This window comes from Lolliginicoccus lacisalsi (assembly GCF_014841105.1).
Lineage (GTDB): Bacteria > Actinomycetota > Actinomycetes > Mycobacteriales > Mycobacteriaceae > Lolliginicoccus > Lolliginicoccus lacisalsi.
Map to the genome: position 1 here is coordinate 1 of NZ_JACYWE010000007.1, position 56479 is coordinate 56479.

Consider the following 56479-nt stretch of genomic DNA (forward strand, 5'->3'; position numbering starts at 1 on the left):
TGTCGAGGTCGGTGAAGATGCCCACCACCTGCGGCATGAACTGGGCGCCCGGCAGCACCAGATCGACCGGCGAGGCTCCGCCTGACGTGGAGATCGCGATCTCGCTCTTCGTCACCACCACGCGCAGCGACTCGCACTCCGCCATCGCCTCGCGCGGCTGGGACCACACCACCGCATTGCGCGAGATCACCTGGGCGTCGGTGGCGGTGGCGCGGACCTGCATGCCGAAGCGGGTGGCGTCGGGCCCGCCGGGCGGGCTGGTGGCGGCGAGGATGAATCCGGCGAGGCCGGTGCTCACCGCTACCAGACGAGCCAGCCGTACCGTGCGCGCATCCCTTTTTGTAGCCACGGGAACTGATGGTATTCGGCCCCCGCGGACGACTACGCCCCGGCCAAGGCTGGCCGGGGCGTGTCGGGGATCGCCGGGGCGGTCCCGGGGCTAGCGAGGGCGACTACTCGCGCGGGTAGTCGTCATCGTCGGGGACCTCCTGGAGCTGCTCCGCGAGATCCGCCTCGTTCGCCTCCATCGTGCGGGATCCCGTGTCTGTGGTGTCCTCATCCTCGGGGCGCACCGGGGTGGCCTGCTCGATCCGGTCAGCCTCGGAGGCGTCAAAGCCATAGGACGAGGATGCGCGTGAGGTCATCAGGTCCCTCCTCGTATTGTTCGCGGAAGCCAGCCCGGCCGGGCCGTGCCATCCGTTCCAGTCTACGGAGCAGGCGTCCGCGGGGCACGACAATGCTGTTGCCCGATCTGGCAGCGCTCACACGGTGACGAGGATCGTTCCATCGCGGACCTCGGCATGATGCACGGCGGCCGGCGCGATATCGCCGGAGGTGCATTCACCGGTGGCGAGCGAGAAGCCGTACTGGTGGAGCGGGCACACCAGGACGGTGTTGTCGATCTGGCCGTCGGCGAGCGGGCCGCCCCTGTGCGGGCACACCGCGGCGGTGGCGCGGACAGTGCCATCGGGTAGCAGGAACACCGCTATCTGCTGGCCCTCGACGACGTAGGCGCGCCCCTCGCCGGGGGTGAGGTCGGTGACCGGGCCGACTGCAATGGCGTGCCGTGTGCTCATCGGACCGGCACCTGGGGCAGGGGCAGCAGCGGCAGGGCTGAGGCGAACTGCGCCGGCGAGCGGGGCTCGGTCCGCTCGAGCCACGGATCGCGGTACCCGTCCACGGACTGCTGCAATCGCTCATCGAGGGTGGCCGCGATGCCGTCGCTGTCGTCGATCAGCACGGCGCGCAGTGCATCGAGCCCGATGCGGGGCACGAAGTCATAGGTGCGCTCCAGCCATTTGCCGTTCTCCCGGTAGTACTGCACGAATCGCCCGGCGAGCCGCAGCACCGCATCGGCCGAGCCGACGGTGGCGAGCAGGTCGCCCTTGCGGATGTGGGCGCCCGCCGCGCCGCCGACGTAGATCTCCCAGCGGCCATCGCCGACCGCCACGACGCCGAGGTCCTTGCACAGCGCCTCGGAGCAGTTGCGGGGGCATCCCGCGACCGCCATCTTCAGCTTCGCGGGGCACTCGAGGCCCTGCAGGCGCTCCTCGATGCGGATGCCGAGCGCGGTGGAGTCGTCGAGGCCGTAGCGGCAGAAATCGCTGCCCACGCACGTCTTCACCGTTCGCATGGACTTTCCGTACGCAAAGCCGGACGGCATGCCCAGATCGCCCCACACCTTCGGCAGGTCCTCCTTCTTGATGCCGAGCAGGTCGATGCGCTGCCCGCCGGTGACCTTCACCATGGGCACGCTGTACTTCTCGGCGACATCGGCGATCTTGCGAAGCTGCTCGGGCGTGGTGACGCCGCCCTTCATCTGCGGCACCACCGAGAACGTGCCATCGCGCTGGATGTTGGCGTGCACGCGATCGTTGATGAACAGCGCGCCCCGCTCATCGACCCAGTCCGGGCCCCACACCGTGCGCAGCAGCGAGGCGAGCGGCATCTTCGCCGCAGCGTCCTCCCGGCCGCCCTCGGCGAGTTCGGCGAAGACCTGCGAGACGGCCCGCAGATCGCGCGCCCGGATCTCGGCGATCAGATCAGGCTTGGACAGCGGGATGCACGGCACGTACCAGTCCGCGGCGGGATCCTTCTCGAGAGCTCCCCCGGCCGCGCAGGCGACCACCTCGCCGACCAGGGCCTTGCAGGAGCCGCAGCCCTTGCCGGCCCGGGTCCGCGCCATGACATCGGTGAGCGACTTCGCGCCATGCTCGACGCAGGCGACGATTGCGCCCTTCGTCACGCCATTGCAGCTGCACACCTGGGCATCGTCGGCGAGATCGGCGGCGCCCTGCCCCGCTGGCGCGCCACCGAGGTCGAACAGCATGCTGATGCGTTCCTCCGGCAGCTCCGCCTTGTCGTCGAACACCTGGCTGAGGTACCCGATCTTGCTGATGTCCCCGAGCAGCATCGCCCCGATCAGCTTGCCCTCGCGCACCACCACGCTCTTGTAGACGCCTGTGCTGGGCTCGTAGAACTGGACGAACTCGTCATCCTCGCGCTCGGGGCCCTTCACGCCCATCGCGGCGACATCGATGCCCGCGACCTTCAGCTTCGTCGTGATCCGCGAGCCGTGGTAGGCCGCCCGGGGGTCAGCACCGGTGAGCACATCAGCGAGCACCACCGACTGCTCCCACACCGGAGCCACGAGGCCATATACCTCGCCGCGATGCTGCACGCACTCGCCGACCGCGAAGATCGCCGACTCGTCCTCGCAGCGCATCTGGTCATCCACGACGATGCCGCGCTCCGCCACCAGGCCCGCGGACTGCGCCAGCGCCGTGCTAGGCCGGATGCCCGCCGCGACCACCACCATGTCCGCATCGAGGCGCGACCCATCCGCGAACCCGACGCCCGTGATGCCACCGCCCGCGTCGCGCAGCACCGCGGTGGTGCGCGCCCCGGTGTGCACTCGGATGCCGAGCTTCTCGATCTCCTTGCGCAGCACCCGGCCCCCGCGCTCGTCGAGCTGCTGGTTCATCAGGTGCCCGGGCGAATGCACCACCTCCACCTCGAGGCCCTGGGTGCGCAAGCCGTATGCGGCCTCGAGCCCCAGCAAGCCGCCACCGATCACCACGGCATGGGTCTTGTCGCGCGAGTGCGCGAGCTGCAGCATTCCGTTGGTGTCCTCGATGTTGCGGAAGCCGAACACGCCCTTGAGCAGATGCCCGTCGGTGCCGCGGAGGCCATCGATGTTCGGGAAGAAGCTCGACGAACCGGTCGCGATCACCAGCACGTCATAGTCGACGATGCGGCCGCTCTCGCACGCCACCTGCTTGGCGAACCGATCCAGCCGCACCGCGCGATCCCCAGCGTGCAGGGTGACGCCGTTCTCCCGGTACCAGCTCATCGGGTTCAGCAGCAGATCATCGTCGTCGATGGTGGCCTCCCCGGCCAGCACATGCGACAACATGATGCGGTTGTAGTTGCCGTACGGCTCATCACCAATCATGGTGAGGTCGAACAGGTCCCCGCCACCGCGGGCGATGATCTCCTCGACCGCCCGCGCGCCCGCCATGCCGTTGCCGATGACGAGCAGCTTCCTGGCTGTCATGCGACCACCAGCCCGCGATCGATGACCACCTCGCCCGCGAACGGGAAGGCGCCCTGCAGGAACCGTGGAGTGAACGACATAGCGTCCAGGCTCGTCGCCGTCGGTGTCACGGCGACTACCCGAGCGTTACGCCACCGTCAGGAAGTGCTCACAGCGGCGCGAGGCGGCTGGTGCAGGGGGGTGCCCCGTCGGCAAAAGCACCGGAAGTTGCTAAACGCGATAGAAAATCCAAGGGTTTCCGAACCACTTCCAGTGCTTTTGCCCAGCGGACGGCCCCAGCGGACGGCCCCAGCGGACGGCGCGAGCCTAGATCGGCAGCTTGCGGAACAGCGGCCGGGGCACGTGGCGCAGCGCCGACATCACGTAGCGGTACGCCGCGGGTGCCCACACCAGTTCCTTGCCGCGGCGGGAGGCCTTGACGGCGATGCGGGCGACCTCATCGGCGGTGATGGTCATGGGTGCCTCGTCCATGCCGTCGGTCATCTTGGTGCGCACCATGCCGGGCCGCACGACGGTGATGACGACGCCGTGGGGCCGCAGTGCCTCGCCGAGGCCGAGGTAGAAGCCATCGAACCCGGCCTTGGAGGAGCCGTAGACGAAGTTGGAGCGGCGCACGCGCTCCCCGGCGACCGAGGAGAACGCGATGATGCGCCCATGCCCCTGGGCCTTCATCTTCTCCCCGAGGATCACTCCGGCGGAGACGGCGGCGGTGTAGTTGACGGTGGCGAGCTTGACCGCCTCGTCCTGGTTCTGCCACAGCTCCTCGGCATCGCCGAGCAGGCCGAACGCGACGACGGCGACGTCGACGTCATGGCCGGAGAAGGCCTCGTCGAGGGCCTTCTGGTGGCTGCTGGTATCGAGCGCGTCGAAGTCAACGAGGGTGACGGTGGCACCAGCCTGCCGCAGCCGGGTGGCCGCATCATCGCGACGGTCGGAGGGGCGGGCGGCAACGATCACGCGCAGCGGACCCGCCGTCAGGTACTCATCGGCCACCGCGAGCGCGATGTCGGACGTGCCGCCGAGCAGCAGGATCGTGTTGGGGTTGCCTACAGCATCAATCACAGGAGTTCCAGCCTTCTGGCGAGATCGGAGACAAAGACACCATTGGGGTCCACGGACCGGCGGACCTTGATCCACTCGTCGATCCGCGGATACATCGCGTGGAAGGTCTCGGCGCTGGTGCGGGAGTCCTTGGCGAGGTAGAGGCGGCCGCCCATCTCGAGGACGCGGCGGTCGAGGTCGCGGACGAGCTCGTGCAGGCCGGGCTTGATGGGGAAGTCCACGCAGATGTTCCAGCCAGGCATGGGGAACGACAAGGGAGCGTCGTTGCCGGGGCCGAAGCGCTTGAACACGTTGAGGAACGAGTAGTGGCCGCTGTGGGCGATGTCGTGGATGATGCGCCGGAACTCGTCGACGGCGCTGATCGGCACGATGAACTGGTACTGCAGGAAGCCCACATCGCCGTAGGCGCGGTTCCATTCCCCGAACAGGTCGAGCGGGTGATAGAACTGCGTCAGGTTCTGGATCTTGTTCCGGTAGGTGCCGGACTTCTGGTACCACAGCTCGCCGAGCATCCCGAAGGTGAGCTTGTTGCCCAAGCCGTTGGGGAAGATGTCGGGCAGGGTCATCAGCGTCGGCGCGTCGAACTTCAGCGGGTCCTTCTGCAGCTTCTTGGGCAACTGATCGAATGTCGCCAGCGAGCCGCGCGAGATCGCGGCGCGACCGAGCTTGGGCCCCTTGGAGATCGCGTCGAACCAGCCCGACGAGTAGTCGTAGTCCTCCTCGCTGCCATCGCTATGCAGGGCGATCGTCTCGTCGAGATCGCGGGTGCGATCGCCGTCCGCGATGAAGTACGCCGTCTCCGTGGGGGTCATCTTGATGACCGCGCGCAGGATGATGCCGGTGAGGCCCTGCCCGCCCACGGTTGCCCAGAACAGCTCGGAGTCCTTGCCGCGCGGCGTGATGGTGCGGATCTGCCCATCGGCGGTCAGCAGGTCCATCGACACGACGTGGTTGCCGAAGCTGCCCGCGCTGTGATGGTTCTTGCCGTGGATGTCGGAGCCGATGGCCCCGCCGACGGTGACCTGCCGGGTGCCGGGAAGCACGGGCACCCACAGGCCGAACGGCAGCGCGGCCTTCATCAACTGGTCGAGGTTCACCCCGGCGTCGACGTCAACGAGCTGCGTGTCCGCATCGATCGAATGGATCGTTCTCAGCGGGTTCATGTCGATGACGAGGCCGCCACCGTTCTGGGCCGGATCGCCATAGGACCGCCCGAGCCCGCGCGCGATGATGCCGCGCTTGAGGTAGGACGGGGCGTTCTCGGCCTTCTCGTTCGCCATGCGAACTGCCTTGGCGATCAGCTCGATATCGGGCGTCGAGAGGACCTCGGCGGTAGTGGGCGCGGTACGTGCCCAGCCTGTGAGGGTGCGCGTCTGCGTGGGCAGCTCCGGCGAGAAGCCCGGGGCCCCGGAATTCGTGGTCGTGGACATCACGGTAGAGATTACTCGCCCGGTGCCGCTTCGGGTGGGTGGACAGCCGGGTTTGGTGCGGTCGCGGCGGTGAACACGCGGGCGCCGGTGGCCCACAGCGCGTCGAGGTCCGACCCTGGCGGGTAGCGATTGTCCAGCTCAAGGATGGTGGTGCCGTGCGCGAACGACCACAATGCCTGCGCTGTCAAAGGATCGCCGGTGACGATCCAGAATGGCTGGCCCGCCCATTCCTCCAGCCCTTCGGGCAGTTGGTCGCGGGGAAGTTCCCCGCTCGTGGCGAGCCGGTAGAGGTGCGGGCGCTCCGTCGCCAGGGCCCGGTAGGCGGCCAGCAGCGCGCGCACCGAGTCGGTGGCGGCGTGCAGGGCGAGGCCGGATTGGTGCAGGGCATCAGTGATCAGCACGGCGCGGATGGCGTCGCGGCTCGCGAAGTGCTTGTACAGCGATGGTGCCTTGATGCCGAGCTCGCGGGCAAGGGCGCGCATGGTGACCTCCTCCCAGCCGTGGGCGTCGAGGATGTAGTGCGCGGCGTCGGCGATCTCGCGGGCCCGGGGGGCGAGGCTGGTCACGGCCGGGCAGCTTACCTCGCTGCTTGCTGCTCGGAGCGCTCCCTCAGCGCACGGTTCATGGCGTCGAAGCTATCGCGCACATCGAGCGAGTTGCCGGCGAGGGGCACGAGTGCGCCGCGAAACTGCTCGCCCTGCACGAGCCGCGTCTGTCCGCCGGGCAGTGCCTCGAGGAGGAAGTAGTGCTCGCCATCGACGATGCCGGGGGCGAGGAAGCGCCCGATCCAGCGGAGCTCGCGGGCTGGTTCAGCGACGGTGATGCGCGGCTCGAACGTCATCGCGGACCCGTTGTTGTCGATGGTATTGCGCAGCCGGGTACCGGTGGTGGCGGTGCCGGCCGAGGAGGTGATGAAGGGGTTCCACTGCTCGTAGGACTCGAAATCGGTGAGCGTGGCCCATACGGCCTCGGGCGGAGCGTCGATGGTGATGGCTGTCTCGATGCCTGGCTTGGCGATGACGGTGTAGAGGTAGCTGCCCGCGGCCGCGGCGACGATGGTCGCGAAGGCGATCGAGGTGGTGAGGATGATGCGCATGGTTGCTCCTTGGCTAACGATGTTAGCTTCAATGCTAGGCTAACGACGTTAGCCGCGCAATGGGTAGCAAGCCGCGCCCCGTGGCCATGCTGCGCGATACGCTCGACCCGTGACCCGACAGCCGCACCAGCCCCCCGAGCAGCACCACGAGGTGCCCCTGCCCGTCGAACTGCCCCTCGACGAATACACCAGCACCGCGGACGTCGACCTCAAGACACAAATCGTCCGGTTCGGCGTCACCGGCGGGCTCTCCGCCATCGTCGACTTCGGCAGCTTGCTGATCCTCCGCTACTTCGGCCTCCCCTTCGAAGTAGCCAAAGCCATCAGCTTCATCTTCGGCACCACCACCGCCTACATGATCAACCGGCGCTGGACCTTCAAGGCCCAGCACAGCAACAAGCGCTTCGCCGCCGTCGTCGGCCTCTACGGGCTCACCTTCGTCCTCCAGGTCGGCATCAGCGCCCTCATCTTCTACAGCCTCGAAGGCCGGTGGAACGAGCTCATCGTCACCACCATTGCCTTCGTCATCGCTCAAGGCATCGCGACGATCATCAACTTCATCGTCCAGCGCGTCGTGATCTTCCGCATCCACTAGCGGGGTGGGGCAGGCTGGGCCTGCGGCGCGTCCAGCCGGTAGAGCTGGCAGCTGCCACCCATCTGCCACTCCTGCCACTGAAATATCCGTGGCAGCCTCGCATAGGGGTGGCAGCTGGGCGGCAAGGGTGGCAGCTCCGCTGCCAAGCGGACCACGATCGGCGGGCAGGCGCGGGCGGGCTACCCCTCGAACTGCGGCAGGATCCCGGCGTCGAGTGCTTCCTGCAGCGACGGCGCGGCATTGTCCTTGTCGGAGAGGACCGGGGTGAGCGGGCGGCCAGTGTGGCCGAGCCGGGGCCAGCTGATGCCGAGGGCGGGGTCGAGGGGGTCGATACCGTGCTCGGCAGCCGGGTTGTAGCCACTGGTAACGAGGTACGCGACGGTGGCGGTCTCGCTGAGCGCGAAGAAGCCATGCCCGAGGCCGACGTCGAGGTAGATGGCGCGGTGAGAGAGATCGTCGAGCAGCACGCTGTCCGACTGGCCGAAGGTGGGGGATCCGACGCGGATGTCGACAACGACGTCGAGGATGGCCCCGCTGACGCACGTCACGTACTTGGCCTGGCCGGGCGGCACGTCCGCGAAGTGGATGCCGCGCAGCGCGCCCTCGGTGGAGGTGGACATGTTGGCCTGCTCAAGCTTGAACCGGTGCCCGGTGGCCTTCTCGAACGCTTCCTGCTTGAACCATTCATGGAACGAGCCACGGTGGTCGCCGAAGAGACGGGGCGTTATCTCCCACGCGCCCGCGATGCTGAGTTCACGAAATTCCATCTGCAAGCTCCCGGTGCATGAGGTCGATCAAGTACTGGCCGTATCCGGATTTCACGAGCGGCCCGGCGCGTTCAAGGAGCTCGTCCTCGGTGATGTAGCCGCAGCGCCAGGCGACTTCCTCGGGCGCGCCGATCTTGAGGCCCTGCCGGTGCTCGATGGTCCGCACGAAGTTCGACGCCTCGAGGAGGGAGTCGAACGTGCCGGTGTCGAGCCAGGCGGTGCCGCGCCCGAGCTTCTCCACCGTGAGACTGCCGGCGCGCAGGTATTCGAGGTTGACGTCGGTGATCTCGAGCTCGCCCCGCGGTGATGGCTTGAGCCCGCGAGCGATCTCCACGACGTCGTTGTCGTAGAAATACAGGCCGGGGATGGCGTAGTTCGATTTCGGGCGCGCGGGCTTCTCCGCGAGAGAAACAGCGCGGCCATTCTTATCGAACTCGATCACGCCGTAGGAGCGGGGATTGGACACCCAGTATCCGAAAACCGAGCCGCCGGTGATAGAGGAGAATCGGGCGAGGCTGGTCCCGGTCCCGGGGCCGTAGAAGATGTTGTCCCCGAGGATCAGGGCGACGGGGCCGTTGCCGATGTGGTCGGCGCCGAGGGTGAACGCCTGGGCCAGGCCTTTTGGCTCCTGCTGAACCTTGTAGGTGATGGAGATTCCGAACTGGCTGCCATCTCCGAGCAGGCGAATGAACTGCTCCCGATCGTGGGGGGTGGTAATTATCAGGATGTCGCGAATTCCGGCGAGCATGAGCGTGGAGAGCGGATAATAGATCATCGGCTTGTCATAAACCGGAAGCAATTGCTTGCTCGTGCCCAGGGTGATCGGATGCAATCGCGAACCGGTGCCGCCCGCCAGGATTATTCCGCGCATGCCGCAATACTGTCAGGTTCGAGGCCGGATGCAAGCCACTTCGCGAGCGCGCCGCCACCCCTTCCCGGCACAGGGCGGCGCAGTGCCCAGCGTTGCCGGGCCTATCGTCGCAGGGCCTCCCGCCACGGGATCCGCGCGCCCATGCGCAGCACCGAGTTGCTGTAGATGCGAGCAGCGAGCAGGGAGATCCCCGCGCATGCCAGCACCATGAGAATGAGCGACCCGGCGATCTCGATGGCCGATGCCTCGCCCGTAGCGACCCGGATCGGCATCGCGAACGCGGAGAACGGAGGTACCCACGCCGTCACCACGGCCAGCGTCCCTCCAGGATTGGACAGGTTCACGACGCTCGCGCCCAGGCACGCGAACATGACCATGATCACCGGGGCCTGCACCGACTGGACTTCCTCCTGGCGGGAGACCAGAGACCCGGCCGCGGCGTACAGCAGCGCGAAGAACAAGTAGCCCAGGATCGCCCACACCACCAGCGAGGCGAACGTGGCGGCCTCGCCACCGGAGACCGAGAGCAACCCCGTCAGGCTCGCGACCACCAGGCCCACGGCAGCATAGGTGAGCACCTGCAGCAGCCCCGCCGCGCCGATGCCCAGAACCTTTCCCCACAGCAACTGCAAAGGCTTGATCGTCGACAACAGGATCTCGACCACCCTGCTCGACTTCTCCTCCACGACGCCCATCGCCACGTACATGCCGAAGCCAAATACCAGCCCGGTCAGCAGGTACAGCACAACGGCCGCGATGATGATCTGCTGCGTCGCATCCGAATCCGGCGGATCAGCGACCTCCACCTCGACTCCCGCCGCAGCGTCCGCCGCGAACGCGCCGGGGTCCACGCCCTGTGCCTCCAGCGCGTCCTCGACGGCCAGCGCGCCCGCCGCGGACTCCAGCACCGCCACCATGGGAGGCTCCAGCGGCTCCACGCTGTAGGCGCCAAGGACAGTGCCATCGCGGCCCAGCAACGCCACCCCGGCATCCTCGTTGTCCACCCAGGCGCGCGCCTCCTCGACGCTCTCGGCCTCCCGCGCCTCCACGAGCACTCCGAGCGCCTCGCCCGATGCCTCGACGGCCTGCGCCTCCACCGACAAGCCCGGCGCCACCGCCACCACTGTGGGATCCGGTTCCCCATCGCCCCGGAAAATCGAGAACGCCACCAGGCCGCCCACGATGATCACCAGCGTGATGATGTTGCCCACTACGAACGACTTCGTGCGCACCTGAGCCCGGAACTCCCGCAGGGCCACCAGGAGAACTGCCGAACTGCGCTGGCTGCCGCTCATGCCGCCACAACCTCCCGGTACAGATCCGCCAACGACGGCACGTGCGACGCGAACCGCTCCACCCGGCCGGTACCCAGCGCCGCCCGAAGCACCGCCTGATCATCAACCCCAGGCTCCAGTTCCAGCACGACAACACCATCGGTTTCGCTCACCAGCTGAACGCCCTCCACGCGAGGCACCCACCCCGGCGGCGCATCCGGCACCCACAGCTCCAGCATCCGGCCACCCCGCGACCGCAGCTCCTCCACCGGGCCCACCGCGCGCATCCGGCCCTCCTTGATGATCCCCACCCGATCGCACAACTGCTGCACCAGCTCCAGCTGATGGCTCGAGAACACCACCGGCATCCCCTCCGTGGCCTTCTCCCGCAACACCTCAGTCATCACATCCACGGCCACCGGATCCAGCCCCGAGAACGGCTCATCCAGCACCAGCACCGACGGATCATGCACCAGCGCCGCCGCGAGCTGCACCCGCTGCTGATTGCCCAGGCTCAACGCCTGCAGCTCCATCGCGCGCTTGTCCTCCAGGCCCAGCCGCTCCGTCCACCGCTCCATCGCCGACCTCGCATCCTTCGGCGACAACCCGTGCAACCGCGCCAGGTACACCAACTGCTCGCCCACCCGCATCTTCGGATACAAGCCGCGCTCCTCCGGCATGTATCCGATCCGCTGCCGCACAGCCAGATCCACCGGCGAGCCATTAATCGTCACCGACCCCGAATCCGAGGCCAGTACCCCCAGGATGATGCGCATCGTCGTCGTCTTGCCCGCGCCATTCGACCCCACGAACCCGAACAACTGGCCCGCGTCCACCGAGAACGACACGCCGTCGAGCGCCAACACGTTCCCGAAACGCTTGCTGACCGAATCAACCTCCAGCACCCCGACCGCCCTCCAGCCATCTGCCCGCCAACGAGACACACTGTGACCAATACGCTAGCCGGGGGCGCGGCGGTGCGCAGGGCGAAGCGTGGGATGTCCGGTTTGGGGTGGTGGGGGCGTCGGGCGGGGTGGTTGCGGCCTCGGGCGGGGCGGTGGCGGCGTCGATCCGGGAGGTGCCCACGTCGAGCCAGGCGGCGCGCGCGATCGTGAAGATCTGGCCACGCTGGAGGTGGCTGGAATTACACGATCGGCCGAGGCGCTGCCTGGTCAGGCCACCGCACCCACCCGAGCCGCCCTAGGCTGTAGAAGCATCGTTCCGGTTTTTGGCGAAGGTGGGTTGAGCGTGCGGGTTCTGGTGACGGGCGGGGCGGGGTTCATTGGTGCGAACTTCGTGCATCTGACGGTGCGGGAGCGCCCGGATGCGCGGGTGACGGTGCTGGACAAGCTGACCTATGCCGGCCGTTGGGAGTCGCTGGCGCCGGTGGCGGACCAGGTTGAGCTCGTGCAGGGCGATGTCGCGGATGCAGCGCTGGTCGATGAGCTGGTCGCTCGCCACGATCTGGTGGTGCATTTCGCGGCCGAGTCGCACAACGATAATTCGCTGCGTTCGCCGGAGCCGTTCATCCACACGAACATCATGGGGACGTTCGTCCTGCTCGAGGCGGTGCGCAAGCACGGGGTGCGGCTGCATCACATCTCCACCGACGAGGTGTTCGGGGATCTCGAGCTCGATGATCCGGAGCGTTTCAGCGAGGAGACGCCGTATCGCCCGTCGAGCCCGTACTCGTCCTCCAAAGCATCCGCGGACCTGCTGGTGCGCGCCTGGGTGCGCTCGTTCGGGGTGGCGGCCACGATCTCCAACTGCTCCAACAACTACGGGCCCTACCAGCACGTGGAGAAGTTCATTCCGCGGCAGATCACCAACCTCCTCACCGGGCGTCCCATCAAGCTGTATGGCGCGGGCGAGAACGTGCGCGACTGGATCCACGTCGATGACCACAACCGTGCCGTGTGGATGATCATCGACCACGGCAAGCTAGGGGAGACCTACCTTATTGGCGCGGACGGCGAGAAGTCCAACAAGGACGTCATCGCCGACATCCTCGACCTCATGGGTCACACCTTCGACGAGGTGGAGCACGTCACCGACCGGCCCGGCCACGACATGCGCTACGCCATCGACGCCACCCGCCTGCGCACCGAGCTCGGCTGGCAACCACACTACCGCGACTTTCGCGACGGCCTCGCCGCCCCCATCGACTGGTACCGCGACAACGCCGACTGGTGGCAGCCCGTCAAAGACGCCACCGAGAAGCAGTACGAGGGATAGGGGAGCGGGGCGCAGCGGGAGGCTCGCGGCAAAGGCCTATGAGACTCAACAGAACGTGGCCCGAAACGGGGCAAATCGTTTCGTTTCATAGGCTTTTGTCAGCAGGACTAGCCCGCCCCAGCTAGCCGCCCTGCGCGACATATTGCTGGTGGAAGGCTGTCATGGTCTCGCGGAGCAGGTCGGGGAGGTTCTTGCGCGGGGTCCAGCCGAGCTGGATCTTGGCGTTCTCGATGTTGGGCATGCGCCGGTCGCAGTCCTCGTAGCCGGGGCCGTAGAAGTCGAGGGAGGAGACGGATTCGATGGGATGGTCGCGGTAGCCGTCGTCTCCGGTGATGGTGGCGTAGATGCCGCGCATGAGCTCGGCGAGCTCGCGCATGGTGACCTCGTTGCCGGGATTGCCGATGTTGAAGATCTGGTTCTGCGCGTTGGTGGGGTTGTCGAGCATCAGCATGAGCGCGTCGACGGCGTCCTCGATGGAGACGATGGTGCGGCGTGCCTTTCCGTCATCGACGAGCCGCATGGGGGTGCCATCGATGAGGGCGGACATGAAGGACGCGAGCACTCGCGGCGTGCCCTCGCCGTCGTGGCCGGGCAGGTAATCCATGCGTGGCCCGAAGAAGTTCAGCGGCCGCACGAGGGTGTAGGGCATGCCGGTCTCTTCGTGATAGGCGTGGATCAATCGTTCCATGACTTGCTTGGCTGATGCGTAGGTCCAGCGCAGGTTGGAGATCGGGCCCATGATCAGGGGCGTGGAGTCCTCGCGCAGCTCGTAGAGGTCTGGATCGTCGTAGGTGTTGCCCGGCAGGTAGCTCGCGATGGTGCGTCCGTACACCTCGCTGGTGGAGAAGTGGATCAGCCACTTCTGGTGCTGGGCGCACAGCACGGGCACCTGGTAGGTGTCGAACAGGTTGGAGTGCAGCACGCGCAGAGGGTGGGACACGTACTCGGCGGGGTTGCAGATCGCCGCGAGGTTCATGACGACGTCCGCGCGGGCGATGTGCGGCTCGAGCGCGGCGATGGCCTCGGGGCTCGCGAGGTGCGCGCGGTGGAACTCGAATCCTGGATGGTCGAGGTGGTTGTCGATCTTCGCCGAGGAGGTGTCCCACCCTGTCACGCGCACCCCGGGGATGGCGAGCACTCGGTCGAGGAGGTGGCTGCCGATGTAGCCGCCGCATCCAAGGATGAGGATCCTGCTAGCGATCATGGTGCTCAATTCCTCCTGCCTCGCGAGCTCGTGCCATCGGTGCGGCCGAGGCTCGTGCCGTGAGGGGTATTCTGCCGTTTTCGTAACGTTCCAGCGGGCTAGCGCGTTCTCGGCGGTGTGTCGCGCCGGAAGCTGTGGCAGAGTCCGCTGGCAGCGGCGATACGGCCGTGGGTGGCATAGCAGGAGGGAATCGTCCCCATGAACGATCGGCGGGGCCTGAAGGTCCACATCATCGGGTTCTCGTCGTCGAACAACTCGCTCACGAGGGCCTTGAGCCACGGTCTCGCTGCGCAGGAGATCGCTGACGCTGAGATCCATGCGTTCCTCACCGGGGCCCTGTGGGTGGGCGCCTCGAAGTATCCCTTTGACGTGCAGGTGTTCGGGAAGAAGGAGATCCAAGGGCTGGCCCGGCGCATCGCCAGGGAAGCGCGGGAGCGCCCAGTGGTGGTGTGGCTGTGCAAGGGGCGGTGGCCGCTCGACCGCATCGCGGCGGCGCTCGAAGGATCATCCGCCATGGTGATCGCGGACTTCAGCGACGATGAGCGGGCGCTCTCCGACGCCGTTCGCGATCATGGCCTGCTCGGCAAGATCCTGCTGCTCCCCCTGATCAAGCACAGCCCCGCCGGGACCACGCGCTCCCAGCGGGCCGTGCTCGAGCGAGCGGATGCCGTGACCGCGGTCAGCCAGCACCTCGCGGGCGTGCTCGCGCAGCAATACGGCGCCCCGCGCTGCCCCACGCGCCTCATCCCGCACACGCGGCTGGACTTCCCGGGCGGCCCGACAGGTACCCGCGCCACCGCCGATCGCATCCGGGCCGGCTTCTTGGGAACAGTCCGCCAGCACAAGCGGCTCGACCGACTGATCGACCTGACTCGGCGCGACCGGCGGATCCACGGGGTGGTCTACCGCCAGCACGGGGTGACGATCCCCGGCGATGTCGCCGACCGCTGGACCCTCATCGATCCCGATACCCCGCTCCATGAGGCCTACGCGATGATCGATGTGCTGGTCATCCCCTCGGAGGAGGACGTCGCCATCACCGCCTCGCAACTGCCAGCGAAGCGCGTGGATGCGGCGGTCGCGGGCTGCGCCGTCCTGGCGACACCGACCCCGGCGATCAGCGAGTACGCCCGCGACGCGATCCTCGCGGTGCACGACTGGGCGGACCAGAGCGAGCTGTCAGGCTTGCTGGAACCAGGACGCATCCGCGAATCAGGGCAACGGATGCGGGCGCTGTACGAGGACCGGTTCAGCCCCCGGCGTACCTCGGCCCAGCTCGCGGCACTGCTGTCCGAGCTGGGCATCGCGGTGCCTAGGTAGGTCGTGCACGGCCAAGGCCCCCCGCAGATCATGCGAGGGGCCCCGGTCGTGTTCCTGCTGGGTCAGCTCGTGGCCTTCTCCAGCTTGGTGGCGGCGATGCCCGCACCGACCATCACGGCGCCGAGCACGAAGTGCAGCCAGTTGTCAGCAGTGTTGAGGCCGACGAAGTTGAAGTTGCTGTCCAGATCGATGACCAGGCCGTAGATCCACAGCACGAGGTAGACGGCACCGCCGGCCAGGAGGAACCAGCGGGCTCCGGCCGCGGTGCGGGCCAGGACGAGGCCGACCACGCCGAACAGCAGGTGCACGATGTTGTGCAGCACGGAGACGGCGAAGATCCCGAGCAGCTGGGCGTGCTCGGCGCCGTGGCCGTGGCCGGCGAAGGCAAGGTTGTCATAGTTGGTGGTGATGCCCGGAATGAACCCGAGGATGCCGACGAGGATGAACACGGCACCAAAGACGCCGGCGATGATCTGGCCGGTGGACTTGCCGTTGAGTACTGCTGGACGGGTCACTGGTGTGATCCTTTCGGTTGGTTGCGCTTCTGCGGGTCATTCGCCGACCAGGTGCAGGGTGGATTGGCCGCTGACGTGCGGCAATGATCACACCGACGATGCGGAACGGATCCGCGGCGCGGGACGATCGCGCGTGCGGATGCCGATGTCCGGGCACGCCGATATACTCCCGGCAGGAATGACATACTGTCGCAAAATCGGGAGGAGCCGTCATGGCGAAGGATCTCGCGCGCGGCCCCGCCCGCACCGGCGAGCGCGCCCTCGCCCCCGACCTTGCCCGCGGCTTCATGCTGCTGCTCATCGCGATCGCCAACACCCCGTGGTACCTATGGGGACGCGAGGGGGAGCGGCTCGCCTCGCATCCGCCGGACGGGTCGATCCTCGACAAGGCCACCCAGGCGGTCATCGTCACCACCGTGGACCTACGCATCTATCCGCTGTTCGCGTTCCTCTTCGGCTACGGCATCGTCATGCTCTACCAGCGCCAGCTCGCCGCCGGCACCCCGGAGCGGGCCGCGCGCGCCCTGATCCAGCGCCGAAACGTATGGCTGCTCGTCTTCGGCTTCGCGCATGCGCTGCTGCTGTGGTTCGGCGACATCCTCGGCGCGTATGGCCTGGTGGGCCTGGCGCTGGTGTGGTTGTTCCTGCGCCGCACCGACCGCACGTTGCTGCTGTGGAGCGCCATCGGCGGCGGCATCCTCATCCTGCTCGCCTTCCTGGCGCTGATCACAGCCCTGTCCGTGCCGCCCGCCGACCAGCCCAGCGAATCATTCAGCCCGTACTTCATCATCGAGGCCGCCAACGGCGAATCGAACTACTTCATCGCAGCAGTGACGCGCGTGGCCTTCTGGGGAGCGCTGATCCTCTTCCAGGGAATCATCAGTCTCGCCGTGCCCATCGCGATCCTGCTCGGCATCTGGGCAGCGCGCCACCGCATCCTCGAGCAACCAGGCCAGCACCTGCGGCTCCTGCGGACCACCGCGATCGCCGGCATCACGCTCGGCTGGGTGGGCGGTGCGGTCGCCGCATCCGCCAAGCTCGGCGCGTGGGAACCGACGGAAGCGATGCGTGGAGCACTCGAACTGGTGCAGCTCAGCACCGGGCTGGCCGGCGGCGTCGGCTATGTGGCCCTGTTCGGCCTGCTCGGGCACTGGCTTCAACCGCGGGCGCCGCTCGGCATCATCGGTACCGCCATTTCCGCCGTCGGCAAGCGGTCGCTGTCCTGCTACCTCGCCCAATCCATCCTGTGCGCGCCGATCCTCGCCGCCTGGGGCTTGGGCCTGGGGGAGCAGCTGCACAGCGCCAGCATGGCCGCCTACGCGATCGCGGTGTGGGTCGTCATCGCGGCATGGGCTTACTGGCTCGAGCGCGGCGACAAGCAGGGCCCGTTCGAGATCGTGCTGCGGAGCCGCGTCTACGGGCGCGCGGGGTAGGAGCTGTTCCTGGGTGGTGCCTTCATCGCCCCGTGGCCTGGGCGACGGCGATCGGCCTGGGCGCCGGCGATCGGTGCCCGCCCGGCCGCAAACGCGATAGAAGCTGCCGGGAATCCAGGTCGGTTTCTATCGCGTTTGGCGGTTTCCAGTGCGTTTGCCCGGCAAGGGCCCGGCGCCCGCCAACCGCCAGCGGCCACCCGCCCGCCAAGAGCCCGCCCGGCGCCCGGCGGAGGCAACCGCCACCCGCCAGCCAGCCACCCGCCGCCACCCGCCAGCCGCGAGCCCAAACCCGCTATGGCCGCCGGAACTGCTCCTCGCGCCCGAGCTTGCGCAGCCGGTTCCATTCGCGCCAGCCCGCCACGTCGCGCTTGCTCACCAGGAAGTACCAGCTGAACCGCACCCATTCCTGCAGCAGCAGCTTTCGCATCCCCGGCTGCGAGAGCAGGTAGCCACGATTGCGGTAGGTGAAGTAGCGCTTGGTCTCGTTGTCCGGGTACTGCGTGTGCATGCGACCGCCCAGGATCGGCTTGAACTCGTCCGACCCATCGGGATGCAGGTACGCGACCTGCAAGCAGGTGCCGAAGGGCAGGCCGGATCGCACGAGGCGGCGGTGCACGTCCACCTCGTCGCCGCGCACGAAGAGGCGCAGGTCGGGCACGCCGACTGATTCGAGGGCGGTGGCGGAGAACAGCGCGCCGTTGAACAGCGACGCGATGCCGGGCAGCAGGTCCTCATCGCCGAGCTCGTGCCGCCACCGCCGCCACACCAGGCCGCGGCGCAGCGGGAAAGCCAATCGGTCCGGCTCATCGATGTTGCACACCACCGGCGAAACCTCGGACAGCCCGTGCCGGTGCGCGCAATCGAGGAGGGTGGCCAGCACGGCGGGACCCTCGGGCCGTCCATCGTCGTCGGCGAGCCACACCCAGTCCGCGCCGAGGGCGAGGGCGTGCAGCATGCCGAGGGCGAAGCCGCCCGCGCCGCCGAGGTTGCGCTGCGAGCCCAGGTAGGTGGTCTCGATGGGCTGGGACTCGACGAGCTCGCGCACTTCCGGCTCGTTGGCGTTGTCCACCACGATCAGGTGATCCACCGGGCGCTCCTGGCTGGCCACGACGTCGAGGGATGCGGCGAGCAGCTCGCGCCTGAGGTGGGTGACCACCACGGCGATGATGCGTTCGGTCACCGGTTCTCCTCGATCCCGTCGCGCTTGTCCTCGAGGGCCATATCGGCCCGGACCTTATCGACGATGCGGGCCGCCTCGGGACCCTTGTAGTGGGTGGGCACGTCCTTGATGCTGCCGCGCTCCCGGATGGTGCCGTGGTCGATCCACATGGCGGTATCGCAGAGCTGCGCGAGGAACTCGTCTGAGTGGCTGGCGAACACGAGGATGCCCGACCGCGACACCAGTTCCTCCAGCTTTCGGCGGGCCTTGCGCATGAAGTCCGCGTCCACCGCGCCGATGCCCTCGTCGAGCAACAGGATCTCCGGCTCGATGCTGGTGACAACCCCCATAGCGACTCGCACCCGCATGCCGGTCGAGTAGGTGCGCAGGGGCATGTTCAGGTAGTCGCCGAGCTCGGTGAAGTCGGCGATCTCGTCCATGCGGTCCAGCATCTGCTTGCGGGTCATGCCCAGGAACAGGCCGCGGATGATGATGTTCTCGTAGCCGGAGATCTCCGGATCCATGCCGACGCCGAGATCGAAGATCGGCGCCACCCGTCCCTGGACGCGGGCCTTGCCGCGGGTGGGCTCATAGATCCCCGCGAGCAGCCGCAGCAGCGTCGACTTGCCTGCCCCGTTGTGCCCGACGAGCCCCACCCGGTCGCCCTCGCGCAGCGACATGGTGATGTCCTGCAGGGCCTCGACGACCATCACGTTGGAGTTGTTGCGCTTCATCGCGCCGCCGGCCCTGCCGAGCACGGCCTTCTTCAATGATCGTGTCTTCGCGTCGAAGATGGGGAAGTCCACATACGCCCCGGCGGTGTCGATCCTGACCTCGCTCACGCTGCTCCTCCCTCAGACCCAGTACGCCACGCGGGCGCGATAGTTGCGCATCGCCAGCAGGGTCATGCCCCAGCCGACGACGGTGAATCCCAGCACGATCACCCAGTGGTAGAGGTCCACGTGGTTGCCGAGCATGGGCGCCCGGATGATCTCCAGGTAGTGGAACAGCGGGTTGATCTCCACCAGCCGCGCGCGGTCGGCGGCCTCGCCGCCACGGTTGATCAGTCCCTCGGTGGTCCACACGATCGGTGTCATGAAGAACATCAGCAATGTCAGGCTGTTGAGGATCGGATAGATATCGCGGTAGCGGGTGGCGAGGATCCCGAAGAACATGATCACCCACAGCACGTTCAGCACCAGCAGCACCAGCGCGGGGAACGCCAGCAGGCTATGCCACCCCAGCGGCGGCCGGAACACCGCAATCATGATCAGGTAGATCAGCATGTTGTGCGCGAAGAACAGCAGCAGCCGCCACGTCAGCCGGTAGACGTGCACGCTCAGGGCCGACGGCAGGAACTTGATCAGCCCCTCGTTCTTGATGAACACCTCGGCGCCGTCGATGATGGCGCCCTGGATCATCGCCCACACGATCAGCCCCACCGTCACGTGCGGAAGGAACATGCGCAGGTCGACCTCGAGCAGCACCGAGTACAGCAGCCCCATGGCGACGGCCTGCACGCCCGTGGCGATGGTGATCCAGAACGGGCCGATCACCGAGCGGCGATACCGCTGCTTGATGTCCTGCCAGCCCAGCACCCACCAGAGCTCGCGCTGGGCCAGGCCGATGCGCAGGTCCGCGATCGCGCGGCGCATCGTGCGCGAATCGGAGGTGATCTCATGCACCTCTACCTGCAGGGCATGGGCGGTCGGCTCGCCGTGGCCTCCGCTGGGCTGTGTTGCTGAGTCGGGCACGGGTCACAAGCCTAGTCGTGCCCACCGTCCCAGCGCGCGGATGCCGCGCCGATTGCCCTGCACGGGGCACCGGGCCCGCTCGCGCGGGGGACACGGCCACCACCAGTGTTTGCGCCAGACCTGTTGAGCAGTAATGGTTGTCGCATGCCTAAATCGGACATGGGCCAGGATGTCATCTATCTCATCGCGCCCAGTGGTCATCCCAACTACGGCGACGAGCTGATCGCCGCGCAGTGGCTGCGCTACCTCGCGCGCCGCCGCCCGCGCTCCCTAGTCGTGCTTGATTGCCACACCCCGGGGCAGGCATCGATCCTTCTGCACGGCCTGCATCCCAACGCGATGTTCGTTGACACCGCCTGGCGGCTCGCCACCGAGGCCAGCAAGCGGGAGCCCGCGCAGGCCGAGGACTTCCTCGCCCATGTCATCGCGGAACCGGGACGGGCTTGCCTTATTGTCGACGGCATCGAGCTGCTCGCCCGCGCGTCGAGCATCCACCTGCTCGGTGGCGGCTACCTCAACTCGATGTGGCCCCACCACTACAACCTGCTCGACATTGCCAAGTCTGCCCAGCAACGCTCCGGGGCGCGCCTCTACGCCACCGGACAAGGACTCATGCCCGCCAAGGACGACGACCGGATCGCCGCGGCCACGCGCCACTTCGACGTCTTCGATGTGCGCGACCAGCCCTCCACGCGCTTCGACGGCACCATCCTCACTGGCGACGATGCCTGGCTCGATCTGCCCGCCGTCCCCACCGAGGGCATCGCGGCCGAGGCGGCCCGGCGCGGCACCGTCCTGTGCCTGCAATCCGATCTCACCGGCAGCGACGACGGCGCCGCGCGGCTCGCCACCCTCGTCCGCGGGCTCCTCGACCACTGGGGTACACCTGGCAGCGACATCGCCGTCATCGAAGCCATCCCCGGCACCGACCGGGTCGTGTTCGATCAGCTCGCCGACCGTCTCGACGGAGCACTGTTCGTGCCCTTCACCGAGCTCTGGCGCCACGGCTTTCCCGCCAGCCCCGGGCAGGCATGGATCAGCACGCGCTTCCACCCGCACCTCATCGCCGCGGCAGCGGGAGCCGCGGGCATCGCCATCAGCGGCCAGCGCGGCTACTACGACACCAAGCACCAGTCGCTCATGGACCTCGGCTCGCGCTGGACGCTGCTGCACCTCGACGATGACCCCCGAGCCGTGCCGCGGCCGGTTTCCGGCGGGTTCGCTGCCGACGACACCAGGATTCTCGCCAGGGCCAAGAACGATCTCGCGGAGGCCCTCTATCCGCCCGTGCCCTTGCGCGATCGGGCCCGGGCGCTCGCGCCACCGATGGTCAAGCGCGGGGCGAGGAGAATCGTCGGCAGGGGATAGCGCTCGCATCCGCGAAGGTGCTTCCCGCGAATCTGCGCGTCAATGTCACGCGACACGCCGCGCCACGCGACCCCGAGCGTGACAATGGCCAGCAGATTTCCTGGCGAGCCAGCCGCGACTACAAGTACTGGCCGGTGCCGTGGCCGTGCGGGTGCGCCTCGCCGGGATCGGCCTCGCGCGGATCAGTCTCCTGCAGCCCGCCGAGGCTCATGCCTGGTGGCAGCGCGCCCTGGCGGATCTGCTCGAGCTGCGCCCGCGCCGCCATCTGCTGCGCGAACAGGGCTGTCTGGATCCCATGGAACACACCCTCGAGCCATCCCACGAGCTGTGCCTGCGCGATGCGCAGCTCCGCGTCCGAGGGCACCACATCCTCGTTGAACGGCAGCGTCAACCGGTCGAGCTCCGCGCGCAGCTCGGGCGCGAGGCCATCCTGCAGCTCGCGGATCGACGAGTCATGGACCTCGCGCAGCCTCGACCTGCTCGCGTCGTCCAGCGGGGCCGAGCGGACCTCCTCGAGGAGCTGCTTGATCATGGTGCCGATGCGCATGACCTTCGCGGGCTGCTCCACCAGATCGGTCAGGGGCGTCTCGCGCGGCTCGGTGCCGGCATGGTCGTCGCTCGTGCCGAGCACCTCGATGCCGTCATGGTCCGTAAGAGTCATGCCTACCATGATGGGGTCGGCGCCGCGCCAGCGCTAATCGGCCAGCGAAAGCCCACCCGCGCCTCAACTGACCCGCAGCAGCAGCTTGCCCGCGACGTTCCCGGAGTCCAGCATCTCGTGGGCCTTGGCTGCCTCGGTGATCGGCAGCTCGTCATGGATCACCGGGCGCACAAGCCCGGCCTCGATCATCGGCCACACGCAGCGCATCGTCTCCCGGATGATCTCCTCCTTGCTCGACTCGCCCATGACGGGCCGGCCGCGCAGGTTCGTCGCGGTCACCGTGGCCCGCTTCGCCAGCAGCTTCGCGAGGTCTACCTCGGCGCGCCGTCCGCCCTGCAGGCCGATGATCACGATTTGCCCGTCCATGCCCAGTGCATCAATGTTCCGGTCGAGGTATTTCGCGCCCATGATGTCCAGGATGATGTTCGCCCCCGGGTGGGAGAATTCCTTTGTGTAATAGGCCATCTCGGCGACAAAATCATCTTCTTTGTAGTTGATGACGTAGCGGGCGCCCAGCTCGCGGCAGAGCGCGAGCTTTTCCGCGGAGCCCGCCGTCACCGCGACCCGCACATTCATGGTGCGCGCCACCTGGATCGCGTGCGTGCCAATGCCGCTGGAGCCGCCGTGGATGAGCAGCGTCTGCCCCCGGTGCATCCTGGCCCGCATCCCCAGGTTCGACCACACCGTGCACGCCGCCTCCGGCAGGCTTGCCGCCGAGTACAGGTCCACGCCCTTGGGCACGCGCATCAACTGGGCCTCGGGCACCGCCACGAACTCCGCGTAGCCGCCGCCGGAGAGCAGCGCGCACACATCATCGCCGACACGCCAGCCCTGCACGCCTTCGCCGAGCTCGACGATCGTGCCGGAGCACTCCAGCCCGAGGATCGGGCTCGCTCCCTCCGGCGGTGGATAGTGCCCCGCCCGCTGCAACAGGTCAGCGCGGTTCACCGCGGTCGCCGCCACGCGCAGCAGCACCTCGCCGCGCTCTGGGCGCGCGTCGGGCACGCGCGCCCACTGCAAGACTTCTGGACCACCGGACCGGGACATTGTGATCGCACGCATGATCATGAGGGTAGTCGTCCTCGCGGCGCGACGGCGCGACCTTCACTAGCAAGCCAGTTCGCCAATCCTTATGCGGTATAACTATTGTCTTACGTGTCACATAATGTACGACCGGGGAGAGGACGCACGATCGATGGGGGACGGCGACAATAATGGCATCGAGTGGCTCACTGCCAACGAGCAGCGGGCATGGCGGGCCTTCATAGACGGCAGCCAGCGCCTGATCGGTCTCCTCAATCGCGACCTCACCACCAGCGATTCCCTCTCCATCGCCGACTACCGCATCCTCGTGCTGCTCTCCGAAGCGCCCACCGGCGCGCTCCGCATGAGCGAGATCGCCGACGGCATCGTTGCCTCCCGCAGCAAGCTCACCCACCAGGCGCGCCGCATGGAGGCTGCTGGGCTGATCCACCGGGAAGCCTGCTCGGAGGATGGCCGCGGCGTATGCGCCCACATCACCGACACCGGCCGCGCCGCCCTGCGGGCAGCCGCCCGCAACCACGTCGCCAGTGTCCGCGCCTACTTCGTCGATCTCCTCGATGAGGCCGAGCTCGACGCGCTTACCCGCATCTTCGAGAAGATCGACAACCACGTCGTCGCCAAGCAACACAGCGACGACTGATCAATTCGACCCCGCTCCCACCCGTTCGCTAGGATCGCCTACGGAAGCGTGGCAGAGCGGCCGAATGCACTCGCCTTGAAAGCGAGCGTCGTTAACAGCGACCGGGGGTTCAAATCCCTCCGCTTCCGCTCCACGCCCTGACCTGTTGATGCAGGTCAGGGCTTTTTTGTTGGGGGCGGAGTGTGGCGGCGGCTGAAGCGTGGCGTGTGCGTATTGCTCGCGGCTCCTGGCACTTCGGGTGCGTAGCTGCCACCCCTGGAAGGCTGCTGCCACCCTTGGTGCCTAGCCGCTACCGCTATTTCCGTGGTCGCTATCGCTAGTGGTGGCGGGAACCGTTTAGGGATGGCGGGAGCGCACAGAGCGCATCGCGGATCAACCACGAAATTCCCACACTTCTCCGCAAGAGGCTTCCTCGCTTCATGCGTGCGCCTCGTACAGGGGGAACTACAAGCCCGCCTCTTTCGCTTTCTGGTCCGCCAGGCGTGAGGCTTCTTCCTCACTGACTTCCTCGTAGTCACCGCTGAAGGCGATCTTGGTGGTCAGTCGGCGCGCGACCTGCGGATCCAGCGTCCGCCACAGACTGCCGGTGAAGGTGTCCACCGCGGCCTCGTGGAACCCCTTCACTCCCACCCCGTCGTCGCTGTGGACGCGTAGGATCCGCCAGGCTCCATCCGAGAAGTACCTCATCGTTTCCTCCGTGTTCGACCCTGCCGTCATGCTAGGCAACGCGACGGCTGGCGCATTCCTGCCACCACCGCAACCCCCTACCCCGTCCAGGTGATGCGGTCCTGCTCTTCGACGGGCGCGGGGGCGTGGTCAGCGAGATAGGCGCGCAGCGCGCTGGGGCCGCGGATGGTGGCCGAGGTGGTGATGTCGTCGAGGGCGGTGAAGCCGCTGCCGGGGAGGGTGAGCGCGGGGTCGACGACGAGGCGATAGTCGAGCCCGGGTTGCAGTGGTTGCCCGTCGAGGGTGATGCCGCTGACCCGTGATCCGATCGGGGCGGCCTCGTCGATGGTGTAGGAGAGCGCGGCCGAGGGCTGGAGGAGGGTGGCGCGGTCGTCCTGGAACTGCTGCTCGAGCACTTGCGCGAGGATGCTGCCCGGGATGTCGATGGTGGCGAGCGGGGTGTTGTCGACGGCGGCGAAGATGTCGCCGTAGGTCACGGTCTCGGTGAGGTCGTCGCGCAGGAAGGCGGGGTGGATGAGGGCGGCGACCGCGGGCGTGTCGTCGGCCCGGTCGTTGTGCGAGTAGACGGCGGCATCGGCGATGAGCCTGCCGAGGGGGCTCTCGGTGGCGGTGGAGACGGGTCGGGGGGCCTGCTGGGTGAGTGTGCCCACCGGCCTGCGCTCGGCCTGGCCGATCGTGGACTCGAGGTCATCGAGGGTGGCGGTCACCTCGTCCGCGGGGGCGATGTCGCGGGTGACGATCTGGTTGAACACGCTCACGCGGTCGCGCTGCACATCCCCGGTGTTTCCATCGATCACGAGGTTCGCGACGGCTACGGTGCGGCCGTGCGTGGCCGCGGCGAGGAGCGGGCGGTCGTTCCCGTCGGGGTCGCGCACGAGGCATGTGTAGGGGCTGGAGCTGCTGGTCAGGACGAGGTCGATCTGCGGCGGGGCCGTGGTGGCAAGGTCGTGCGCCGCGGTATTGCTGGCGCCGCAGTCGCTGGGCCCGGCAGCCGCCTCGGCGACGTCGGGGCTGTTGACGAGCAGGACCATCGCGGAGACGCCGAGCCCCTGGAGCGCCTCGGTGGCGTTGGTGATGGTCTCGCGCTCGGAGGCGAGGGTATAGCCGGGGCCCGGATCGTCGTGGAGGGTCGCGCCGATGATGCCGGTGGGGGTGCCGTTGATGTGCCGGATGGTGAACGGCGACGTCAACGGGGTGTGGGTGGGGCCGTAGATGTTGGAGCTGACGAACGGGAACGATGCTCCGTCGAACGTTGCCTCCTCGTCGCAGTCCTCATCGAGGTGGCATCCGCCGTCCGTTTTGCGGAACAGCTCGGGAATGCCCTCGGCGAGCTCGGTGGCGCCGATCGCTGAGGCGTCGAGCCCCCAGGCGTCCAGGAGGTCGATGACGGGCTCATGGCGGAGCACCGCGGTGCGGCTCGGCTCATCGGGCGCGGCGAGGTTGTTGCCCGCGGAGAGGAACAGGGAGCGGTCGGCCTGGCGGCGCAATTGATCGAGGTACGTGCCCAGGTGCGCGGCCCCGCCTGCGTTGATGCGTGACCCGTCGGGTTGCAGCACGGTGCCGGCGTCGCCGTCGAGCGGGGCGAAGGCGCTGCGCAGGTCACCGATCGAGAGGATGCGCACTTCGATGTCGTCCGCTGGGCTCGCCACGGCGAATGGCGCGGCGAGGATCGGCAGGGCCAGCGCGATCACCGATGCGGCGACAGCATGGCGGCGCATGCTCATCCGGTGCCTCCTCGACCAGCCCTCGAATCCCGCGTCCGCGCGGTTTCCCTGGACCCCAGTGTGGGGGCTGCCGCTAGTTCGGGGGGCAACCATCGCATCACGGTTGCATCACTATCCCGCACATCGCTGCGGGGAGATCGGCCGTGGGCTACTGCCGGGCCAGGCCGGTCGCCACGTCGCTCAGCGCGAACGCGAGGAACTGATCGTTCTCGTACGCATCACCGATGGTGACCCGCACGCCCTCGCCGGCGAACGGGCGCACCAGTACCCCGGCCTCGGCGCAGCGCGTCGAGAACTCGGCCGCGTTTGCGCCAAGGTCCAGCCAGACGAAGTTCGCATGGGTCTCGGGCACGGTGTAGCCAGCCGCGAGCAGGGCATCGCGCACCCGCCCGCGCTCGGCCACCACAGCGTCGGTCCGCTCCAGCAGCTCGGCCTCGACATCGAGGGAGGCCAGCGCCGCTGCTTGGGCCAGGCTGTTCACGCTGAACGGGATGTAGACCTTGCTGACCGTGGCGATCACCTCGGGAGAGCCGACGGCATACCCGATGCGCAGGCCCGCGAGCCCGTAGGCCTTGGAGAACGTGCGCAGAACCAGCAGGTTCGCGCGGCCCCGGCCCAGCGCGACCCCGTCCGGCAGGTCCCCGGCGCCGAAATCCTCGGCGCGCAGGTACTCGATGTAGGCCTCATCGAGCACCACGAGCACGGTGCTCGGCACGGCGTCGAGGAAGCGCTCGAGCTCGCGCCGTCCCACCGCGGTGCCGGTCGGATTGTTCGGATTGCACACCATCACAAGCCTCGTGCGCTCCGTGATCGCCGCGAGCATCGCATCGAGATCATGCACCTGCCCCGGGCCTAGGGGAACCCGGACCGGCACGGCCCCCGCGACGAGAGTGACCAGCGGGTACGCCTCGAAGGACCGCCACGCGAACAGCACCTCATCGCCTGGCGAGCATGTCGCGAGGACCAGTTGCTGGCACAAGCTCACCGAGCCGCACCCCACGGCGACCTGCTCGGCCGCGACGCCGAGGCGTTCTGCCAGCGCTTCCCGGACGGCGATCGACCCATTGTCGGGGTACCGATTGACTCCCTGCGCAGCGGCCGCGATCGCGCCGACCACGCTGGGCAGCGGGCCCGGCGAGGTCTCGTTGCTCGCCAGCTTCAGCGCTCCCGGCCATGACTTCCCCGGCACATATGCCGGCAGCGTTCCGAGGTCGGGACGGAGCTGGACGTGGGCGGACGGGTCGCTGGCAGGATCATGGCGCGAAGTGGTCACCTGCGCGAGAATAGTCGTACCAGGCCTCGAAAATCAGGACGAGGAGTGGGAGAGTAGAGGCTATGTCGGGAATCCACACTTCACGAGCCCGGCAGGAATACGCGGCCCTGCCGGATGCGTCCACCCGTGTGCCGCTCACCGTCATCGCGCCCGAGGCACGACCTCGCGGCGGGATCGTGTTCCTCCATGAGATGCGTGACTTCCACGAGCCGCTGCTGCAGCTCATGCATGAGCTCGCCGACGAGGGCTGGCTCATCGCGGCCCCGCACCTGTTCCACCGCCAGCCCGAGGATCGAATCGACCCGGTGTTCGGGGCGGAGTTGTTCGACGACGCGGACGCTGCCCGCGACTGGCTCGTTGACAACGATATCCATACCGACAGCGTGGGCATCATCGGTTTCGATAGCGCCGGGACCGCGGCCGCGATGGTCGCCACCCAGCGCCCGTACGGTGCCGCGATCAGCGTCGCGCCCCATGGCATCGAGCGCGCGCTCGCGCCTGGAGCCACGCCTCTGCTCGAGACCGTCCATTCCCTGCGCACCCCGTGACTGGGCATTTTCGGCGACGACGATCCGCAGACCCCGCCGGACTCGGTGAACGCGCTGCGCAACGCTGCCCTGCGCGCTCCCGTCGCGACGCTCCTCGTCAGCTATCCGGGCCTCGCCCATCGGCCCGACGATGGTTTTGGCACCTGGTCCTGGCACGAGGTCGACGATGTGCCCGAGGCGGCGGACCCCGCGGACACCGAGACCGCTGTGACCGCGGCGAAGCAGCACATGTTCGAGTGGCTCGATAGCTATCTCCGCTGACCCCGCCACGCCGTCTGCCTTGGGTTTTGCAAAACCACAGCAGACGTGTGTAGTCTTGCCGATGCCCGACGCAAAGGGTCCAGGGAGGCGTGCCAGAGCGGCCGAATGGGGCTCACTGCTAATGAGTTGTTCCCCCCAAAGGGAACCGGAGGTTCAAATCCTCTCGCCTCCGCCACCGGGGTTCCGGTAGTACAAAAGAATAAGCTCGCGCTCGTAGCTCAACGGATAGAGCATCTGACTACGGATCAGAAGGTTAGGGGTTCGAATCCCTTCGAGCGCACGTCTTGGTTGAGACAGCAGCCGCCCCCGCACTTGTGCGGGGGCGGTTGGGTTTGTCCGGCCCTTTGGTAGTCGCAGGGAGGCGGACGGGTCCTGCGGTCCCGGGGCTAATACCCACGTTCCGTTGCGCGAGCCCCCTGGTGCTTCCTACGGTAGTGAGCGTGAGCAACCCCGTATCGGAGCCGACTTCGTGGCCTGCTGTCCTGACGTGGAGGTCCACAACGGCGCCGCGGATGGAATCGACCCGCATCCAGATCTCCGGCAAGCGGATCAAGGCCTCGGGCCGTCTCATCGGTGGTCCCTGCGAGGAGCACGAGAGCTTCAGCGCCTCCTATGATCTGGTCACCGATGATGCGGGCGAGACGCGCCGCTTGTCGCTGCGCACCACGACCGCGGCGGGGGAGCGGGTGCTGTCGGTGTCGCGGGACCGGGAGGGCTACTGGACGGTTCACGAGGGCACGACCTCGGCCCGGTCCCGGTTCGGTGGCGCGCTTGATGTCGATGTGATCCTGAGCCCCTTCTTCAACGCGCTGCCCATCCGGCGGCTTGATCTGCAGCACGAGCCAGGTGATGAGCAGGTGTCGGTGGTGTACGTCTCGCTCCCGGACCTCACGGTGAAGGAGGAATCCCTCACCTACAGCGCGGGCGCGGAGGGCATCCATGTCATCTCCCCGGTCGCGAGCGCCACCGTCACGGTCGATGCGGATGGCTTCGTGATCGACTACCCCGGCCTCGGGGAACGGATCTAGGAGCAGCTCACGCCAGCTCGCCGAGTGCTCGGGCGCCGAGGATCAGCGGGGCGCGTGCATCGGCATGGGGGAGCGCTGCGAGCTGCGCCCCCACGGGCAGGCTGTCCCCGGCTGGACCAGCGCTCCCAGGGCCCGTCAACACAGGGCCCGTCAACCCAGGGCCGGGTATCGCGGCGACGGAGTAGCCCAGCGCGCTGAAGGGAATGCACAGCCGCAGGATCTCCGGCCGGACCGGCACTGTCGACCCACCCGCCTCGAGCTCCTCCACGCCGATCAGCGGAGCGCGGAACGGGACGGTGGCGGCGAGCAGCATGTCGAAGCCCGCGTCCCGCAAGCGCTGGTCGATCTGCCGCCGCAGTGCCCGCAATCGCCGCACCGCCTGGATGTACTCCGTCGCTGGCCGACCTTGCTGGGCGCGCAAGCGATCCCGCGTCAGCTCCTGGAACTGGTCCGGGACCTCATCAAGCTCCCGTGCATGCGTGGCGAGAGCCTCCGCGCCCGTGATGGTGCCATAAAGCTCCACCAGCTCGACCGCCTCGGGAAGCTCCACGTCGACCACTGCGTGGCCGGCGTCGGCGAGCCGCTCGGCGGTGGCGTCCACAGCGGCGCGCACCTGCTCATCATGAACCTGCCAGCCCGGGCCAGCCAGACGGCCGATCCGGCAGCCAGCGCTCGCGTGCCGCGCAGCCACGCCCTCGAGACCGGCGCCGCCAAGCCCAAGAGCATCCCAGGCCAGCAGCGCATCAGTGCCCGTCCTCGCCAGAAAGCCCACGTGATCGAACGACTCGGCCAGCGGGAACACGCCTCCGGACGGCAAAGCGCCGAAGGGCGGCTTCACGCCCACCACCCCGCACAAGGCGGCAGGAGCGCGCACGCTGCACCCGGTGTCGGTGCCGATCGCGAGAGGAACCACGCCCATCGCCACCAGCGCTGCCGACCCCGACGACGAGCCACCCGTGATGCGCGCGGCATCCCACGGGTTCGCGGCCGGCCCATCCGCGCTCACCGCGCCCGTGGGCCCGTAGGCGAACTCATGCAAGTGCGTCTTCGCGACGATGACCGCCCCGGCCTCGCGCAGCCGTTGCACGACCGCCGCATCCGCGCGCGCAGGACCCGCGGACTCGCGCACCCGGCTGCCGCACCGAGTGGGCACGCCCGCCACGTCGATGAGGTCCTTCACCGCCACAGCCACCCCATGCAAGGGCCCCGGGACCGCGCCACCAGCCCGTCGCTCATCGAGCTGCCGGGCCTGCTCGAGAGCCTGCGTGGCGAGCTGCTGCTGGTAGTCCCGCCCCACCACGAGGTTCTCCCAGGGCGAGCCGCGCAACGCCTCGATGCGCCCCAGCACCTCGGTGACATGCTCCTCGGCAGTGAGACGCCCGGCGTGGAGATCGTCCACCAGCCTCGACAAGGTGGTCATCGCGGATCCTCCCCGGGCAGCGCCACCAGCACCGCGCCAGCACGGCCTGCCTCGCGAAGCGCCTCCAGCCAGCCAGGCTCGCCGGGAACGATGCCCTCGATGACCTTCCGCCCCGCCCCGCGATGCTCGAGCTCCTGGCGCGCCGCATGGCCAGCCGCTGTGAGCGCCGAGGTGGAGGAATGCTCCGCGAGCGCCGCCCGCGCCTCCCGCAGCGTACCGAGCACCTCATCGAGCACCAGCAGCAATGCCTCCGAGTTCGCCTCGCACATCGCATCCACTAGCGCGGGCGCCGTGCCCGCAACGCGCGTGCCGTCACGGAAGGATCCCGCAGCCAGTGCCAGCGCCAGCGCTCCTCCCTGGGCGCCCGCGATCGCCAGCGACTCCGCCAGCACATGGGGCAGGTGCGAGATCCGCGCCGCAGCGTCGTCATGCTCCTTCGACGCTGCCGGCACCACTACCGCGCCGCAATCCAGCGCCAGCGCCGCTACTCGGCGCCACACCGCGGGATCACGTCCCTCGTCCACGCTCACCACCCAGGTGGCGCCCTCGAACAACGCCGCATCCCCGGCCGCCCAGCCAGACTCCGCCGTGCCTGCCATTGGATGCCCGCCCACATACCGGGCATCGAGGCCCCGCGCCCGCGCCTCAGCGGCTACCGGGCCCTTCACGCTCACCACATCGGTGACCGGGCAGCCGGGCGCGCGCCGGGCGATCTCGCCCAGTACCCCACCCACCGCGGGCATCGGGACGGCTACCACGATCAGCGCCTGCTCCCGCGCCGCGCGATCTAGCGTCGCGGCCAGGTCGTTGCTCGCATCGAAGCCATCAGCCCCGGCGGCCTCCACCGCCGCCGACGACCGGTTATAGCCGAACACCTCCCGGCCGGCGGCGCGCGCCGCGCGCATCACCGAACCACCGATCAATCCCAGGCCAAGGACACAAACAGACTCAGGCACACCACCAGGTTCGCACACCACCGCTGGCGTGTCGCGCCCCGACACCACCCCGCCACCTGCGTTTTCCTTGCCGGAGTTCCCACACGTGCCTAGCCGCGCTAACCTCACGGCATGGCAGCACAGCGCGCTCGCACACAAAGCGACGACGAGTATGAGGTAGACGGCTTCGCGGTGGGAGTCGTCCGGGAGGACGGCCGGTGGCGCTGCGTCGCGCTCTCGCAGTCCGTGCTGACCAGCCTCGAGGACGCCGAGACCGAGCTCCGCGAGCTACGCAGCTCCGGTGCCACCATCGGGCTGCTCGATGTCGACGATGAGTTCTTCGTCATCATCCGGCCGTCCCCAGCTGGGACGCACCTGCTGCTCTCCGACGCTACCGCCGCCGTGGACTATGACATCGCCGCCGAGGCCCTTGACGAGCTAAACGTCGACATCCCCGATATCGACCCTGACGAGCTCGACGACGTGGACCCCTGGGAGGAAGGCGACCTCGGCATCCTCACCGACCTCGGGCTGCCCGAATCGGTGATGAGCGTGATCCTCGCCGAGGACGATCTCTACCCCGACGAGCAGCTCCAGATGATCGCCGAGCGGCTGGGCTTCGAGCGCGAGTTCGTCACGATCATCGACTCCCTGCAGAACTAGCCGACCCGCTGGGCAACCATTCCGTGACGCTCGCCGAGGACGAGGCCATGATCGCCGCCGCCATCGACGCGGCGGCGCTCTCCGGTCCCGACGACGTGCCCGTGGGCGCCGTGATCCTCGCGCGCGACGGCACCGTCCTCGCCCGCGCGGGCAACCAGCGCGAGGCCACGGGGGACCCCACTGCCCACGCCGAGATCCTCGCGCTGCGGGCCGCGACCCGCGCGCTGGGGGATGGCTGGCGGCTCGAGGACACCACCATCGCTGTGACGCTCGAGCCCTGCACCATGTGCGCGGGGGCTCTCGTCCTCGCACGGGTCGGGCGCATCGTGTTCGGGGCCTGGGAGCCCCGCACCGGTGCCGTCGGGTCTTTGTGGGATGTCGTGCGGGACCGTCGCCTGCTGCACCGGCCCGAGGTGCGGGGCGGCATCCACGCCGAGCCCTGCGCCCGGCTGCTCACTGACTTCTTCGAAGCGCGCCGCTGAGCGGGGTCCGACGGGCTGGAAAACGCTGTGACCAGGCGATTCGGCGCGAAACTCAACCTCGGGTACAGTTGTTCGCGGTGGCGTGTCCGAGCGGCCGAAGGTGCAGCACTCGAAATGCTGTGACGGGTAACCCCCGTCCGAGGGTTCAAATCCCTCCGCCACCGCTTCCAGCCTCCCGCCTGTTGACGCAGGCGGGAGGCTTTTTTGTGCCTGGGGGGTGGTGCGTGGTGACCCCTCGGCGAATCTGCTAGCTAATGTCAACGCTCGGGCAGCGCGTCGCGGCGCGTCGTGTGACATTGACCAGCACATCCTCCGGCGCAGGCCGCAAGCCAGCCGCAGCCCGAAGCCAGCCGCAGCCAGCCGCCTACTCCTGGAGGGACACGGTCAGCTCGACGATGGTGCCGTCGCCGGGGCTGGCATCGATGAGCGTGGTGCCGCGCATCCTCGTCGGCGGTGTCGCGGAATCCAGCAATCGTGCCGAGACTCCGGAAACCGTGATGCGCCCGAATCCGCAGCCCTATACTTGGGCGCGGCTGATCGCCTACTGAAGCGAAATGCGTTGGCGTTCAGCCTCATCGATGAATGATGAGCTGGCAGGAGCATGAACGCTAGAGCAGGGATGGGAACGCGTGGTCACCAACGCTGGAAAAAACCTGTACGCAGTAGCACGTGACTATCTGCGCGGGACCGGACAGGTCGATCGACTTGTTGGCGACACGCTGGAGGGTTGGGCCGTCCATTGGTCGAAAGCGCGATCGACCGAGGTGAGCCTGGTCATCGATGGTGAAAAGTGCCTGCGCGTCCCCGCGAACCGCTACCGCAGTGACCTGGAGCAAGCAGGAATCTCCGGTGGCAATGCCCAGTTCATGGTGAAGATTCCGCGCAGGTTCCATGACGGAAGGCCTCACTCGGTCGAGGTAATCAATGAATCAACGGGGCGGGCCATCAAGCCGGGGAAGCTTGGAGTCACGATTGGCCCCGAGCTTCTGGAGCGTCCTCTGCGCGAGAAATCGATAATTGGTGTGGCGCCCGAAGAGCAGGCCCGTCGAGGAACGGGGAGCAGCACCGATCAACTCCTGGCGTATTCGTGGCGGATTAGTGGTCACGGTGGTGGGGCGGGCTTGGAGCAGCAGATCAAGGAAAAGCGGAAGCTAGCCGTTGTTGCCGCATGGAGCAATCACCCTACTTTCCTTGCCTGCCACAGAGACATTGTTTCCGATCTCAAGCGCATGGGATTCGCTGTCATCCTGGTCAACGCGTCTGATCGCCAGGACGAGTCGCGTACCTGCGCAGAGGTCGATGATCTTGATTGCCTCATTGGCCGACCCAACGAGGGGTACGACTTCGGATCGTGGGCAACGGGCATCCTGCACTGCGCGGATGTGCTGCATGATCTCGACGAGTTGATCCTGGTCAATGACTCGGCGTTCGGCCGGATCGCGCCGCTGGAACCGAGGCTCAGCGCATGTACGGCCCCTTTCGTTTGCTTGACGGATTCTTACCAGGTCTCGCACCACGGCCAGAGCTACTTTCTTCGCTTTGGCCGGGAGCCTCTGGAGTCCGGGGCAGTCCTAGACTTCTTCGAGCGATACCCGTTCACGAACAAGAAGCGGGATGTCATCAGGAACGGCGAGATTGGCTTGAGCACGGCCATGCTGGATGGCGGGTTCGGCATCCATGCCTTGTTCCCGTATGAGCAAGCATCTGCGCAGTGGATCGAACACGCGCCAAAGACAGTTGGCCTGATCAAGGAGACGTACCGGGAGCTTGGTCTCTACGGAAGCAAGACAATGAACAGGCGGCTCGATGTGCTAGCGGAACAAGTGGAGAGTGTGCTGCGCAATGTGCCCGCGAATCCGTCACACCTGTTCTGGAGGACGCTGATTTCAGAATCAGGTTTTCCCTTCATCAAGCGCGAGCTTCTGCTTAAGAACCCGATCGGTGTCGCGGATCTTTTTCCGATGATGACGACTCGCTATGTTGAGGCTATCGGGGCTGAAAATCAAGTAGTCGAGTACTTGGATCTCGTAGCAGGGATTCCCTTGATCCAAAGCGAGCAAAAATGTGATCAAAGAATCGTGGCCGTGAACTGACCATCAGGGGAGCATGTGGAATCACTAGAACTATCAAGCTCGGGCTGGATCCTTCGTGAACCCATGGGTGGTCCTCGGAAGACCTTCTGCGTCCTGGGTGTTGCGCGGGGTGGCACCTCGATGGTAGCGGGACTGCTGCACCAGCTCGGTGTCAACATGGGTGCGCGCGTCGACCCCAGCAACCAGGAAGACATCGATTTCTTGACTCATCGAGGGATTCGGCGGATATTCTGGAACCGCGCTGAAAACGCGAAGCGAAAAGAGTATATAAAACACGCCAGGTCCCTTATATCCGCCCGCAATGCATCATACGAAACCTGGGGCTGGAAGGATCCTATATCTTCCTACTACATTTCCGATATTCATCGCTTGCTGATCAACCCGCATTACATATTCGTGGTGAGGGATGCGGCGGCGGTTGCGAGCAGGGAGATGAAGCATTCGGGCGACGTTGTGGCAGGTGACTCCATCAACCTCATGGGCAGGGCGCTAAAGGAATACTCTGATTGCCTCAGCTTTGTCTCCGGGGTGGGGAGCCCCGCTCTCGTCATCAGCTACGAGCGTGCGCTGCGTCATTCCTTGGACACCGTGAAGCTCGTGTCCGAGTTTGCGGGGATCTCCTCGCTGGAGCCGGGCAGGCGCGAGGAGCTTGCTCAATATATCCAGCCGGAAAGAAACACCGCAGCTTTCGGCTGATGTCGTGATTCTGGCTACCCCTGAGGCATCGCTCATCGCAATGCTCTCGAAAAGAGCTCAATACAGCAACGCATACAGGAGGACGAGCAGTGAGCATTGCAAGCCTGGTTCGAAAAGTGACACCTAGCAGGGTTTTTTCCATCGCGGGCGGTGAGGCCACCAAAGGTGAGGTGAAGATCTCCTTTGATATAGCTACCACGTTTCGTCGATTCGCTTATTTCAGGGGCACTCTCCGTGGAGAGGGTGGACAGGCATGCAAGATCGTGTCCGCAAGCGTTACCTCCGATGTGGAGATGAGCCCGCCCTCGGTCAACTCGTGGCAGAGCCCTCGGGATGCGAGCGTCGTGGTCTTCGAGGTCTTCTCAGTGGCATACGACGAGTTTGACCTGGCGGTTTCGAGCCTTGAGCTCACCATCAAGTGCGGAGGCAAGGAGCACGTCGTCGCGCTGCCCTACGCGGAAGTGCAGAAGCGGCATGTGCCGGAGAACTACACCGTCATGCAGACCTGGCGCTCCCTCGTAGGCGAAGCGGACGTTCAGGAGGTTCTGGATGTGGGCGGACGGGCGCGCAGTGGTGTGTCGCACAAGGACATTGCCCTAGGCAAGAACGTCGTGATCACAGACATCATCGAGGCTGATGATGTGGATATCGTCGCTGATATTCATGAGCTTTCACGGCATGTCGAGAAGAAGTTCGATGCCTTCATGAGCATCGCTGTCTTCGAGCATTTGGTCATGCCCTGGAAAGCAGTCGTCGAGCTGAACAAGGTCCTGCGACCGGGCGCGGTGGGGCTTGTCGTCACTCACCAGACCGAGGGGCTCCACGACGTTCCCTGGGACTTCTATCGCTATAGCTCGGATGCGTGGAAGGGCCTGTTCAACAAGAAGACTGGTTTTGAGATCGTCGATAGCGGCATGCGGACACCGATGGGATTCATTCGACTGCGGTGGAACCAGCGCAATACCGGCACCACGTTCGCGGTCGGGTACCAGGAATCCGCGGTCGTCGTGCGCAAGATCGGTGAGCCCGAGGTCGATTGGCCCGTGAGCTTGGCCAGCTTGGTCGAGACCGGCTACCCGGGGTTTCCGGAAGCGCGGTAGTGAGTCGGTGACCCCTCGGCGAATCTGCTAGCTAATGTCAACGCTTGGGCAGCGCGTCGCGGCGCGTCGCGTGACATTGACCAGCACATCCTCCGGCGCAGCCCGCAGCCAGCCGCAGCCAGCCGCCTACTCCTGGAGGGACACGGTCAGCTCGACGATGGTGCCGTCGCCGGGGCTGGAGTCGATGAGCGTGGTGCCGCCGATCTCGTGCATGTTGGCCTCGATGGCGTGGGTGATGCCGTAGCCGCGGGGCGTGGTGGCGGTGTCGAAGCCTCGTCCGCGGTCGACGATGCGGACGGTGAGGCGCGTCTCGTCGGTGAACGCGGTGAGCCATGCCTCGGTGGTGCCGGAGTGCTTGAGGACGTTGTTGAGCGCTTCGCGGACGGCTTCGGAGAGGGTGTCGCACCGGTTGCCGGGGATGCGCTCGGGCAGGCTGTGCTGCTTGACGTGCACCTCGAGGCCAAGTGCCTCGATGTCGGCGAGGGTGGCGGACATGAGGTTCTGGAGCCGGGATTCGGTGGCGATGTCGGTCTCGGGGTCGTTGGTGATGAGGTTGCGCAGGTAGGCGGCCTCGGCGGCGCAGCGGCGCTGGACCTCGGTGGTCTTGTGGTCGAGACCGCCGCGGGCGATGGCGGTGAGCGTGGTCAGGACGGTGTTGTGGAGGTGACGGTACTGTGTCTGGCGCTCGGCGGCGCGGGCAGCGCTGGCGGCGCGCTGGGTCTCGGCGTGGAGCTGCTCGGCCTGGATCTTCTCGAGGATGAGTCCTTGCCCGCTGAGGTAGCGGCGGACGAAGTGGGCGGCAACGGCGTACCAGAGACAGCCGTTGAGCACGGAGAGAGTGGGCTGGGAGAGCAGGGCGACCTGGTTGTCGTGCAGCTGGGCGACGGCAAGGAGGGACGCGGCGATGATGGCGAGGCAGGTGGCGGCGAGCCATGGGCGGAATGCTGCGGCGGTGAGGGCGGACGCGGCGAGGGCGAGCGTCACGGGCCAGTTGGAGTCGGAGAACACACCAGCATCGGCGATGTTGCGGCTGCTGATGAAGAGCAGGGCGGTGACGAGGGCGAGGTCGGTCCAGATGGCCCATCTGGGGAACCATCCGCGTCGGCGCGCGATGAGGATCAGCGCGATGTTCCAGCCGGTCGCGAGCACGAGGAGGACGGTGTTGAGCGCGGTGTCCTGGTAGGTGGACGGCGGCGCGGTGGCGGCGGTGGCGATGGCGGGCAGGAGATAGCTGGCTCGCTGGATGAAGAGCAGCGCGAGGATGAAGCGGAGCGCCCGGTCGGTGCTGGATCGGGTGGCCAGGTATTGGGGGTCGTTCCAGCTCAGGACATTGCCGAACAGTATGTGCCAGGCCACGCGCAACCGGGCCGTGAAGGGTGTGGTGAGCACGGCGGTGTCGCGGGATTGGGGTGCTGGTGGTGCTGCCTCGGCGGACTGCATGGTCCTTATTGTCGGTCATGCGTGGGCAGACAGCGTGTAACGGGTCTGGGTGATGGTGCGATTGTGGTGAGGGAGTGACAGGTGTGTGCCGCTGAGCACGTGTGAGCGAGACTGATGATCGCGGTCACTTGTCGCATGGGATCGGTGGTGCAGCCGTTACCCTTCAAAGAGGGCCGACAGCGGGGTGGGCCCGCCGACCATGGCGAAAGGTGGCGTGATGACTCGGGCAGACCGTGATTCGCGCAGTCATCTGGAGCTGGGCCTGGTGAACTTGTCGGATCCGGGCGCGGTTCGCGATGAGCCTGCGCTCGTTGAGCTCGACGGTTGGGTGCGCAGCTTTCTGACGCGCCCGCATGCTGATCTGGGCCGATCGGGGCCGGTGTGCCCGTTCACGGTTCCGTCGTTGTCGCGGAAGCTCCTGTGGGCTGGCGTGGTGCGCGGCTCCGCGTTGTCGGAGGAGGACATCTCCCTGGCGGTCGAGAAGCTGGTGGATGACTTCGCGCGGATCGGTCCGGTCGATGGCGGGCGGGCGCTGTACAAGGCGGCGATGGTTGTCTTCCCGGATCTCACGGACTATTCCTTGATCGATCGCGTGCAGCAGGCGCGGAAGCCGCAAGCGGTGGCGGGCGGGCTCATGCTGGGCCAGTTCTATCCCGGGTGCGCCGAGCCGGGGTTGTGGAACGAGCATTTCCGCCCCTTGGAGTGTCCGCTGCCGATGCTGGCGCTGCGCCATATGGTGCCGAGCGATCTGCCCTTCCTCGATGCCGACGCGGCGTGGATGGAGAGCTATCTCAAGCGTTTTGCCCCCACGGTGCCCTTGCAGGTGCGAGCGACGATGGTGCAGCGCCTGGTGCGGCCGCGCGAGCCTCGGGGGGAGTAGCGGTGCCGGTAGTGCATGACAGGGTCCGTGATGTGCTGGATCGCGCGGGCGTGGCTGTGACGGTGCATGCGCACGCTTCGCTCCCGGGCCCGATCCGGAGCCCGCAGGATTTCGCGGATGCCCTGGGCTATCCGCTCGATCGCATCACCAAGTCGGTGTTCCTGCGCGCGCGCAATGGGGCGGCGCATGCTGTCGCGGTGTGCGCGATGGGGTGCAAGCTCGACATGAGCGAGGTGTCGGGCATCGTTGGCTCTGGGCGCATGGAGCTCGCGGGGCCTGATGAGCTCGCGCGGGTCCTCGGCTACCCCCGGCATGGGGTTTCTCCGCTCGGCGTGCCGGCACCGGTGGTGGTCCTTGTTGACGCGGGGCTGCTCGATGAGCCGACGGTCCTGGTAGGCGCTGGAGTGGCAGGCGTGGAAGTGGAGATCGCCCCGCGCGATCTCGTTGCCGCCGCGGGCGCCCTCGTCGCCGACATCGCGACGGAGTAGTCGCGCGCGGCCTGCCCGGCGCCGGGGGAGCGCCGCAAGGACAAAGCAGACAGAGTGTTGCAAATCATATTCTTGCGCATGCCGGAAATATTGCAGCCTGTCGCAAAGTGTTGAAGCATGGAAGCCATGCACAACGGACCAAGCCTGCGAGAGCGCAAGAAGGCAGCCACCCGCGCTGCCCTCGCGGCCGCTGCCGTCCGCTTGACCCGGGAGCGCGGGGTCGAGGCGGCCACCGCCGAAGCCATCGCCGCACAGGCCGGAGTCTCGGCGCGCACCTTCCACAATTACTTCGCCAGCCGCGAGGACGCGATCGTCCACCACCTCGAGACGCTCGTTGACACTCTCCTCGACACCCTCGAGGACATGCCCCGCGAGCTTGATCCCATGGCCGCGCTCCGGCAGCTCCTGCTCGGCGCGGCCAGCACCCGCCAGCACGAGCTCGCGGACCTCGTCGGCGCGCTCCACCTCGTCGAGGCGCACCCCACCGTCGCCTCGTGCAACCAGGCCCTCCTCACGCGGACCATGGACCGGGCCGTCCGCATCATCGCCGACCGGGCTGGGATCAACGGCGACACCCACATCTACCCGCGCCTCGCCCTCGGCGTCGCGAGCGCTGCTTTCAATTCCGCGGCCGAGGTCTGGGTCCGCGGATCGCCCAGTGGACGCACCCTCACCGACCTTGTCGATGAGGCATTCACGCGCATCGCCGACGGCATGACCGCCCCCGGAACCGACCAGAACCCACGATCACAGGAGCCCCCATGGCCACCTACCTCTACCGCCTAGGCCGGTTCGCTTACCGGCGGAAAGGCATCGTCCTAGCCTTCTGGCTCGCGATGCTCGTCCTCGCTGGCGGTGCGGCCGCGGCCTTCTCCGGCCCGACGAAGGATTCCTTCTCCATCCCGGGCACTCCCGCCCAGGAGGCGCAGGACCTCATGGCCGAGCGGTTCCCCAACGCCGCCGCCGACCCCTTCAACTCGTTGAGCGCCCGCTACCTCTTTGTCGCTCCCGAGGGCAGCACGCTCGACGATCCCGCACTCGGTGCCGCGATCGACGAGACCCTCGCTGCCATCCGCGGCATCGACCAGGTCAGCGAGAGCGCAACCAGCACGGACGGTCCCGGCGCGCTGGCCAGCCCGTCCGCAGCGTTCGACGGCATGGTCGACCAGCTCATCGAGCAGGGCACGCCCGAGGACCAGGCGCGCGCCAACGCCTCCGCGGTCGGACCGCTCAGCAGCGACCGCACCGTCGGCTACGTCGACGTGCCCATCGACGGCGACTTCGGCGACATCACCGAGCAGCTCCGCGAGGACCTCAACGACGCGGCCGACCCTGCTCGCGATGCTGGCCTCGACGTGCTCGTCGCGGGATCGGTCATGCAAGACGTGGAGCCGCCGGGCGGCGCCGCCGAGCTCGTCGGCCTCGCCATCGCGGCTGTCGTGCTCGTCATCACGTTCGGCTCGCTCATCGCTGCCGGAATGCCGCTGATCGCCGCGATCATCGGCGTTGGCATCGGCGTCTCCCTCATCACCGCGGCCACCGGATTCATGGACCTCAGCCCCACCGTCTCCACCCTCGCCGTGATGATTGGCCTTGCCGTCGCGATCGACTACTCGCTGTTCATCCTCTCCCGCTACCGGGCCGAGCTCGCCACGGCTAGCTCCCGCGAGGAGGCAGCCGGGCGCGCTGTCGGCACAGCGGGGTCCGCCGTCGTCTTTGCCGGCCTCACCGTCATCATCGCGCTGCTCGCCCTGCGCGTCGTCAACATCCCGTTCCTCACCGACATGGGCCGCGCCGCCGCGCTCACCGTGCTGATCGCGGTGCTCATCGCGATCAGCATGCTGCCGGCGGTCCTGGGCCTGATGAGGTCCGCGATCTTCAAGGGCCGCATCCCGGGCGTTCGCCAGGTGGACCCCGAGCACCCAGACCGCCTCACCAACGGGCGTCGCTGGGCCAACGTCGTCACCCGGATCCCCGCGGTCACCCTCATCGGCGCGATCGTCGTCCTCGGCGTCCTCGCCATCCCGGCCGCCAAGCTCGAGCTCGCCCTGCCCACCCCGGCCACCGAGCCGCCCGGAACGGTCACCCGCGACGCCTTCGACGTGACCGAGGACGCGTTCGGCCCCGGTCGCAACGCGCAGCTCATCGTCGTTGCCGATGGGCAATCGGTGGCCGAGGACGAGCGCGCCGATGCGTTCGCCGAGCTCGCGGATCGCATGTACACCTACGGTGACGTGTCGAACGCCCAGATCGTCGGCATGAACGAGGCCGGGGATACCGCCCAGATTCTCGTCCCCCCCGCCACCGGGCCCATCGACGAGGCCACCACGGACCTCGTCAACACCATCCGCGGAGCCGAGGAGCAGGTCCAGACCGAGACCGGGCTCAACTACGGCGTGGCCGGGCAGACCGCCATCGAGATCGACGTCTCCGACCGGCTGCAGGACGCCCTCATCCCGTACCTCGTGGTCGTGGTCGGGCTGGCGTTCATCCTCCTGATGCTCGTGTTCCGCTCGATCCTCGTGCCGCTGACCGCCACCCTCGGGTTCCTGCTCAGCGTGGCCGCCACCTTCGGCGCCACCGTGGCGATCTTCCAGCTCGACTGGCTCGGCCTCGCCACCAACCCGCAGCCGATCGTCAGCTTCCTTCCGATCTTCCTCATCGGCGTGGTCTTCGGCCTCGCCATGGACTACCAGGTGTTCCTCGTCAGCCGCATGCGCGAGGCCTACGTCCACGGCGAATCCGCGAAGGATGCGATCATCAGCGGCTTCTCGCACGGTGCCCGAGTCGTCACCGCCGCTGCGGTCATCATGATGTCCGTGTTCGCCGCGTTCATCGCCGAGGACATGGCCTTCATCAAGGTGATGGGCTTCGCGCTCGCCGCCGCCATCGTCTTCGACGCCTTCCTCGTCCGCATGGTGCTCATCCCGTCCGTGATGGCGCTGCTCGGCGACAAGGCCTGGTGGCTGCCCAAGTGGCTCGACCGCATCCTCCCCAACGTCGACGTGGAGGGCGAGAAGCTCGCCCAGCACATCGAGGCGCGGGAGCTCGCCGCGACCGAGCGCGAACCGGCCGTGACCCGCTAGGCGCGCTTCCCGGGCCCCGTGGCATCGCCTCCCTCGCCGGGAGCACGCCGCGGGGCCCGCACGCTTTCGTGGGGAGGGTCGCCTCTGGTTGGATGGCTACCCGTGCCCCACAACCAGCAGCAACCCTTCGACGTCCACGCCACCCTCGACGGACGACTCGGCCGCACCGGGACCATCCACACCCCCCACGGCACCATCGAGACACCCGCGTTCATCCCCGTGGGAACCAAGGCGACCGTCAAGGCGCTCCTGCCCGAGACCGTGCAGAGCCTCGGCGCCCAGGCCGTGCTTGCCAACGCCTACCACCTCTACCTCCAGCCCGGCTCCGACATCATCGACGAGGCTGGCGGGCTCGGCCGCTTCATGAACTGGCCGGGCCCCACCTTCACCGACAGCGGCGGATTCCAGGTCCTCTCCATGGGATCGGGCTTCCGCAAGATCCTCGCCATGGAACTCGGGAAGGCCCGCCCCGAGGACATCCGCGCCCACCAGCGCGACCGCCTCGCCCACGTCGACGACGACGGCGTCAACTTCAAGTCCCACATCAACGGCTCGCAGCACCGCTTCGCCCCCGAGGTGTCGCTGCGCATCCAGCACGAGATCGGCGCCGACATCATGTTCGCCTTCGACGAGCTCACCACCCTCGTCGACACCCGCGACTACCAGGTCGAATCCGTCGAGCGCACCCGCCTGTGGGCGCAGCGCAGCCTCGATGAGCATGAGCGCCAGACCGAAGCACGCACCCACCGCCCCTACCAGGCACTCTTTGGTGTCGTCCAGGGAGCCCAGTACGAGGACCTGCGCCGGGAAGCGGCCCGCGGCCTCGCCAAGCTCCGCTCCTACGCCGGCCGACCCTTCGACGGGTACGGCATCGGCGGGGCGCTGGAGAAGCACAACCTCGGCACCATCGTCCGCTGGGTCAACGAGGAGCTGCCCTTCGAGACCCCCAAGCACATGCTCGGCATCAGCGAGCCCGACGACCTCTTCACCGCCATCGAGAACGGCGCCGACACCTTCGACTGCGTCTCGCCGTCCCGCGTCGCCCGCAACGCCGCCATCTACCTGCCCACCGGCCGCGTGAACATGGACAAGGCACGATTCAAGCGGGACTTCACGCCCATCGACGACACCTGCGACTGCTACACCTGCGGCCACTACACGCGCGCCTACCTGCACCACCTGTACAAGTCGAAGGAATTCCTCGCCTCTACACTCGCGACCATCCACAACGAGCGGTTCATCATCCGCCTTGTTGATCAGATCCGCGACAGCATCAACGGCGGCTACTTCGCGGACCTGCGCGCGGACGTGCTCGGTCGCTACTACGCGCCGCGCGAGGGATAGGGGCTAGCTGGCCGGGGTCGGCGGCGGGTGGCCCAGGTGGCCCCGGTTGTGTGCGGTCTTGCACCCTCGAACGGCCGCGAAAAGGGACAAAAGCTAACACTTCCGAGGCTGGACCGCGGCCGGGCGGAGGCTAGCTTGGCCGGTCGTGGTGGCAGCCGCCGACTCCGCCCGGGCAGACGCACCGGAAGTAGCGCGCGGACCCCGGATTTTTCTATCGCGTTTGAGGGTTGCGGGTGCGTTTGCGGCGAGGACTAGCAGCGTACGGGCGCGGAGCGGGCCAGACTAGCGCCGCAGCTGCCTTTGCGGGGCGAGCTGGTTGGTGCGCCACTTCAGGAACGACCACATCGCGAGGCCGGAGAGCACGGAGCCCGCCGAGAGGAACGAGCCGACCGACAGGATCGACCCGAACGATGCCGCGGAGCCGATAGACAGCGCCGAGCCCGTCGATCCGATGGATAGCACCGAGCCCGAGGATGCGATGGAGAGGACGGAGCCCGTCGAGGCGATCGACAGCACCGATCCCTCCGAAGCGATGGATGCGCGCGATGCCCCCATGATGTGCCCTTCCGTGGTCTAGGCCTGCTCGGGAATAGCGTAAGTGGGCTCGCGCTTCTTCACCTGGGCAACGACCTGATAGGTCACCGGCAGCAGGAGGGCCTCCACCGCGGTCTTGTACACGAATCCGAAGAACAGGTAGTTGAGGAAGTCGTCCATCGTGCTGATGCCGATGGCCGTGGCAGCGATCGCGCAGAAGATCAGGGTGTCGGTGAACTGCCCGACCACCGAGGAGCCCATCAAGCGCGCCCACAGGTGCCGCTCCTTGGTGCGCTCCTTGATGCGCACGAGCACATACGAGTTGAACAGCTGCCCGAGGAGGAAGGCGGTGAGGCTCGCCACCAGGATCTGCGGATACACGCCAACCACGGCCTCGAGCGATTCCTGCCCCTCGTAGAAGCTCGCCGGGGGCAGCAGCGTGACGATCCAGAACGACACGGCCGCGAGGATCGCTACCCCGAAGCCGATGAGGATGGCGCGGCGCGCGGCCCGGAAGCCGTAGACCTCCGCGAGCACGTCACCGAGCACGTAGGCGAGGGGGATGAGGAAGAACCCGCCATCGGTGATGATCGAGAAGTCGCCCACGATGGGGCCGAACTCGACACCCTTGGTGGCGGCGATGTTCGCCATGAACAGCAGGGACGCGAACACCGCGACGATCGTGGCATACAGTCCGCTGCTCGCCCGCGCGAAAACGGCGGGACCGGGCTGTTCGGCGGTCAAGCTTGCGTGAGGCATCCGGGTATCCAACCACACATCTCAGGCACGGACCACTTGGGTGCCGTCCGCGATCTCGTCATGCCTGCCCTGCCCGCGCGGGCTCCGCGCGATGCTCAGCGCGATGGAGGCCACCGCGGCGAGGGTCACGAGCGCGGCGAGGAACGTCACCGCGAGGAAAGGCATCATCACCAGGGATTGCAGGATGTAGAACGAGTTGCGGCGGAAAGCCTCGCTGCGCGTGGGGAATTGCCCGGTGGGGCCGTACACGCGCAGCCGCATGATGCGCTTGCCGAACGTCTGCCCGCTCTCGGACTCGAGGATCACCGAGTAGGCAATCAGGGTGACGCCGTAGATCAGGGCTCCGAGGAAGCCTCCGAACGCGCCGAACCCCTCGCCGAGAACCCGGTACACGACGACCGCGGGGATGCCGACGATCAATCCGTCGATGACGCGGGCGATCGCGCGGGGCACGAGGTCGGCCGGCTCATGCCCGGAGGGCAAGTACGAGGCGTCGGCGCCGTACGCGGCGTGCGGATCGAAGGCACGTGGATTGTGTCCCTCGCCCGCCGGGGACTGGCGGCCGTCGCGGCGTGGTTTTTTCTTCCCTTGGCTCATCGGCTCGATCCTGGCTCATCGCGGCGTGGCGGTTGCTTCGTGACGAGACAACAGTACGGCACACCCCGCGCACCCTGCATGTTCGCCACCTGCACGGCGCACGGTCAGGACAGCGGCCCGGGCAGGTACGTCCACGGCTCGTGGGGGAGGAGCGCCGGATCGAAGCCGCCGAGCAGGTCCTGCGGCGTGATCTCCTCCTTGTTGCTCAGCCCGAGCGATCGGGCCAGCAGCGCCACGAGCCGAGCGGGGCCAGCATCGATCTCGCGCATCGTCACCGCCCCGTCGCGCTTGGCCAGGCGCTTGCCGCTGGGGCCGAGCACCAGGGGCACATGCGCGTACCGCGGCGGCTCGTGGCCGAGCAGGGATGCGAGGTATGCCTGGCGCGGGGCGGAACTGAGCAGATCATCACCGCGGACCACCTGGTCCACCTCGGTGGCGAGATCATCGACCACGCAAACGAAGTTGTAGGCGAACGTGCCGTCGCCGCGCTGGATCACGAAGTCATCGACCACGCCGGTGTAGCGGCCGTGCAGCGCATCGCTGACCGTGCAATGCGTCGCGCTCGTCCGCAGCCGCACCGCAGGGGGCCGTCCGGTCGCCCGGCGCTCGGCACGCTGCTGCTCGGTCAGGTCGCGGCAGGTTCCCGGATACGAGCCTGGTGGCGCGTGCGGAGCCGATGCGGCGGCGTGGATCTCGCGGCGCGTGCAGAAGCACTCGAACGTCAAGCCCGCATCGAGCAGCTTGCCCAGCTCGGCCTGGTACGTCTCCTGCCGGTGCGACTGGTAGAGCACCGGGCCGTCCCAGTCGATGCCGAGCGCGGCGAGGTCGGTGAGCTGCCGCTGCGCCGACGCGGGATCCACTCGATCATCGAGGTCCTCCATGCGCATCAGGAACGCGCGATCGCTCGACCGGGCGAACAACCATGCCAGCAGCGCCGTGCGGAGGTTGCCGAGGTGCAGGTCGCCCGTGGGGCTCGGCGCGTACCGCCCGGCCCCGGTCGCGGGAACGAGCGGGATCAACACCTAGCCGATGCTACCGGCGCGCCCTCGCTCAGCAGGCGCACGTGGTGTCGCAGCAGCTCACGTCCTCCACCCACATGCCGGAGGTCTTCCACGCCTTCAGCGCGCTCGTGTCCATGCCGAGCCGCGTGCCGACCGTGTGCGCGACATGCGCGAAGCGCTGCCGGAACTTGTACACGAAGCACAGGTGCAGGCGCGCGTGCCGCACGGCGGGACCCGCGAGGAACAATCCCGGCGTGATGGTGGATTCATCATCGCCAGTCAGTGCTGGCCACCCGTCGGCGCGGCTGTCGAAGAGATGCTCGACGGGGCCGAGGTGCGGGCGATAGCCGGTCGCGAGGATCGGTCGCGCCGCCGACGAGAGCGTGGTGCCGTCGCTCGCTGTCACCACGTAGCCGCCGTCGTGCTCGGCAATGGCATCCGCCGCCACGCCGCCGCGCAGCTCGAGGCGGCCCGTGGCGCGGGCCTCGCGCAGCCGCACCTGGGTGCGGGGCGAGAGCGTGACCGAGGGGTCCGAGCTCGCCCGCTCCCACGGCGTCTCGGGATCAAGAACTGTCACGTGGTTGCCCCGCGCTGCCAGCGTGCAAGCGATATCGATGCCGGACTCGTAGCCGCCGATGACGATCACGGGCTCCTGCTCCCGGGGAGCCCAGGCGGCCGCGTCACTGCTGTGGACCGCCAGACCAGCGCCAGGGATCGGGGGGATCGAGGGACGCGCGAACTCGCCACCTGCCCACACGATCGTGCGGGCGGTGAGCACGCCCCGCGAGGGCGTCACCTCGAACTGCTCATCATCGGTGGGGGTGACCTGCTCGACCGCGGTGTGCTCCACGACGGGCACCTCGTAGTGCTCGGTGAGCTTTTGCAGGTAGTGGGCGTACTCCCGGCCCGACGGATAGTCGGTCTGCAGCAGCAACGCGGGGGAGGTGCGGGGGTGGATCGCATTGAGATCGATGGCGCCGAACGCGTTGCCGGTGAACGACGGCGTGAGGAGGCTCATCGCATCGGGCCACTGCTCGAAGGTGTGCCCGATGGTGGCTTGCTCGAGGATGCCGTAGGTGATGCCATCGACGGCTTGCAGGGCGAGCGCGGTGCCCAGGCCAGCGGGCCCCGCCCCGATCACGAGGGCATCAACGGTGGGGGACAGGCTCGGGTTGCTCATGGGTGCTCCTTGAGGCAGGCGTGCGTGGTTGCTCGCGGAGGACGTGCGCGAGCAGGGAGAGGTGCGGGAACTCGATCAGCATCGCCAGCACGATCGTTGCGTGCAGCACGGGCTGGTCCGGGAACGCCACGATGCTCATGGCGAGCATCATCGGCGCATTGCGGGCAGCAGTGGTCATCGTGAGGGCGACGCGGTCCGGGCGGGGCAGTCGCAGCCGGAAAGCCGTCGCGGTGGCGATTCCCAGGGAGCCCGCGAGGAACAGCACGGTCGTCGCGAGAACGGGCAGCACCAGCGTGGCATGGTCCGCGAAGACGGGGGCGTTGCTCGCGAAGATCTGCAGCACCAGCGCGGCCAGCACCCAGGGCACTGCGGCGTCGGCCAGTCGCGTGGCGCGGGCGGAACCACTGGCGCGGGGCGGCGTGCGGGCCAGGAGGAAGCGTGCGGCCACCGCCACCGCGATCGGTGCGACGAACCACAGCGCGAGGGTCGAGCCGAGCTCATCGGTGCCCAGCGTGCCCGCGGTGGTGCCCGCGCCCAGCATCACCACCACGGGGAAGAGCGCGACCTGGCCTATCAGGTTGCCTGGGATCAGGGCCGCTGCCGCAGCGGTATTGCCGCCCGCGATGCGGGTGAAGGCGAGGAACCAGTCGGTGCAAGGGGCCAGGAAGTACAGCATCAGGCCAAGCATCGCGGCGGGATGGCCGTGCAGGACCAGCCAGGCGAGGCCGATGCCGAGCGGTGCGATCACAAGGAAGTTCAGCACCAGCGCGACAACGACGAGTCGGCTGCTCGCGAGCGCGGCGCGGACGGCCGCCAGGTCCAGCGGCAGCAGGATCAGCACGACCAGGGCGAAGAGGGTCACCGTGGTGCTGTGCTCCAGGTGCTCCCCGGCGCCAGGGCCGAGGAACGCGGCGGCGAGCCCCGCGAGGATGGCGCCCGCTATGAGCAGCGGGGGCGATGCGTGGCGGAGTGGACCGCGGTGTGGCTGGTGAGTGGTCATCGTTCCCTCAGATCTCGGATAACGATAACCGTATTCATTTATTGGAGGCGGGGCAAGCGGCTGGGGCCGTCGGTCGCTGGTTGCCCAGCGCCCGGGAGCCTCGGGCCTCGGTGTGCGGCTGGGGTGGCGCGTGGGGCCTCGGCACGCGGCTGGGGTGGCGCGTCAGTGGAAACTTCTCCCGCTCCAGCCGGGAAAAGTTTCCACTGGCTAGCTGCCGAACTGTCTGCGCACCGAAGTGGAGCCGCGACCCTCAGCCACTCGGCCCCGTCGGGATCCGACCGGCCTGAGAGCCAGCAAGGTACCTAGCCCACGAGAAAGGGGCTGCTCGCACCTGCGATAGGTGTGAGCAGCCCCTTCTTGGAGCGGAGGATAGGGGATTTGAACCCCTGAGGGCTGTTAACCCAACCCGCGTTCCAGGCGAGCGCCATAGGCCACTAGGCGAATCCTCCGGGGCCATCATAACCAATCGGTGGGGCCCGAGCGCAAACCGAGCCGGCGGCCGAGGGGCGCGACACGCTTGTGGCACGCGTTCGGGGGAGGGGCGCCTGCACGATCGTCGGCAATGTGGTTAGACTGTTCCTCGGATCCCGCGTGGCGTGCATCCTGTGAACTCCCCCAGGGCCGGAAGGCAGCAAGGGTCAACGGGCTCTGACGGGTGCGCGGGGTCCCCCAACTTCTTCCGAGATGATGGCGGGGCATTGTTGATGGTGTCGTTCGAGACCCTGGACCGCGAGGCACTCTCTGCCGAGGTCGACAAGCTGCGCGATCAGTACTCCCAGCTCCGGGCGAGGCAGCTCGATCTCAACCTCACCCGCGGCAAGCCCGCCCCCGAGCAGCTTGATCTCTCCGCGGAGCTGCTCGCGCTGCCGGGCGCGGACTATCGCGACGGCAATGGCCTCGACTGCCGCAACTATGGCGGTCTCGACGGCCTGCCGGAGCTGCGCGCCATCTTCGGCGAGCTCCTCAAGGTGCCCACTAGCCAGCTCCTCGCGGGCAACAACTCCAGCCTGGAGATGATGCACGACACGATCGTCTACCAGCTTCTCCACGGCAACGTTGACTCGGCGCGCCCATGGTCTGCGGAGCCAGGGGTCAAGTTCCTGTGCCCTTCGCCCGGGTATGACCGGCACTTCGCGATCTGTGAGCATTTTGGCATCGAGATGCTCCCGGTGCCCATGCGCCCGGACGGGCCGGATATGGATGTGGTCACCGAACTGGTGAACGATCCCCAGGTCAAGGGCATCTGGTGCGTGCCGATCTACTCCAACCCGACGGGCGTGACGTTCTCGGAGGAGACGGTGCGCGCGCTGGCAACGATGCCGACGGGCGCGCATGATTTCCGCATCTACTGGGACAACGCCTACGTCGTGCATCCGCTCACCGATGCCGAAGCGCCCGTGCATGACATCCTGGGCATGGCCGCGGACGCCGGGCATCCGAACCGGCCGCTGGTGTTCGCATCGACCTCGAAGATCACCTTTGCCGGCTCGGGCGTGGGATTCCTTGGTTCCTCCAGCGAGAACATCGATTGGTACAAGAAGAACCTCGGCTTTTCCTCGATCGGCCCCGACAAGCTCAACCAGCTCCGTCACCTGCGATTCTTCAAGGATGCTGCGGGAGTGCGCGCGCACATGGCCAAGCATCGGGAGATCCTCGCGCCAAAGTTCAACGCCGTGCTCGACATCCTCGATTCCCGCCTCAGCGACGCCAAGGTCGCGACGTGGACGCATCCGGACGGTGGATACTTCATCAATCTCGACGTCGTGGAGGGAACCGCGAAGCGCGTGGTGCAGCTCGCCAAGGAGGCGGGCATCTCGCTGACTGCCGCGGGCGCTTCCTTCCCCTATGGCAAGGATCCGGCGAACTGCAACATCCGGCTCGCGCCCAGCTTCCCGGCCCTCGAGGAGATCCGCGTCGCCATGGACGGGGTAGCGACCTGCGTTCTGCTGGCCGCCGCCGAGCACTTCGACGAGCAACAGGGCTGAGCCTCGGCGGCCCGTGTCGCCAGCGAGGAGCCAAGTGCTCGCCCATCGCTAGCGCGACGTCCAACGCCTTGTGGTGCAGGGGCTAGTGCCGTGGCGCGGTGGCCCGGACATACTGGGTAACCCCATGCACTTCCCGCTCGATCGCGGCCATGCCACGATCCGCGAGATGCCCCGTTAGCTCGTCGAGGCCGAACATGCGCAGGCCCATAGCGCCCAGGATGCGATCCTGGCCACCGCGCACCACCGCGTGCCGGGAGGCGCGCGACGCCATCAGGGCAAGCCGCCCGCCTGGCCGGAGCACACGGATCATCTCGTCGATCACCGCGAACGGCTCGGGGATCAAGTACAGCGCCGCGTAGCAGGACACCGCGTCGAACGCCCCATCGCGGAAGGGCAGCCGGGTGGCATCGGCGCGGGCATACACCGCATTGCCGCGCTCGTTGGTCGCCGCGGCGCGCCGCAGCATCGGTACCGACACATCCACGCCGACCGCGACCCCGGGCCCGGCCACGCCCCCGGTGGAGACGGCGTCGGCGAAGGCGCTGGTGAAGTTCCCCGGCCCGCACGCCACATCCAGCACAGCATCGCCGGGCGAGAGATCGAGCCACCGGACGGTCTTCGCGCGCTCCTCGCGGAAATGGCGCAGGTCGAGGCCCATGAACGCCAGCACGCCAGCGGGGCGCCAGATCCGCTCGTAGATCGGCGCGAGCAGCGGGAACTCCATGACCCACTGCGTCATCGAGCGGCTGGCCACGCCTGGTGGTTCATGCGGCATCAGGTCGGCGTACCCCTCGGTGACCGGGATCGGCTGGCCTGACCAGGCCTCGGCGAGCAGCGGACCCAGAGCCTGCGCCTGCCGGGATGTTGCGGATCTGTCCACGATGACCTCCCTCGGGGCTTATTGTGCGCGCCCGCGCGATCCATGTCGACCATCCGGGATAGTCAGTGCGAACCGGTAGGCTTGCCGCGTGGCGCTCTCCCGCAAGTATCGACCCGCGACCTTTGCCGAGGTCGTCGGCCAGGAACACGTGACCGAACCGCTCAGCGTCGCGCTGCGCGCGGGCCGGATCAATCACGCATACCTGTTCTCGGGGCCGCGTGGCTGCGGGAAGACCTCCTCGGCGCGCATTCTCGCGCGCTCGCTGAACTGCGTCGATGGCCCCACCCCGGAACCTTGCGGCACCTGCTCCTCATGCGAGGCGCTCGGCCCGGGCGGGCCCGGCAACCTCGATGTGATCGAGCTCGATGCCGCTAGCCACGGCGGCGTCGACGACACGCGCGAGCTCCGTGACCGCGCCTTCTACGCCCCGGCGGAATCGCGCTACCGCGTCTTCATCGTTGATGAGGCGCACATGGTCACCAACGCCGGCTTCAACGCGCTGCTCAAGATCGTCGAGGAGCCGCCCGAGCACTTGATCTTCATCTTCGCCACCACCGAGCCGGAGAAGGTGCTGCCGACCATCAAGTCGCGCACGCACCACTATCCGTTCCGGCTGCTGCCACCGCCCGTAATGCGTGGGCTCGTGGAGCAGATCTGTGGCCGCGAGGGCGTCCGAGTCGATGATGCGGTGTTCCCGCTGGTCATCAAAGCCGGGGGTGGCTCGCCCCGCGATACGTTGTCCGTGCTCGACCAGTTGCTCGCGGGAGCCGGGGACGAGGGCATCACCTACAACCGGGCACTGGCGCTGCTCGGCGTCACCGACATGGCGCTCATCGATGCGGCCGTGGACGCTCTTGCCGAGAACGATGCGGCCGGGCTCTACGACACCATCAACCGGGTAATGGATGCCGGGTTCGATCCACGCCGCTTCGCCGCGGACCTCCTTGAGCGGTTCCGCGACCTGATACTCGTGCAGGCAGTGCCGGAGGCGGCGGGCAACGGGCTCGTCGACGCTCCCGCTGACCAGCTCGAGCGGCTGCGCGAGGACGTGGACAGGTTCGGGCCGGCAACCCTGACCCGCTACGCCGAGCTGCTGCACGATGGCCTCGCCGACATGCGTGGCGCCACCGCGCCCCGCTTGCTCCTAGAAGTGCTGTGCGCCCGCATGCTCCTGCCCTCCGCCTCAGATTCGGAGGGGTCCCTGCTGCAACGCCTCGAAGCGCTCGAGCGCGGCGCGCCTCCTCGGTCCGTCGGCAGCGCGAGCGCGGGATCGGCGGCTCCCGCATCACCAGGCGCGGCATCAGGCGCCTCCGCTGCCAGCGCCGAGCAGCCACCGCGGTTCCAGCGACCCTCGCGGCGGCCTGCCACCGAGAAGGAGCAGTGGCCCGCTGCGGGTCCAGGCGAGGACATCGCGGAGGCGGCACCGACTGCTGTTGCTCCGACGGCGCATGTCCCGGCTGCGGAACCTCCAGCTCCCAAGCCCTCCGCTGCCGCTGCTCCAGTTCCGCAGGCTCCAGCTGCCGAGACTCCTGCTCAGCAGCCCGGTGCGGCGCACGTGCAGCAACCGCAGCCCGGACTGGCTGGCGGATCGAGTGCCGAGGGCGCCCCAGCCCCTGAGTCCGAGCAGGGCACAGCTAACGAGCAGGCCACTGGGCCCGGGCAGGGGAGCGCAGCCGAGCCCGCCGGGCACGATGCCCCGGAGGCCGTGCTCGATGCACGATCGGTGGAGGCGGCCTGGCCAAGAATCTGCGCCGAGGCCCGCAAGTCGAGCAAGACCATCGAGGTGATGCTCTCGGGCGCGCGAGTGACCACCACCGAGGGGCGCACGGTCGTGCTCAGCCACGAGACCCCGGCGCTCGCGGCGCGCCTGCAGGAGCCGAGGAACGCCGCCGCGGTGCAAGCCGCGTTCAGCGCAGTCCTGGGTATCCCCGAGGTGACCATCCTGTGGTCGGGACAGCAGCCAGCAGCACCTGCCCAGCACGCCCAGGCACGGCCAGCCCTGTCGCAGCAGGGATCGACCCAGCAGCGATCGAACCCGTCAGGCCCCGGGCCTGGAAGCCAGCCGCGGCCCGAGTTCGTGCGGCGCTCCCGCGCGTCAGCGCCGCAAGCACCAGGCGGGAGCCAGCGCAGCAAGCCACAGCAGCGATCGCCCGCGCCCCCGACGGACGATATTCCGCCACCGGAGGACCCGGGTTACCCAGACGATCCCGGACCGGGCGAGCCACAGGGAGCATCCCAGGCCGGTGCGCGGATGGCCGGTTCCGTAGGGCCCGGGCCTGCTTCGGCACACCCAGCAACATCACCGCCTGCACAGTCCGCGCCGGAAGACGAGGATGAGATGCTTGCCGAGGCACATCGCGACACCGGCAGCGGTGATCCCGCCGCCCGCCGCGACCCCGAGGAGATCGCCATCGAGCTCCTTGCCAACGAGCTCGGAGCCAAGCGCATCGACTAGGGCTCGCGTGCCGGACTCTGGCCGTGGTGGCCTGTGGCAATCTCGGGACCTTGGCCGCAAACGCGATAGAAGCGGCTGAAATACCAGGTCAGCTTCTATCGCGTTTGACAGTTTCCCGTGCTTTTGCCGCGAGCCGACCCCGCCACCGGGCCGTGAGCCGACCCCGCCACCGGGCCGGGAGCCCACCCCGCCACCGGGCCGCGAGCCCACCCCGCCACCGGGCCGCGAGCCGCGAGCCGCGAGCCGCCGCCGCTATGAGCCCGCCTAGCGGCTCCACCAAGGGCGCAGGGGTACCTGGGCATCGCCGGAGCTGGTGGGCTTGACGGCGAGAATCTGGTGCAGCTGGATGGAGTTTTTCTCGAACGCCACGCGGGAGCCGGCGATGTAGAGGCCCCATACCCGCGCGGTGCCCTCGTCGGAGGCGGCGACGCACTCGTCCCAGTGTCGGGCGAGGTTGGCGTTCCAGTCGCGCAGGGTCAGCGCGTAGTGCTCGCGGAGGTTTTCCTCGTGGCGCACCTCGAAGCCCGCGTCATGGATCTCGTTGATCAGCCTGCCGGGCGCGGCGAGCTCCGCGTCAGGGAACACGTAGCGGTCGATGAACTCGCCGGCGTGCTCACTGATCCGGTTGCTGGGGCGCGTGATGCAGTGGTTCAGCAGGCGGCCACCGGGGCGCAGCTTGCTATGCAGGAACCGAAAGTAGCTCTGATAGTTGCGCACGCCGATGTGCTCGGTGAGCCCGATGGAGGAAATGGCATCGAACCCGGACTCGGGGATGTCCCGGTAGTCGCTGAAGCGCACCTCGGCGCGGTCCTCCAGGCCTTCGCGGGCGATTGCGTCCTGTGCCCATTCGGCTTGCTGGCGGGACAGGGTGGCGCCGATGACGGTGACTCCGCGCTTGGCAGCGTAGCGCGCCATGCCACCCCACCCGCATCCGACGTCGAGGAGCCGGTCTCCCTCGCGCAGGCCGAGCTTGTCATGGACGAGCGCGTACTTGGCTTCCTGCGCGTCCTCGAGGGAGGTGTCCTCGGTGGCGTAGGTCGCGCATGTGTAGGTCATCGATGGGCCGAGAACGTGCTGGTAGAACTCGTTGGACACGTCGTAGTGATGCTGGATCGCTGCGGCGTCGCGTGCCCGGGAGTGCAGCAGGCCCTGGGCGATGCGCCGCCATCGGGGCTGGTGCTCCTGCGGTGGGGGAGCGATGGGGCGCAGGTTCTGCCAGCCGAGGGAGCGCACGATCGTCGCCAGCTCGACAGGCGAGGGGCGCCGTACCGTCACTTCTTTCGTGAGCACCTTCATCAGCGTGTACGGATCCCCGGGGTGGGCTCCGGTGATCACGAGGTCGCCGCTGACGTAGGCGCGCGCCATCCCCAGATCTCCGGGCGCGGACGCGAGGTAGCGGAGCCCGCGCGGGCTCCGCAGGTGCATCACGTGCTGGGCTTCCTCGGGCCCGTGGGCGGACCCGTCGTAGGCCGTGAAGCGGACCGGGAGGTCGTCGCCGAGCACCGCGCCGACAACCTCGGCGATCGAGAGGGTCTCCAGCTCGGGAACTCGCAGCAGGTCGGGCAGCCGCAGGGTGGCCGGGGAGCCCGTGGTGGTCTTGTTCAATGCTCTCATTGGTTTCGCACCGCCTTCGCGTACAGGTCGAGGAGCCGCGTATTGGGGTCGTAGCGTTGCTTGAGCTGCCGGTAGGAATCGCCGCCGTAGAGCTCCTCGAACTCCGTGCGGTCGTAGTAGGAGTCCGAGTACAGCGATTTGTGCCCATCGAGGCGGGAGACCTCGGCCTCGATCATCCGGTTGGCGTGGCCTTGCTCGTTCGCCGGATTAGTAGGCACCGCGGACCAGAAACCGATATTGACGTAGGTGCGGTCCCGGTGCAGCGGGTACAACGGCCACGGATGGTCGACCTGCGGACCAGTGCCCTCGGCGGAGCTGCCGCGGAGGCGCAGCGGGCACAGC

55 protein-coding genes, 5 tRNA genes and 1 other RNA gene (1 of these 61 cut by a window edge) are annotated in these 56479 nt (G+C 67.7%); 26 read left to right on the forward strand and 35 right to left on the reverse strand.

Translation table 11 applies throughout. From position 1 onward, the window contains the following. From HT102_RS16335 to HT102_RS11690, 8 genes are all read right to left on the reverse strand, one after another. The coding region (locus HT102_RS16335) for a hypothetical protein (protein WP_192039619.1) at positions 1 to 349 on the reverse strand (349 nt) is incomplete at its 3' end. Positions 350 to 452: 103 nt separating this feature from the next. Then, positions 453 to 644 (reverse strand): hypothetical protein, encoded by a 192-nt coding sequence (locus HT102_RS11660; protein ID WP_192039620.1) that lies wholly within the window; start codon positions 642 to 644, stop codon positions 453 to 455. Positions 645 to 761: 117 nt separating this feature from the next. Beyond that, the gene (locus tag HT102_RS11665; protein WP_192039621.1) at positions 762 to 1076 is read right to left on the reverse strand and encodes a Rieske (2Fe-2S) protein; all 315 of its coding nucleotides are present in this window, start codon (positions 1074 to 1076) and stop codon (positions 762 to 764) included. Continuing rightward, entirely contained in the window at positions 1073 to 3556 is a 2484-nt protein-coding gene (gene nirB / locus HT102_RS11670; RefSeq protein ID WP_192039622.1) for a nitrite reductase large subunit NirB, read from the reverse strand. The genes HT102_RS11665 and nirB overlap by 4 nt, the downstream gene beginning before the upstream one ends. 306 nt (positions 3557 to 3862) lie before the next feature. Next, positions 3863 to 4618, reverse strand: a complete 756-nt coding sequence (locus HT102_RS11675) for a decaprenylphospho-beta-D-erythro-pentofuranosid-2-ulose 2-reductase (protein WP_192039623.1) — start codon at positions 4616 to 4618, stop codon at positions 3863 to 3865. After that, positions 4615 to 6048, reverse strand: a complete 1434-nt coding sequence (locus tag HT102_RS11680) for an FAD-binding oxidoreductase (RefSeq protein WP_225443596.1) — start codon at positions 6046 to 6048, stop codon at positions 4615 to 4617. The genes HT102_RS11675 and HT102_RS11680 overlap by 4 nt, the downstream gene beginning before the upstream one ends. Positions 6049 to 6059: 11 nt before the next feature. Continuing rightward, complete coding sequence (locus HT102_RS11685) at positions 6060 to 6614, reverse strand: TetR/AcrR family transcriptional regulator (RefSeq protein ID WP_192039624.1); 555 nt, start codon at positions 6612 to 6614, stop codon at positions 6060 to 6062. An 11-nt stretch (positions 6615 to 6625) separates the two neighbouring features. Further along, positions 6626 to 7144, reverse strand: a complete 519-nt coding sequence (locus HT102_RS11690; RefSeq protein WP_192039625.1) for an SRPBCC domain-containing protein — start codon at positions 7142 to 7144, stop codon at positions 6626 to 6628. A gap of 109 nt (positions 7145 to 7253) precedes the next feature. Here HT102_RS11690 and HT102_RS11695 point away from each other — a divergent pair, with 109 nt between their 5' ends. Next, complete coding sequence (locus tag HT102_RS11695) at positions 7254 to 7739, forward strand: GtrA family protein (RefSeq protein WP_333473408.1); 486 nt, start codon at positions 7254 to 7256, stop codon at positions 7737 to 7739. A 179-nt stretch (positions 7740 to 7918) separates the two neighbouring features. On the opposite strand, the gene HT102_RS11700 is transcribed toward HT102_RS11695, so the two are convergent. From HT102_RS11700 to HT102_RS11715, 4 genes are all read right to left on the reverse strand, one after another. After that, positions 7919 to 8506 carry a dTDP-4-dehydrorhamnose 3,5-epimerase family protein gene (locus tag HT102_RS11700; protein WP_192039626.1) on the reverse strand — a complete coding sequence of 196 codons (588 nt, stop codon included), beginning with the start codon at positions 8504 to 8506 and terminating at the stop codon, positions 7919 to 7921. Further along, a complete protein-coding gene (rfbA, locus tag HT102_RS11705) occupies positions 8493 to 9377 on the reverse strand; it encodes a glucose-1-phosphate thymidylyltransferase RfbA (protein ID WP_192039627.1) in 885 nt (294 codons plus the stop codon). The genes HT102_RS11700 and rfbA overlap by 14 nt, the downstream gene beginning before the upstream one ends. Before the next feature lie 101 nt (positions 9378 to 9478). Further along, the gene (locus HT102_RS11710; RefSeq protein WP_192039628.1) at positions 9479 to 10672 is read right to left on the reverse strand and encodes an ABC transporter permease; all 1194 of its coding nucleotides are present in this window, start codon (positions 10670 to 10672) and stop codon (positions 9479 to 9481) included. Then, the gene (locus HT102_RS11715) at positions 10669 to 11556 is read right to left on the reverse strand and encodes an ABC transporter ATP-binding protein (protein ID WP_192039629.1); all 888 of its coding nucleotides are present in this window, start codon (positions 11554 to 11556) and stop codon (positions 10669 to 10671) included. The genes HT102_RS11710 and HT102_RS11715 overlap by 4 nt, the downstream gene beginning before the upstream one ends. Positions 11557 to 11899: 343 nt before the next feature. Here HT102_RS11715 and rfbB point away from each other — a divergent pair, with 343 nt between their 5' ends. After that, positions 11900 to 12886 (forward strand): dTDP-glucose 4,6-dehydratase, encoded by a 987-nt coding sequence (gene rfbB / locus HT102_RS11720; RefSeq protein ID WP_192039794.1) that lies wholly within the window; start codon positions 11900 to 11902, stop codon positions 12884 to 12886. 121 nt (positions 12887 to 13007) lie between these two features. Here the strand turns inward: rfbB and HT102_RS11725 are convergent, their stop codons facing one another. Further along, the gene (locus HT102_RS11725; RefSeq protein ID WP_192039630.1) at positions 13008 to 14090 is read right to left on the reverse strand and encodes an NAD-dependent epimerase/dehydratase family protein; all 1083 of its coding nucleotides are present in this window, start codon (positions 14088 to 14090) and stop codon (positions 13008 to 13010) included. Positions 14091 to 14288: 198 nt separating this feature from the next. Between HT102_RS11725 and HT102_RS11730 the strand changes: the two genes are divergently transcribed. Continuing rightward, complete coding sequence (locus tag HT102_RS11730) at positions 14289 to 15410, forward strand: glycosyltransferase family 4 protein (protein ID WP_192039631.1); 1122 nt, start codon at positions 14289 to 14291, stop codon at positions 15408 to 15410. A 62-nt stretch (positions 15411 to 15472) separates the two neighbouring features. On the opposite strand, the gene HT102_RS11735 is transcribed toward HT102_RS11730, so the two are convergent. Continuing rightward, entirely contained in the window at positions 15473 to 15925 is a 453-nt protein-coding gene (locus tag HT102_RS11735; protein WP_192039632.1) for a DUF4383 domain-containing protein, read from the reverse strand. Between the two features lie 212 nt (positions 15926 to 16137). On the opposite strand from HT102_RS11735, the gene HT102_RS11740 reads away from it, so the two are divergent. Then, on the forward strand, positions 16138 to 17358 hold the full coding sequence (locus tag HT102_RS11740; RefSeq protein WP_192039633.1) for a DUF418 domain-containing protein: 1221 nt from the start codon (positions 16138 to 16140) through the stop codon (positions 17356 to 17358). Between the two features lie 292 nt (positions 17359 to 17650). On the opposite strand, the gene glfT1 is transcribed toward HT102_RS11740, so the two are convergent. From glfT1 to wzm, 3 genes are read right to left on the reverse strand one after another with little or no spacing between them, the layout of a single operon-like run. Next, complete coding sequence (glfT1, locus tag HT102_RS11745; protein ID WP_192039634.1) at positions 17651 to 18538, reverse strand: galactofuranosyltransferase GlfT1; 888 nt, start codon at positions 18536 to 18538, stop codon at positions 17651 to 17653. After that, a complete protein-coding gene (gene wzt, locus HT102_RS11750; protein WP_192039635.1) occupies positions 18535 to 19359 on the reverse strand; it encodes a galactan export ABC transporter ATP-binding subunit Wzt/RfbE in 825 nt (274 codons plus the stop codon). The genes glfT1 and wzt overlap by 4 nt, the downstream gene beginning before the upstream one ends. A gap of 12 nt (positions 19360 to 19371) precedes the next feature. Beyond that, positions 19372 to 20214, reverse strand: coding sequence for a galactan export ABC transporter permease subunit Wzm/RfbD (wzm, locus tag HT102_RS11755; protein ID WP_456298954.1), 843 nt, complete (start codon positions 20212 to 20214; stop codon positions 19372 to 19374). Positions 20215 to 20415: 201 nt separating this feature from the next. Here wzm and HT102_RS11760 point away from each other — a divergent pair, with 201 nt between their 5' ends. After that, on the forward strand, positions 20416 to 21639 hold the full coding sequence (locus tag HT102_RS11760; RefSeq protein ID WP_192039636.1) for a polysaccharide pyruvyl transferase family protein: 1224 nt from the start codon (positions 20416 to 20418) through the stop codon (positions 21637 to 21639). Between the two features lie 118 nt (positions 21640 to 21757). Here HT102_RS11760 and HT102_RS11765 read toward each other — a convergent pair whose 3' ends face one another. Further along, positions 21758 to 22309, reverse strand: coding sequence for a bacterial proteasome activator family protein (locus tag HT102_RS11765; protein WP_192039637.1), 552 nt, complete (start codon positions 22307 to 22309; stop codon positions 21758 to 21760). Positions 22310 to 22363: 54 nt separating this feature from the next. After that, positions 22364 to 23362: an NAD(P)H-quinone oxidoreductase gene (locus HT102_RS11770; RefSeq protein ID WP_192039638.1), complete on the reverse strand. Its 999-nt coding sequence runs from the start codon at positions 23360 to 23362 to the stop codon at positions 22364 to 22366. A gap of 103 nt (positions 23363 to 23465) precedes the next feature. Here HT102_RS11770 and HT102_RS11775 point away from each other — a divergent pair, with 103 nt between their 5' ends. After that, entirely contained in the window at positions 23466 to 23984 is a 519-nt protein-coding gene (locus HT102_RS11775) for a MarR family winged helix-turn-helix transcriptional regulator (RefSeq protein WP_225443598.1), read from the forward strand. Positions 23985 to 24026: 42 nt separating this feature from the next. After that, positions 24027 to 24112, forward strand: a tRNA-Ser gene (locus HT102_RS11780). A gap of 316 nt (positions 24113 to 24428) precedes the next feature. Here the strand turns inward: HT102_RS11780 and HT102_RS11785 are convergent. The 3 genes from HT102_RS11785 to hisC all read right to left on the reverse strand — a co-directional run bounded on the left by HT102_RS11785 (position 24429) and on the right by hisC (position 27668). Continuing rightward, positions 24429 to 24671 carry a hypothetical protein gene (locus HT102_RS11785; protein WP_192039639.1) on the reverse strand — a complete coding sequence of 81 codons (243 nt, stop codon included), beginning with the start codon at positions 24669 to 24671 and terminating at the stop codon, positions 24429 to 24431. A gap of 77 nt (positions 24672 to 24748) precedes the next feature. Then, on the reverse strand, positions 24749 to 26395 hold the full coding sequence (locus HT102_RS11790) for a bifunctional metallophosphatase/5'-nucleotidase (RefSeq protein WP_192039640.1): 1647 nt from the start codon (positions 26393 to 26395) through the stop codon (positions 24749 to 24751). A gap of 148 nt (positions 26396 to 26543) precedes the next feature. Then, entirely contained in the window at positions 26544 to 27668 is a 1125-nt protein-coding gene (hisC, locus tag HT102_RS11795) for a histidinol-phosphate transaminase (protein ID WP_192039641.1), read from the reverse strand. A gap of 62 nt (positions 27669 to 27730) precedes the next feature. Between hisC and HT102_RS11800 the strand changes: the two genes are divergently transcribed. The 5 genes from HT102_RS11800 (at position 27731) to HT102_RS11815 (ending at position 29505) form a co-directional block, all read left to right on the forward strand. Beyond that, the gene (locus tag HT102_RS11800) at positions 27731 to 28216 is read left to right on the forward strand and encodes a dienelactone hydrolase family protein (RefSeq protein WP_333473409.1); all 486 of its coding nucleotides are present in this window, start codon (positions 27731 to 27733) and stop codon (positions 28214 to 28216) included. A gap of 45 nt (positions 28217 to 28261) precedes the next feature. Then, complete coding sequence (locus HT102_RS16340; RefSeq protein WP_333473410.1) at positions 28262 to 28477, forward strand: hypothetical protein; 216 nt, start codon at positions 28262 to 28264, stop codon at positions 28475 to 28477. 83 nt (positions 28478 to 28560) lie between these two features. After that, a tRNA-Ser gene (locus HT102_RS11805) sits at positions 28561 to 28652 on the forward strand. 32 nt (positions 28653 to 28684) lie between these two features. Continuing rightward, positions 28685 to 28757: transfer RNA gene (locus HT102_RS11810), tRNA-Arg, on the forward strand. A 160-nt stretch (positions 28758 to 28917) separates the two neighbouring features. Then, on the forward strand, positions 28918 to 29505 hold the full coding sequence (locus HT102_RS11815; RefSeq protein WP_333473411.1) for a putative glycolipid-binding domain-containing protein: 588 nt from the start codon (positions 28918 to 28920) through the stop codon (positions 29503 to 29505). 7 nt (positions 29506 to 29512) lie between these two features. On the opposite strand, the gene HT102_RS11820 is transcribed toward HT102_RS11815, so the two are convergent. Next, positions 29513 to 30925: an amidase gene (locus HT102_RS11820; protein ID WP_192039643.1), complete on the reverse strand. Its 1413-nt coding sequence runs from the start codon at positions 30923 to 30925 to the stop codon at positions 29513 to 29515. Further along, positions 30922 to 31881, reverse strand: a complete 960-nt coding sequence (locus HT102_RS11825) for a prephenate dehydrogenase (RefSeq protein ID WP_408611355.1) — start codon at positions 31879 to 31881, stop codon at positions 30922 to 30924. The genes HT102_RS11820 and HT102_RS11825 overlap by 4 nt, the downstream gene beginning before the upstream one ends. 111 nt (positions 31882 to 31992) lie before the next feature. On the opposite strand from HT102_RS11825, the gene HT102_RS11830 reads away from it, so the two are divergent. The 6 genes from HT102_RS11830 (at position 31993) to HT102_RS11855 (ending at position 36894) form a co-directional block, all read left to right on the forward strand. Next, a complete protein-coding gene (locus tag HT102_RS11830) occupies positions 31993 to 32523 on the forward strand; it encodes a tRNA adenosine deaminase-associated protein (protein WP_192039644.1) in 531 nt (176 codons plus the stop codon). Positions 32524 to 32570: 47 nt separating this feature from the next. Next, positions 32571 to 33005 carry a nucleoside deaminase gene (locus HT102_RS11835; RefSeq protein ID WP_192039798.1) on the forward strand — a complete coding sequence of 145 codons (435 nt, stop codon included), beginning with the start codon at positions 32571 to 32573 and terminating at the stop codon, positions 33003 to 33005. 76 nt (positions 33006 to 33081) lie between these two features. Next, a tRNA-Ser gene (locus HT102_RS11840) sits at positions 33082 to 33169 on the forward strand. Positions 33170 to 33634: 465 nt separating this feature from the next. Continuing rightward, positions 33635 to 35098, forward strand: coding sequence for a rhamnan synthesis F family protein (locus tag HT102_RS16345; RefSeq protein WP_192039645.1), 1464 nt, complete (start codon positions 33635 to 33637; stop codon positions 35096 to 35098). A 63-nt stretch (positions 35099 to 35161) separates the two neighbouring features. After that, on the forward strand, positions 35162 to 35794 hold the full coding sequence (locus HT102_RS11850) for a sulfotransferase (RefSeq protein ID WP_333473431.1): 633 nt from the start codon (positions 35162 to 35164) through the stop codon (positions 35792 to 35794). 263 nt (positions 35795 to 36057) lie between these two features. Then, positions 36058 to 36894: a methyltransferase domain-containing protein gene (locus tag HT102_RS11855; protein WP_192039647.1), complete on the forward strand. Its 837-nt coding sequence runs from the start codon at positions 36058 to 36060 to the stop codon at positions 36892 to 36894. A 126-nt stretch (positions 36895 to 37020) separates the two neighbouring features. Here HT102_RS11855 and HT102_RS11860 read toward each other — a convergent pair whose 3' ends face one another. Next, the gene (locus HT102_RS11860; protein WP_192039648.1) at positions 37021 to 38334 is read right to left on the reverse strand and encodes a sensor histidine kinase; all 1314 of its coding nucleotides are present in this window, start codon (positions 38332 to 38334) and stop codon (positions 37021 to 37023) included. Between the two features lie 199 nt (positions 38335 to 38533). Here HT102_RS11860 and HT102_RS11865 point away from each other — a divergent pair, with 199 nt between their 5' ends. The 5 genes from HT102_RS11865 (at position 38534) to tgt (ending at position 44132) form a co-directional block, all read left to right on the forward strand. Then, positions 38534 to 39214 (forward strand): DUF6875 domain-containing protein, encoded by a 681-nt coding sequence (locus HT102_RS11865; RefSeq protein WP_192039649.1) that lies wholly within the window; start codon positions 38534 to 38536, stop codon positions 39212 to 39214. Between the two features lie 2 nt (positions 39215 to 39216). Then, on the forward strand, positions 39217 to 39702 hold the full coding sequence (locus tag HT102_RS11870; protein ID WP_192039650.1) for an aminoacyl-tRNA deacylase: 486 nt from the start codon (positions 39217 to 39219) through the stop codon (positions 39700 to 39702). A gap of 126 nt (positions 39703 to 39828) precedes the next feature. Continuing rightward, the gene (locus HT102_RS11875) at positions 39829 to 40488 is read left to right on the forward strand and encodes a TetR family transcriptional regulator (protein ID WP_192039651.1); all 660 of its coding nucleotides are present in this window, start codon (positions 39829 to 39831) and stop codon (positions 40486 to 40488) included. Next, positions 40464 to 42788 carry an MMPL family transporter gene (locus HT102_RS11880; RefSeq protein WP_192039652.1) on the forward strand — a complete coding sequence of 775 codons (2325 nt, stop codon included), beginning with the start codon at positions 40464 to 40466 and terminating at the stop codon, positions 42786 to 42788. Before HT102_RS11875 ends, HT102_RS11880 begins: the two co-directional genes overlap by 25 nt. Positions 42789 to 42890: 102 nt before the next feature. Beyond that, positions 42891 to 44132, forward strand: a complete 1242-nt coding sequence (tgt, locus tag HT102_RS11885; RefSeq protein ID WP_192039653.1) for a tRNA guanosine(34) transglycosylase Tgt — start codon at positions 42891 to 42893, stop codon at positions 44130 to 44132. Between the two features lie 282 nt (positions 44133 to 44414). On the opposite strand, the gene HT102_RS11890 is transcribed toward tgt, so the two are convergent. From HT102_RS11890 to HT102_RS11920, 7 genes are all read right to left on the reverse strand, one after another. Continuing rightward, positions 44415 to 44687 (reverse strand): hypothetical protein, encoded by a 273-nt coding sequence (locus tag HT102_RS11890; protein WP_192039654.1) that lies wholly within the window; start codon positions 44685 to 44687, stop codon positions 44415 to 44417. Positions 44688 to 44705: 18 nt separating this feature from the next. After that, positions 44706 to 45425: a queuosine precursor transporter gene (locus tag HT102_RS11895; protein ID WP_192039655.1), complete on the reverse strand. Its 720-nt coding sequence runs from the start codon at positions 45423 to 45425 to the stop codon at positions 44706 to 44708. A 21-nt stretch (positions 45426 to 45446) separates the two neighbouring features. Then, entirely contained in the window at positions 45447 to 46022 is a 576-nt protein-coding gene (locus HT102_RS11900) for an RDD family protein (protein WP_192039656.1), read from the reverse strand. A gap of 104 nt (positions 46023 to 46126) precedes the next feature. Beyond that, positions 46127 to 47041 carry a tRNA glutamyl-Q(34) synthetase GluQRS gene (gene gluQRS, locus HT102_RS11905; protein WP_225443621.1) on the reverse strand — a complete coding sequence of 305 codons (915 nt, stop codon included), beginning with the start codon at positions 47039 to 47041 and terminating at the stop codon, positions 46127 to 46129. Positions 47042 to 47072: 31 nt separating this feature from the next. Next, complete coding sequence (locus HT102_RS11910; RefSeq protein WP_192039657.1) at positions 47073 to 48203, reverse strand: NAD(P)/FAD-dependent oxidoreductase; 1131 nt, start codon at positions 48201 to 48203, stop codon at positions 47073 to 47075. Further along, positions 48172 to 49203 (reverse strand): arsenic resistance protein, encoded by a 1032-nt coding sequence (locus HT102_RS11915; RefSeq protein WP_192039658.1) that lies wholly within the window; start codon positions 49201 to 49203, stop codon positions 48172 to 48174. Before HT102_RS11915 ends, HT102_RS11910 begins: the two co-directional genes overlap by 32 nt. A 363-nt stretch (positions 49204 to 49566) precedes the next feature. After that, a tRNA-Ser gene (locus HT102_RS11920) sits at positions 49567 to 49652 on the reverse strand. Positions 49653 to 49782: 130 nt separating this feature from the next. Here HT102_RS11920 and ffs point away from each other — a divergent pair. Next, positions 49783 to 49877, forward strand: an RNA gene (gene ffs / locus HT102_RS11925) — signal recognition particle sRNA small type. Between the two features lie 30 nt (positions 49878 to 49907). Beyond that, positions 49908 to 51188, forward strand: coding sequence for an aminotransferase class I/II-fold pyridoxal phosphate-dependent enzyme (locus HT102_RS11930; protein WP_192039659.1), 1281 nt, complete (start codon positions 49908 to 49910; stop codon positions 51186 to 51188). Positions 51189 to 51270: 82 nt separating this feature from the next. Here the strand turns inward: HT102_RS11930 and HT102_RS11935 are convergent, their stop codons facing one another. After that, positions 51271 to 52068, reverse strand: coding sequence for a methyltransferase domain-containing protein (locus tag HT102_RS11935; RefSeq protein ID WP_192039660.1), 798 nt, complete (start codon positions 52066 to 52068; stop codon positions 51271 to 51273). Positions 52069 to 52156: 88 nt separating this feature from the next. Between HT102_RS11935 and HT102_RS11940 the strand changes: the two genes are divergently transcribed. Beyond that, entirely contained in the window at positions 52157 to 54523 is a 2367-nt protein-coding gene (locus tag HT102_RS11940) for a DNA polymerase III subunit gamma and tau (RefSeq protein ID WP_192039661.1), read from the forward strand. 264 nt (positions 54524 to 54787) lie between these two features. Here the strand turns inward: HT102_RS11940 and HT102_RS11945 are convergent, their stop codons facing one another. Both HT102_RS11945 and HT102_RS11950 read right to left on the reverse strand, forming a co-directional pair. After that, positions 54788 to 56137 carry a class I SAM-dependent methyltransferase gene (locus HT102_RS11945; protein ID WP_192039662.1) on the reverse strand — a complete coding sequence of 450 codons (1350 nt, stop codon included), beginning with the start codon at positions 56135 to 56137 and terminating at the stop codon, positions 54788 to 54790. After that, positions 56134 to 56479, reverse strand: partial view of an FAD-binding oxidoreductase gene (locus HT102_RS11950; RefSeq protein ID WP_192039800.1) — the 3' end only. 1097 nt of this gene lie beyond the right edge of the window; the window shows 346 of its 1443 coding nt (coding positions 1098-1443); the start codon falls outside the window, past its right edge; it ends in the stop codon at positions 56134 to 56136. The genes HT102_RS11945 and HT102_RS11950 overlap by 4 nt, the downstream gene beginning before the upstream one ends.

Bases quoted from the DNA above. Each gene is read 5' to 3' on its own strand.
- HT102_RS11860 (WP_192039648.1), bottom strand. From the start codon at position 38,334: ATGCAGTCCGCCGAGGCAGCACCACCAGCACCCCAATCCCGCGACACC.
- HT102_RS11690 (WP_192039625.1), bottom strand. From the start codon at position 7,144: ATGCGCATCATCCTCACCACCTCGATCGCCTTCGCGACCATCGTCGCC.
- HT102_RS11790 (WP_192039640.1), bottom strand. From the start codon at position 26,395: ATGAGCATGCGCCGCCATGCTGTCGCCGCATCGGTGATCGCGCTGGCC.
- HT102_RS11830 (WP_192039644.1), top strand. From the start codon at position 31,993: ATGGCAGCACAGCGCGCTCGCACACAAAGCGACGACGAGTATGAGGTA.
- HT102_RS11890 (WP_192039654.1), bottom strand. From the start codon at position 44,687: ATGGGGGCATCGCGCGCATCCATCGCTTCGGAGGGATCGGTGCTGTCG.
- HT102_RS11725 (WP_192039630.1), bottom strand. From the start codon at position 14,090: ATGATCGCTAGCAGGATCCTCATCCTTGGATGCGGCGGCTACATCGGC.
- HT102_RS11865 (WP_192039649.1), top strand. From the start codon at position 38,534: ATGGCGAAAGGTGGCGTGATGACTCGGGCAGACCGTGATTCGCGCAGT.
- HT102_RS11800 (WP_333473409.1), top strand. From the start codon at position 27,731: ATGTCGGGAATCCACACTTCACGAGCCCGGCAGGAATACGCGGCCCTG.
- HT102_RS11875 (WP_192039651.1), top strand. From the start codon at position 39,829: ATGCACAACGGACCAAGCCTGCGAGAGCGCAAGAAGGCAGCCACCCGC.
- HT102_RS11910 (WP_192039657.1), bottom strand. From the start codon at position 48,203: ATGAGCAACCCGAGCCTGTCCCCCACCGTTGATGCCCTCGTGATCGGG.
- HT102_RS11730 (WP_192039631.1), top strand. From the start codon at position 14,289: ATGAACGATCGGCGGGGCCTGAAGGTCCACATCATCGGGTTCTCGTCG.
- HT102_RS11900 (WP_192039656.1), bottom strand. From the start codon at position 46,022: ATGAGCCAAGGGAAGAAAAAACCACGCCGCGACGGCCGCCAGTCCCCG.
- HT102_RS11765 (WP_192039637.1), bottom strand. From the start codon at position 22,309: ATGGTAGGCATGACTCTTACGGACCATGACGGCATCGAGGTGCTCGGC.
- HT102_RS11930 (WP_192039659.1), top strand. From the start codon at position 49,908: ATGGTGTCGTTCGAGACCCTGGACCGCGAGGCACTCTCTGCCGAGGTC.
- HT102_RS11665 (WP_192039621.1), bottom strand. From the start codon at position 1,076: ATGAGCACACGGCACGCCATTGCAGTCGGCCCGGTCACCGACCTCACC.
- HT102_RS11660 (WP_192039620.1), bottom strand. From the start codon at position 644: ATGACCTCACGCGCATCCTCGTCCTATGGCTTTGACGCCTCCGAGGCT.
- HT102_RS11785 (WP_192039639.1), bottom strand. From the start codon at position 24,671: ATGAGGTACTTCTCGGATGGAGCCTGGCGGATCCTACGCGTCCACAGC.
- HT102_RS11760 (WP_192039636.1), top strand. From the start codon at position 20,416: ATGCCTAAATCGGACATGGGCCAGGATGTCATCTATCTCATCGCGCCC.
- nirB (WP_192039622.1), bottom strand. From the start codon at position 3,556: ATGACAGCCAGGAAGCTGCTCGTCATCGGCAACGGCATGGCGGGCGCG.
- rfbA (WP_192039627.1), bottom strand. From the start codon at position 9,377: ATGCGCGGAATAATCCTGGCGGGCGGCACCGGTTCGCGATTGCATCCG.
- HT102_RS11835 (WP_192039798.1), top strand. From the start codon at position 32,571: ATGATCGCCGCCGCCATCGACGCGGCGGCGCTCTCCGGTCCCGACGAC.
- HT102_RS11820 (WP_192039643.1), bottom strand. From the start codon at position 30,925: ATGACCACCTTGTCGAGGCTGGTGGACGATCTCCACGCCGGGCGTCTC.
- HT102_RS11680 (WP_225443596.1), bottom strand. From the start codon at position 6,048: ATGTCCACGACCACGAATTCCGGGGCCCCGGGCTTCTCGCCGGAGCTG.
- HT102_RS11915 (WP_192039658.1), bottom strand. From the start codon at position 49,203: ATGACCACTCACCAGCCACACCGCGGTCCACTCCGCCACGCATCGCCC.
- HT102_RS11775 (WP_225443598.1), top strand. From the start codon at position 23,466: ATGTACGACCGGGGAGAGGACGCACGATCGATGGGGGACGGCGACAAT.
- HT102_RS11700 (WP_192039626.1), bottom strand. From the start codon at position 8,506: ATGGAATTTCGTGAACTCAGCATCGCGGGCGCGTGGGAGATAACGCCC.
- HT102_RS11770 (WP_192039638.1), bottom strand. From the start codon at position 23,362: ATGCGTGCGATCACAATGTCCCGGTCCGGTGGTCCAGAAGTCTTGCAG.
- HT102_RS11740 (WP_192039633.1), top strand. From the start codon at position 16,138: ATGGCGAAGGATCTCGCGCGCGGCCCCGCCCGCACCGGCGAGCGCGCC.
- HT102_RS11710 (WP_192039628.1), bottom strand. From the start codon at position 10,672: ATGAGCGGCAGCCAGCGCAGTTCGGCAGTTCTCCTGGTGGCCCTGCGG.
- HT102_RS11880 (WP_192039652.1), top strand. From the start codon at position 40,464: ATGGCCACCTACCTCTACCGCCTAGGCCGGTTCGCTTACCGGCGGAAA.
- HT102_RS11850 (WP_333473431.1), top strand. From the start codon at position 35,162: ATGGGTGGTCCTCGGAAGACCTTCTGCGTCCTGGGTGTTGCGCGGGGT.
- HT102_RS11895 (WP_192039655.1), bottom strand. From the start codon at position 45,425: ATGCCTCACGCAAGCTTGACCGCCGAACAGCCCGGTCCCGCCGTTTTC.
- HT102_RS11945 (WP_192039662.1), bottom strand. From the start codon at position 56,137: ATGAGAGCATTGAACAAGACCACCACGGGCTCCCCGGCCACCCTGCGG.